Source organism: Cohnella laeviribosi DSM 21336, assembly GCF_000378425.1.
Classification (GTDB): Bacteria; Bacillota; Bacilli; order Paenibacillales; family Paenibacillaceae; genus Cohnella; species Cohnella laeviribosi.
Genome location: NZ_KB899809.1, coordinates 131032 through 188473 on the forward strand (window position 1 = coordinate 131032; position 57442 = coordinate 188473).

Sequence of the window (57442 nt, forward strand, 5' to 3'; positions counted from 1 at the left end):
TGCAGTTGCTAAAATAGCAACTGCTCAGCCCGTTTTCGCGCACGCACACGATGGAAGTGCCTAAATAGCAATTCAATCCGGCATCCGGTCCGGCGCGCCGGTCTCGCGGGGCTGAGGGATCCTCCTCTTCAATGGGACAAACAAAAAGAAGCCAATTCCTCATAAATGGAAGTGGCTTCCGAGGCACATTCAATATTCCATGGACCAACGCTATCCAGCCAATCGACTAGGAGGAAGCTGATCCGCCAGACTTGCCGAAAGCAAACCTGACGGCCGGGCGGCTTTCGCTTGCCCATCCTCTGCTCAAGGAGGCGGCCAGCGGCCAAACCCGAAATGGGATGGAGCCGACATCCCCTCCGCACGATCCCGATTCGGTTGGTTTAACGGATTCATGCCGCTGACCGTTTTGCCTCTAAACGTTCTGCCTCTAAACGCCTCTATAGCAGATGATTTGCCTTTTGAAACAGCCTCTGCCCTCATTTCGATTCCGGTTCATTTGGGGGAGGACGGAGGGTCTGCGTTCCCGTTTGGGTCTCCTCCGTCAAGGCGCTTTGAAGGTCGTCCCGCACGCTTTTGTCCCACAGGGGAACCCCCTGCCGATAAGCGGCGCGGCCGTTCAAATGCCCGGCGATCGGCGAAGTGACAAACACGAAGGCGATGCCGAGCAGCAGCTTCACGCTCACCTGATCCAGAAAAAACATAAAGTACAGAAAGACCCCGGCGAGCACGCACAGCACCCCGAGCGTCGCGCTCTTGGTCGCGGCATGCGACCGCAAGTAGACGTCGGGCAGACGGATGAGCCCGAACGCGCTGAGCGCGCAAAACAGGGCCCCGATCAAAATCAGCAGCGCAATCGACAGCTCACCGAGCTTGCTCATCGTCTCCATCTTCCAGGACCACCCCTCTTTCGATATACCGGGCAAAGGCCGTCGTGCCGATAAACGTCAAAATGCCGATCACCAGAATCGTATCGATATACGCCTGCGTCCGAAAGAGCAGGCACAGCACCGCGACGACGGCCAGCAGGTTGATGCCGATCGCATCGAGCGAAGCGATGCGGTCGGCCATCGACGGGCCTTTCAGCAAGCGGTACAGGCATCCGAGAACGGCCAGCGACAAAACGGCCAGGGAAGCCGTCAGCAGATGATCGATCATGGCCGGGTCACCTCCATGATGGCCTTTTCGAACGTCCCCCTGATTTGCCGCGACAGCTCGTCCGCATCCTGGATATCCATCGCATGGATGTACAGCGTTTGCCCGTCCGGGGACACGTCCAGCGTCAGCGTGCCGGGCGTCAGGCAGATCAGGCAGGACAGCACGGTCACTTCCCAGTCGGAGGAAAGCTCCGTCTTGTAGGCGAAGATGCCGGGGCGAATGTCCAGCTTCGGGGACAAGACCGCCCGAACGACGGCGAAGCTCGAGGCGACAAGCTCCCGCGCAAACAGCGCAAGCAACTTGACGACCGCCCACAGCTTGGTCAGATAAAAGCCTCCCGGCCAAAACCGCCGCAGCGCGAAGAGGATGGCGGCTCCCAGCACGTATCCGGCGATAAAACGGGACGCCGAGCCGTCGTCGTGCAGCAGCATCCATACGAACGCGAGGATCAAGTTCAGCAATAGTTGCATCGCCACGGCCGGTCACCTCCCCAGTACGGCGCGGATATAGATTTCCGGCTGCATCAGCACTTCGCCGGCTTGCGAGACGAACGAATAGACCCACTCCGAACCGAGGCCCATGGCGACCATGAGGACAAACAGACCGGCCGCCGCGGCCATTTGTCCGCGCAAACCGGCGATTTCCCGTTTCGGTCCCCGCTCGATTCCCCAGAACGCATGCCGGAACACCTTGATCAAGGAATACAGCACGGCGAAGCTGGAGGCGAGACCGATGGCGGCAAGTGCGTAAGCTCCTTCGGCAAAGCCGCTGCGGATGATCATCACCTTGCCGGCAAAGCCGCTGAGCGGCGGAACGCCGACGAGCGCCAGCGCCAGCACGAAGAACATCCAGCCGATCAGCGGGTACTGCCGGATCAAACCTCCCATCTCCTGCAGCCGGTCAGTGCCGGCCGCCGCCGCGATCAAGCCCCCGAGCAGAAACAGGAGCGCTTTGGCGATCATATCGTGCATCAGGTAAAAGACGACGCCGTTTAACGCATCGCTTGTGGCGATCGAGATCCCGAAAGCGATGAAGCCGACCGCGATGACGACATTATAGTTGAGAATGCGGCTCATATCTGAATAGGCGACGGCGCCGATGCTGCCCAGGATCATCGTCGCGGCCGCCATCCAACCGATCAGCGAATGCGAGATGAGCGGATCGTGGACAAACACGAGCGTGAAGATGCGGATGATCGCGTACAACCCCACCTTGGTGAGCAGCGCGCCGAACACCGCGCGCACGGCGTACGGCGGCGCCGCGTACGAGCCCGGCAGCCAGTAAAACAGAAACAGCCCGGCCTTCAGCGAAAAGACGATCAGAAACAGCACCGCGATGACGTTCAGCATGCCTCCCTGTCCGGCTTCGGCCACCCGCTCCGCCAGATGCGCCATGTTCAGAGTGCCGACGGCGGCGTACAAATAGGCGACGGCGGCGACGAACAACGTCGACGAGACGATATTGATCAGCAAATATTTCAGCGATTCCCGCAGTTGGCGCTTCGTTCCGCCCAGCGCGATCAAGGCGTACGAAGCGATCAGCAGCACCTCGAAGCATACGAACAGGTTGAAGATATCCCCGGTCAGAAACGAGCCGTACACGCCGGAGAGCAGAAACTGAAAAGACGGATAAAAATAGTTTCGTTCCCGGCTCTCGCCGATGCTGCGAAACGCGTACACGAGGCAGGCCAGGCCCGCAACCGCCGTCGTCAGCACGAGCAGCGCGGCGAGCATGTCCGCGACGAACACGATGCCGTAAGGCGGAGCCCAGCCGCCCATATGCAGCGTTTGGATACCCCGTTCCCGGACCTGGTGCACGATCAGGCAGCAGACGGCGAGATTGGCCAGCGCGCCGGCGGCGCTGACGAGGCGCTGCGCCGCGATTTTTTCTTTCAGAAAGATGAGCGCGACAGCCGTGCAGAGGGGAATGAGCAGCGGCAAGACAAGCAGATTATTCATCCTCATCCCCCCTGAGCTCTTCCACATCGTCGGTGCCGAGCGTCTGATAAGCCCTGTAGGCCAGCACGAAAAAGAACGCCGTCACCCCGAAGCTGATGACGATCGAGGTCAAAATCAGCGCCTGCGGCAGCGGATCGACAACCGCCTTCGCCTTTTCCCCTAGCAGCGGCGCCGCGCCCGTCTTGAGCCCGGCCATCGTCATCAGCAGCAGATGCACGCTGTGAGTCAAAAGCGAAGTGCCCAATATGATTCTCAGCAAGCTTTTGGACAAAATCAAATAAACGCCGACGGCGAACAAAATACCGATGCACAGCGACATCAACCCTTCCATGCTCAGCTATCCCTCCCTATCGTAAGCAGAATCGTCATCGCTACGCCGACAACGGACAGATAGACGCCGAGGTCGAACAGCACCGCCGTAGCGAGTTCCGTATCTCCCAGAATCGGCAGGTGAAAATGGCCGAACGCATGGCTTAGAAACGGCGCTCCGAACGCGAAGGAGCCGATGCCGGTCAGAAAGGCGACGGCCAGCCCGGCCGCCGTCAGCTTGCGGAAATCGACCGGGACGATGCCGCGGAACGCGCTTGTGCCGAAAGCGATCGCCAGCAGCAGAAGCGCGGACGCGGTCATCAGCGCGCCGATAAATCCGCCGCCGGGATGGTTGTGGCCGGCAAAAAACAAATAGAGCGCAAACGTGATCATGATGAACACGACGGCGCGGGAAATCGTCTTCAGCAGTACATCGTTGCTTCTGGCAAGCGTTCCGCCAACCCTTTCCCCGTTCGTCCGCTTCGCTTCCGCCGGCTTCCGCGGGAGCGGGGGGTCGAGCCTCAGCTTGACGAGCGCGTAAATGCCGAGCGAGGCGATGCCCAGCACGGTGATTTCCAGCATCGTATCGAAGCCCCTGAAGTCGACCAGAATGACGTTGACGATATTTTTGCCCCCCGCAAGCCGGTAGCTCTCCTCCACGTAATAATGCGAGATCGACTCGAACGCGCCGCCGCTGCTCGCTCCGAGCGCGATAAGCGTGACGATCGCCCCCGCGCCGGCCGCGACGAGAAAATTGAACAGCTTGAAGCGCGGCCGGGCCGTTTCCTTTTTCCACTTCGGAAGATGATAGAAGCAAAGCAGAAACAGCGCGACCGAAACCGTTTCGACAATGATTTGCGTGAGCGCAAGGTCCGGAGCCCGGAACAAGATAAAAAACAGGGTGACCATATAGCCGACCGCGCCGGTCAAAATAATCGCCGTCAGCCGCGAATTCGCAAACGGAACCGCGACCGCCGCCGCCGTCATGAACAGAGCGGCCGCCGCCTCGTAGAACGAGACGGGAGCATAGCGGGACGTATCGAAGCGAATGCCGTTGGACAGCAGCAACGCCGCTCCGAGCGCCACGCCAAAGAAAACGAAAATATAAATCAAATAATGACGGACGGAACCCGTCATATAGCGGGCGGTCAGCCGATAGGCGAATGTCTCCGCCGCGCCGAGCCCCCCGTCGTACAGGCGGTTCAGCCACAAGCCGCCCGTCTTCGGGCGCTGCAGCACGTTCAGGCGGCCGTACAGCTTGTACAGCGCCGCTCCCGCAAGGACAACGCCGATCGTCATGAAGACTTCCGGCGTCCATCCGTGCCAGAGACGGATCGACACGTGAAAGCGTTCGCCTTGCGCTAGCAGATCCGGAAGAATCGCCGCCATCGCCGGCTCCAGCAGCGAGTAGGTTAGCAGGTTCGGAAACAGGCCGAACACGACGGCGCAGGAAGCCAGCACGACCGGAGGAATCAGCATCCCGAGCGGCGCTTCGTGCGGCTTTCGCCCCAGCTTGTCGGACTGCAGCTTGCCCGCAAACGTCCGCAGCAGCACGATCATGCTGTAAACGAACGTAAACACGCTGGCGGCCCAGGCAACCGCGGGGAACACGACGCCCCACGAGCGAAGGCTCCACAGGTCAAGCCGCTGAACGTTCAGCATCGCCGTAAAAAACATTTCCTTGCTCAAAAATCCGCTAAACGGCGGCAGCCCCGCCATCGAGAACGTTCCGATCAGCGCGACCGTGAACGTGATCGGCATCAGGCGCATAAGACCGCCCAACCGGCGCAAATCCCGGGTGCCCGTCTCGTGGTCGACAATCCCGACGGCCATAAACAGAGCGCCTTTGAATACGGCGTGGTTGATCAGATGGAAAACGGCCGCGGCCGTCGCCTTCGCATACAGCAGCGAATCGCCGGCGCCGGCAAAAAAAGCGGATGCGGAGCCGAGTCCGAGCAAGCTCATGACAAGGCCCAGTTGGCTGATCGTCGAATAGGCCAGCATCGCTTTCAAGTCCGTCTGCCGAATGGCGGTTGCCGATCCGTAGACAAGCGTCGCCAGACCGAAGCCCGACACGATCCAGAACCATTCCGCCTGACCGGCAAAAACGGGACTTAAGCGCGCGACCAGATAGATGCCCGCCTTCACCATCGTGGCCGAGTGCAGATAGGCGCTGACCGGCGTCGGCGCTTCCATCGCGTCCGGCAGCCAGATGTGGAACGGGAACTGCGCCGACTTGGTGAACGCGCCCAGCAAAATCAGCAGCATCGCCGGAACGAACAGCGTTTGGCCGGCAATGTCGTGCGCTTGCGCGATCGTTTCGCGGATGCTGAACGTGCCGGTCATGGCGTAAAGCAGCAGGAAGCCCGCGAACATCGCCAGCCCCCCGAACACGGTAATGAGCAGCGACTTCTGGGCGCCGTACCGCGATTTGTCCCTTGTATGCCAAAACGCGATAAGCAGAAACGACGAGACGCTGGTCAATTCCCAGAAGCCGTACAGCACCATCAGGTTGTCGGACAGGACGACGCCGAGCATCGCGCCCATGAACAGCAACAAATAGACGTAAAAATGACGAAGCGACTCTTTGCTTTTATCCAGATAGAAAATCGAGTACAGGACGACGAGCGTTCCGATGCCGGTGATGAGCAGCGCAAACAGCAGGCCCAGTCCGTCCATGCAGGCCGTAAAATCGATGCCGAGCGACGGCATCCATTCGACCGAAGAGCGGAGCGCCTTCCCTTGCGTGATCTCGGGGATGCGCAACAGAAACCAAACGAACAGAACGGCCGGCACGGGCAGGACGAGCCAGCCGGTATGCGCGCGGCGCAGCAGCCCGGACAGAAGAGGCGTCAAAACCGCCCAAAGAAAGGGAACGATGATCGCAACATGCAGCAAGGACAAACCGTATCCTCCTTATCCGTCATTCTTCATCCCATTAGTTTAGCCAATTGTCCAACGATAAGCTTCATTCACCGCCTCACCTGCGCAGGCTCAAAAAATATAAAAGGAACCCGCTGTTGACAGGCTCCTCCTAAAAATCACCATATGATATTGTCTATTAGTATATCTTCTTCACGCAAGGTTGTAAAGCAGCAGTCCGGGAAGCGCCTTGCGTATGCGCGAGGCCGCGAATGGGGATCACTTGAACAACAAAAGCCGGGAGTGATCCTCAAATGCTCAAACGCAAAGCGCTTGTCTGCGTCTGCCTTTTTCTCTTGCTGCTGCTGATCGGCTGGCAGCTGAACGGGCGGATGCAGGAGCGGCCTTCGCCTTCGACCGAAGGCTTGTACACGATCCGCTCGGTGCCGCCGAGCCCGGCGCCCGATGGCGGCGAGCCGTTCGGCCCGCGGGAATATGTCCGCATCGTCGGATGGTCCGCAGACGGCCCGTAAACGTCTGCGCCGAAACGGGCGCATCAAGGCGAGCGCGGCCTGCGAACCGCGCCGTGCGGAGGTCTGCGCCCGAAGCCGTCTTCGGCCGCATGCCGAGCACCGTTCCGCCGATTACAGCTTGATGGAGATCAGCTTCAGCTCCGTCAGCTCTTCGATCGCGTACCGGACGCCCTCCCGGCCGATCCCGCTTTCCTTTACGCCGCCGTACGGCATATGGTCGACCCGGAACGTCGGGAAATCGTTGATCATGACCCCGCCCGCTTCGATCCGGTCGGCGGCCTTCATCGCGGCGGAAAGATTTTGCGTATAAATTCCCGCCTGCAGACCGTAGCGCGAGTCGTTCACATTGGCGATCGCTTCTTCCAGCGTTGCGAACGGCGCGACGCAGACGATCGGCCCGAACACTTCCTGGCAAGAGACGGCCTCGTCCTTCGGCACGCCCGTCAGAACGGTCGGCGCATACACGGTGTCCGAAACCGCGTGGCCGCCCAGCGCGACGGACGCTCCGCGCGCTTTGGCCGAGGCGACCCAGCGCTCCATCCGCTGCACTTCCTTCGGGTGAATAAGAGCAGATAAATCCGTGCGCTCGTCCGCCGGATCACCGACGACCAATTTCCCGGCGGCCCGCGTGAACTTGTTCAGAAAGTCCTCGTATTTCGATTCATGCACGTAAATGCGCTGAATGGAGATGCAGACCTGCCCGCTGAACCCGAAAGCCCCCTGCACGCACCGGGCGATCAGTTCGTCGGTCAGCGGCGCCGTATCGTCGATAATCAGCGCGGAATTCGAGCCGAGCTCGAGGGTTACGCGCTTTAAGCCCGCCTTGCTCCTGAGCGCGATGCCCACCTCCGGGCTGCCCGTAAACGAAACGGCCTTCACGCGCGGATCGCGCACCAGCATCTCGCCGACGACCGAGCCTTTGCCCGGCACGACGTTCAGCGCTCCCGCAGGCAGGCCCGCCTCCCGAAACAGCTCCGCGACCGCGAGCGCGGACAGCGGCGTTTGTCCCGCCGGCTTGAGTACGACCGTATTGCCGGCCGCGATGGCCGGGCCGACCTTGTGAGCCACCAGATTAAACGGAAAGTTGAACGGCGTAATCGCGGCTACGACGCCGAGCGGCTTGCGGACGGTAAAGGCGACGCGCCCTTCGCCGCCGGGCGCCGCGTCGAGCGGAACGGTCTCGCCGTGAATGCGCCGCGCTTCCTGCGCCGCGAATTTGTACGTCTGGATCGTGCGGTCGATTTCGCCGCGGGCGGTTTTCAGCGGCTTGGCGGCCTCCCGGACGAGAAGCCCGGCCAGTTCCTCCTTGCGGGCGGCCATCAGCCCGGCGACCCTCTCGAGGATCGCGCCGCGCTCATGGGCCGGCATCGCGGCCATCTCCCCAAACGCCCGCTGCGCCGCGGCAATCGCCGCTTCCGTCTCCTCCTCGCCGGCCTGCGCCACTTCCGCGACGGGCTCAAGGGAATACGGCGATTTGACCACCGCATACTCCCGGGACGGAACCCATTCTCCGCCGATCCACAACTGTTTTTTGAGCATCTCTTTCCGCCTTCTTTCCCATGATTCATGTTAGGCCGATCGTGTTAGGCCTACCGCGCACAACGCCAATCGTCATCCGGCGCGGCGGCTCGGGCCGGAACCGACGCGGGCGATCCTGCCCCTTCCCGCCCCTTGATCTAACGCGGCGCCTCTCTCTCCAACGCTTCGGCTGCTTTCAAGATGGACGAAAGCACTCCGGGGAAGCGCTCCTCCAAATCTTCCGACCTGAGCGACAGGAGATGCTGCGTGCCCTGTACGCGGACATTCAATACGCCCGCTTCCCGCAGCGTGCGCACATGATGGGACATCGTCGATTTGGCGACCGGCTGCTCGAACGTCCCGCAAGGGCGTTCTCCGCTCTTGGCGATGTCGAGCACGAGGCGAATGCGGATCGGATCGCTTAGCGCCGCCAGCACGGCCGTCAGATGGATGTCTTCCTTTTTCGGATGGTACAAAATCTTCAACGTTCTACCTCCTCCCGCTCCGGTCTCCTGATTGAATTGTATCATACATCGTGTTATATTTTTAATGTTCGATGATCTTAGAACTTTCGAAGGTTTTATTTTCCATCTTTATTCATCTTCAAAGGAGAACGCTATGTCAAACGAAACGTTAGCCCCTTGCAAGCCGGCCTGCGGCGATCCATCCGTCCTGCGGGAAGGATGGGTGATTCCGCTTCTTGGCGCCATTCTCGTGCTCGTCATCATGAATACGATGATGTTCAATCTGGCCCTGCCGGTCGTCACCCGGCAATTCGAACTATCGCCCGCGGCCGCATCATGGATCGTGACCGGATATTCCATCGTCTTTGCGATCTCGTCCATTACCTACAGCCGATTGTCCGATAGGGTGCCGATCCGGCTTCTGCTCGCCATCGGCCTGATGTGTCTGGGCGGCGCATCGGTGCTGGGCTTTTTCAGCCATATCTTTATTTTGCTGCTTTGCGCCCGTATTGTCCAGGCTGCGGGAGCCGGCTCCGTCCTGAGCCTGGCTATCGTACTCATCTCCCGGTACGTCCCGCTGTCCCGGCGCGGCAAAGCGATGGCGCTCATTTCGTCCGCGGCGTCGCTCGGCCTCGGGCTGGGCCCCGTCATCGGCGGAGCGATCACGCAATATTGGGGCTGGCACGACCTGTTTCTGGTCACTTGCTGTTGCCTGCTGCTGCTTCCGGCCGTGTTTCGTCTGCTGCCCGACGAGCCTTTCGGCAAAGGCGCGTTCGATTGGCCGGGTGCGGTTCTGATCGGCGCCGGATCGACGGGCCTGCTGCTTTTCCTGACGAACCGCAGCTATTGGGCGCTGGCCGCCGGCATTGTCGGGCTGTTCCTGTTCGGACTGCGGATTCGCCGCGCGAAGGATCCGTTCATCCAGCCGGCGCTGTTTCGCAACCGGCGCTATCTTCTGCTCAGCACGCTGGGCGTCGTCGCGTACGTCAACAACTTCGCCCTGCTGTTTCTCCTGCCCCAGCTGCTCGCGCATCTGTACGGTTTGACGCCGGGGCAGTCCGGCCTGGTCGTGTTTCCGGGCGCGTTCGTCTCGATGCTCCTGTCGAATCAAATCGGCAAAATCATCGACCGTTTCGGCAATCGCCACCTGCTGCGGCTGGCTCCATGGCCCCTGGCCGCATCGGGCGTGCTGTTCGCCCTGTACGCCGAGCGCTCGTATTACGCCGTCATGTTCATTTACATGCTCATGATCGTCGGCTTTTCCGCCCTGAACGCCAGCGTATCGAACGAATTGTCGCAGGTGCTGCCCGAGGAAAACGTAGGCGCCGGCATGGGGCTGTTTCAGCTCACGCAGTTTTTCAGCGGCGCGTTCATCGCTGCCGTCAGCGGCAGCATTCTGGCCGCGCGCGAGCGGCTTCCGCTTTCGAGCACGTATGAGCTTCTCTTCTGGGCCCTTGCGGGGATCGGCCTTCTGTCCGTGATCTGCTCCTGGCTGTACCGGAAGTCCGGCCGCGTTCGGGCGTAACACCAAGTCCGGGGAACGGCGCTCGCACGCACGTATGGCCGCATGGCCACAGGAGATGGTCGCCGGAGACGGTTGCCGGAGATTGCCGCCGAAATTTTTTCCTCGAAAACCTTTTTGCCGCAACCTATTTCAGGGCTGGTTCGTTAGAGAGATGCATGGAAAAATGCTAGTGTAAAGGAGTGCGATGATGATGAAAAAAAGTGTTGTCTGGCTGCTGTCGGCGCTGCTCTTGCTGACCTTGACTCCGTCCGCCTTCGCCTTTTCGGATACGCAAGCGTCCAAGCATGCCGGCAAGATCCATGCATTGAAGGAGAAAGGGATTATCAGCGGAATCGGCAAGGACAAGTTCGAGCCGAACGGCAAACTGTCGTATGCAGCGGGGATTTCCATGATCGTCAAGGGGCTGAACATCAGCCTCGCCAAGTTCTCGTTTGTCAAAGAGCCGCTCGCAAGCGACTATTTCACGTACGTGAAGAACGACGCCTGGTATTCGAAAGCCTTTGTCGCCGCCAACGCCAACGGATTGGACATTCCCCGGGACGTCAAGCCCGGCCAATGGATGACGCGCGAGCAGTTCGCCCACCATCTGTTCCTCGGCATCGAGGCGAACGGGGCGCATGCGTACACGGAACAATTCATTCTGATCGGCGACGAGGACAAAGTCGAAACCCGGTACATGAACAGCATTCAAAAACTGCTGATTACGAAGATCGCCTCGCTCGACAAAAAAGGAAACTTTAATCCGAAGGCGTATATTACGCGGGGCGAAGCGGCCGAATGGCTGTACAACGCGATGGAATTCGTCCGGAAGACGCCGCCGGTCGATCCGGCGCCGGAAGAAAACATCAGCCCGCTGACCGGTTTCAAGCTGGAGACGAAAGCCGTTAACGAGCGCGTGACCGAAGTTACGGTCAAGGCGACGGCGCCGCATCCCGGATACGGCCTTCGGATCGCGTCCATCCGGTTCGCCGGCGATCAGGCGGTCATCTACGCCGAGCCGGTTTGGCCGGATCCCGACCAAATGTATCCGCAAGTCGTGACCGAAGTAAGCGCGGTTACGTATGTGGACGCCAAGTTCAAGCCCGTTCTGCCCGACGATCCGGTATCGTCCCCGTCCGGAAGCACGGAGGCGATCGGACCGAACGGACCGTAATGCCGCTATTCTGTCATAAAACGGCTAATCAGCAGGCAATGTAGACACAGGTTCCGTTATTCCATCGAAACGACGCCGTCCAGGCGTGATTTGAAGGAAATAACGGCTCCACGGTCCGCATGGAAACCGATTGGGAGCGAAAAAGGCGAATTAGCGGATCCTGTGTCCGCTCCCGCTGGCTGCGTCCATGGGAAGACTCCACATTTGCTGGCTTGTGCCGCGGCAAACGGCAGCATCCGCTGAGTTGTGTCCACGGCAAATGTCAGCATCCATTAAGTTATGCCCTAGGCAAGTGCCAGTACCCGTTGTCTTGAGCCACGACAAAGCCGGCATCCGCCAAAAAAGCGTCCCCGCCTTCCCTAAGGCGAGGACGCTTTTGCGTTCGAAGCTTCAGTCGGCAGTCCCGCCCAATCGCAGGCCGCAGGCCGGACAGATTTCGGCCGAAATGCCGGCGTGAGCGCCACACCCGGGGCACACCTCCTGCTGCTCGCCGTCCTCTTGCGGAAGCGCCCCCCGTTCGGGAAGCGGCCGTTCCGGCGAGGCCGGCCTTGCTGCCAATAACCGCTCGATATTTCGCAGCGTTTGCGCCAATTCGGAGTTGTCGACGGCTGTCTGGATGACCAGATACAGGATAAAGAAAAAGATCAACGCCCCAATCAACCAAATGGTAAGTCCAATCACGAACCCCAACGGCGCCGCCCCCTTTTCCGCACTTGCGGAAAGCATTAAAAATCCGACGTATCCCGATTCCGTTTACGCCTCTTGGCCGCCGCCCATACGGCTGCCGCTGCGACAACGATCCCCGCAGCCGGCATCCATATCGCATAGGGGCTGGACGTCGCCGCTTCCTTCTCCGTCTCCGGCATGGCGGCGGCTTCCTCACTCCGCATGGCATGAACCTGCGTCTTGACCGGTTCGAGCTGCCCGACCTTCTGCGGGCCGAAATCGTTCTCGACCATGACTTGTCCCTGCGAGTCTACGCTCATGTGCGGCTGGTCGCCGCTGCGCGCCAGAACGCGGATCGGCTGCTGCGCGACCCACTCCCGCGTCGTATCGCCTTCCTCTTCGGTATAAGTTTCCCCCTTGGCAAACAGCGTGTTCGATTGAAAGGCCGCAAAACCGTAGTCGAAAAGCGCCGTCATATCCTTATAAGCCTGATTGCTGCTGGGCGCCTTCAGCACGACTCCGATCAGGCTTTTGTCCCCCCGGGTCGCCGAGGAGGCCAGCGTGTTGCCGGCTGCCCTCGTATAGCCGTTCTTGATCCCCGTGGCGCCTTCATAGCTGGTGAGCAACCGGTTATGATTGATAAGAGTGGATTTCCATTCCAATCCGTCCCAGGGCATCCGAACCGTCGAGACGATGGTGCGGAACGTTTCGTTCCGCATCGCGTAGCGGGCGATCTGGGCCATGTCGTAAGCGGTCGTGTAATGATTCTCGTCGGGAAGGCCGGACGGGTTGACGAAGTTGGAATCGTGAACCCCGACGACGTCGCGGACGAATTCGTTCATCCGCTCGGCGAACAGCGCCTTGGAGCCGTCGATATGCTCGGCGATCGCCGTCGCCGCGTCGTTTCCGGAATTGAGCATCATGGCGTACAGCATCTGCTCCATCGTTTTTTGCTCGCCTTCGGACAAGTAAACGCGGGTTCCGTCTTCGTTTCTCGCTTCCTTGGAAACGGTCACCGTTTCGTCCAACTCGGAGGTTTCAATCGCGACGATCGCGGTGACGATTTTGGTAATGCTGGCAGGATACATGCGTGCAAACGCATTCTTCGCGAAAAGCACGAGCCCGGATTCCTGGTCGATCAGAATCGCGGATTCCGAGGCGATGTTCGCCGGCTCCGGCACCGGTTCCCGGCCGTTCTGCCCGGCCGTCTCCTCCGCCTGCCGTTCCGCCGCCGCGCTTGCCGCAGAAGCGAGAAGCCTTTCCTGATCGATCGGGAATGTCAACAGCAATACCAACGCAGCAAAGATGATTGACCATAACCGCATAAACCGTGTTCTCTTCCCCTTTGCTTGTCCGAATGCCCGAACCGTATATCCTCTATCGTAACCGATTGCGCAGCCGACGGCAAAGAAAATTTGCAACCGTTCCCATCTTCGCGCAATTCCCGCGTTAGCCGATCGATAAGCGGTCCCATGTCACAACGCGGTCGCAAACCGCCTCGGCGAGCGCCCGGTCGTGGGTGATCACGAGCATGCCGATGGCGCGTTCTTTGGCTATGGCGAGGACGGCATGCCAGATTCGGGCTTGCGTAATCGCATCCAGCATCGCCGTCATTTCGTCGGCGATCAGGAACCGGGTACGCGGGCCGAGCGCGCGCGCGATGCAGATTCGCTGCAGCTCGCCTGCGGACAGTTCATGCGGCCAGCGGTCCAGCCACGCCTCGTCGATGCCGAGCCGCCGCAATTCGGCCGCCTCCGGCATCCGGCTTTCCGCCAGCGTCCTGCGCAGGCGCCAGCGCGGATTAACCGCCTTCTCCGGATGCTGGAACACCATCTGCACCGGATGATAGCCCTTCGGCGGAATCGGCTTTCCGTCCAGCAGGACGGTTCCTTCCGCGGCTGCGGCGTAACCGGCGAGAATGCGGCCCAGCGTCGTCTTCCCGCAGCCGCTCGGCCCGATCAGCCCGACCGCTTCGCCGGAAGCGACGCTCAGGCTGACGCCGAGGAAAACGTACGGGCCGCCCGGATAACGATAGGCCAGATTTCGGCATTCAAGAAGCATGGAAACACCTCGTCCATCCGCCGCGCACTTCCCGTATGGCGGGACGTTCGGCTGAGCAAGCTTCGGTGGCGAAAGGGCAGCGCGGCGCAAACAGACAGCCGGACGGCAGCTCGTCCTGCGAAGGCTGCGTTCCCGGCAGCGGCTTGAAGCCGTTGCGCGGAAGCGCCTGCCACAGCGCTCTGCTGTACGGATGGCGCAAATTCGAGCCGTCGCCCGCAAAGTCCGCGGCTTTCGCAAGTTCGACCGTCGTCCCGGCATAGAAAACGGCGACCTTGTCCGCAACGCGCAGCGCCGCCTCGATATCGTGCGTAATGAGCAGCACGCCGCTGCCTTTGTCCGCCATCTCGCGAAGCATGCTCAACGTTTCGTTTACATCCTCCGCTTGCATGCCCGGCGTCGGTTCGTCCGCGACGATCAGCCTCGCCGCCGACACAGCCGCCGTCGACACCAGCACCCGGCGGGCCATCCCTCCGGACAATTGGAACGGAAACAACCGTCCGACCGCTTCGGCCAGCCGCAGCCGCTTAAACACCGAACGGACCGTCGCCGTCGGATCGGTTCCGCGGGCGGTCGTGCGCACCTGCGCCCCCACCCGCTGCAGCGGGTCCAGAAAGCTCACCGATTGCGGCACAAGGACGATTTCGTTCCCGCGCAAAGCCGCGATCCGCCGTTCGTTCAGCGGCTCACCGTCATATTGAATCGTTCCCGTCACCTGCGCATGGCCGGGAAGTATGCCCAGCACGGCGTGCGCCAGCAAGCTTTTGCCGGAGCCGCTCGAGCCGATGACGGCGACGATCTCTCCCGCTTCGACCGACAGGTCCAGGCCGACAATCGCCTGCTCCATCCGGCGCTGAAATCCGCCCGCATACCGGGCGAACGCGACCGACAGGTTGTTTACTTCCAGCAGCGGCATACCGCACACCTCCCTTTACAAATCCGCCCTTTGTCCTCTCCCGATCCTCTCCCGGCGCTTGAACGTTAAAGGACGGGATTCGACGCTCCGCTATTCCCTCGCATGCCTCGGATCGGTCAGGCACCGCACATGCTCGCCCAGGCGGTCGAACGAACGGACGACAACGAGCAGCGCAAGCCCCGGAAACACGGCCAGCCACCACAACCCCGCGGACAAATAGCGCATCGCCTCGGACAAAATGATGCCGATCGAGGGCTCATGCGGCGACAGGCCAAGCCCGATAAACGAAATCGCGGCCTCGTGCAGAATCGCATGCGGAAACAGCATCAGCAGGCCGACGAGCAGCTGCGGCGCGATATGGGGCATAAAGTGCCGGGTCGCAACCCACCAGCGCGATTTGCCCAATCGCCTCGAGACGTGCGCGTAATCGGCCGCGCGAAGCTGGAGCGCTTCCGCCCGAATGATTCTGGCGAGGCTCGGCCAATGCGTCAGCGCAACGCCGGCGATGACGCCCTTCATGCCGCCGCCGCACACGAACGCGATCAAAATCAGCGAGACCAGATGGGGAACGCTGAGAAACAGATCGATCAGCCAGGACAGCAGCCGGTCCGCCGTTTTGCCGAGCGCGGCGGACGCCAGGCCGACCGCGGCGGCAATCGCGGCGCTAAAGCATGCCGCCGCCAATCCGACCCGCACGCTGAGGGCAAGACCTTTGACCGTGCGGGTAAACATATCCCTGCCCAGCCAATCGGTCCCGAAAGGGTGCATCGCCGACGGCGGCAGGTTCCGCATGTCAAGATGCGTATTCAGGCCGCCTTGGCCGAGAAGCGCGGCGCCGATCGAGACGGCGGCCAGCAGGACGGCGATCAGAACGGCCGTTACGGCCGAACGCTGCCTGCGGTTCATACGGTTTCCGGGCATAAAACGCCGGGTCAGCCGGTAATGACGCTCCATCTACAGCACCTTGCCTTCCCGGATGCGCGGATCGATCATGCGGCCGATCAGATCCGCCATCGTATTGCCCGCAAATACGAACACGGCGCTGCAGAGCACAAGGCCGAGCAGCAGCGGCACATCCCCGCGCAGCCCCGCCTCCACCGTCGCCTGTCCGAGACCGGGATACGAAAACACCTGCTCCGCCAAGACGGCTCCGCCGAACAGTTCGCTGAACGAAGCGAACTGCAGCGTAACGGCCGGTATCGCGATGTTGCGCAGACCGTGCCGCAGCAGAAGCCCCGCTCCCTTCTCTCCCCGCGCTTTCGCGAACAGCACGTAATCGCTGGAGAGCACATCGATCAGCTTCTGCCGCGTATGCAGCGCGACCGGGGCGATGCCGGCGACGCTCAGCGTGAGCGCGGGCAGCGCCATGTGCCGGATCCGGTCGGCGAGCGTCACCTGGTCCGCCAATACCCCGGCGGGGACGCTGAGCCCGACCGGAAACCAGCCCAGCCAGACCGCGAAGGTCATCAGCAGCAATAGCCCGAGCCAGAACGGCGGCGTGGAAGCGAGCGTATAGCAGATCCACTGCACCGCCCGGTCGATCAGGCGGCCGCGGCGCGCCGCGGCGATCACGCCCGCGGCGAACCCGACGAGGCCGGACAGGAGCCATGCGGCCGCCATCAGCAGGGCGGAAGCGGCGAAGCGTTCCGCAATGACCTGCGAGACCGGCTGGCGGTAGATCATCGAAGTGCCCATATCGCCCTGCAGCAAAGCGGCGGCCCATTTGAAAAACCGTTCCGCCGGCGGCCGGTCGAGTCCCCAATACGCCGCAATGGCTTCGCGCTGCTCCGGCCCTACCCGCAGCATGTCGGCGCCGATATAGGCCTGGACAGGGTCGATCGGCGACCATTCGATCAGCATAAACGAAATGACGCTCACCGCGGCGAGCAGCAGGACAAGCCGAATCGCCTTCCAGCCTGCAAAAGCGCACAAGTTACGCAGCATGTCCGGTCCCTTCTTCCGTCAATCCTTCCATTTCCACTCCGCAATGTTGTCGGTCACCGGCCATCCGTGCCCGTGCGGCTGAATGCGCTGCTTGCCGATGTCGAGCCCCTCCTTGACCAGATACAAATGATCGAGGTTGACAAGCCATGCCCACGGCGCATCCCCGAGCGCGCTGGCGCCGGTTTGGCCGTCCCACTGGGCTTTTTTCCAATACGCGAGCGCCTCCGCCTCCGTTTTCGCCGACAAGGCCTTGTCCATCCACGCGTCCACGGCAGGATTGGCGTAATAGCCGCTGTTATTGTAATCGACCCCGCGATATGCCGAGCTGTACAGCATGTACATTTCGAGCGGATCGTGGCTGCCGAAGCCGAACAGAACGGCGTCGGCGTGCATTCGCTTCTTGATTTCGTCCCAGCTTTTTCCTTCGACGTCGATCCGGATGCCCGCTGCCTTGGCCATGTCCGCGGCCGCGAGCGCAAGCGATTGCCGGGTCACGTCCCCCGACGGATACAGCAGCGTGAATTCCGCCTTGAGCGCGCCTTTTTCCGCCACGCCGTCTCCGTCGCGGTCCGCCCAGCCGGCGTCGCGCAATATTTTTTTCGCCTTTTCGACATCCGCGTCGCGGATGACCGTCTGCTCGTTCCACCACGGAAGCCCGTCGACGGGCGAATAGGCGGGGGACCCGTACCCCTCCAGCACGCCTTCGACCAGTGCCTTGCGGTCGATCACATAGTTCATCGCCTTGCGGATGGCGATGTCCGACGTGACGTCGTTGCCGATCGGGTATCCTTCTTCGGTTGTGCCTCCGGAAGGCACGTAAGGAAACGCGATGCCGCGGTTGTCGACGGTGTGAATGTCTTCGAGCCGCATGCCCGCCACCTTCCGTTTGCTGAAGGCGGACGGAATATAGGCGACGTCGACTTGGCCGGATTGGGCGGCGGCGAACGCAGCGTCCTCGCTCAGAAACAGAAACGTGATTTTTTTGAAAAAGGGCTTGTCCCCGTAATAATCCGGATTGGCCTCCACGATCGCCTGCTGCCCTTTGTCCCACTGCACGAGCTTGAAAGGTCCGGAGCCGACCGGATGGCCGGCGTAATCGCTGCCGTAAGCGTGCTTCGGCACGATGCCCATGGTCGCGAGCAGGGCGACGAACGTCGATTGCGGTTTTTTCAACGTAAAAATCACCGTATCGCCGCCCCGCGCCTCCACGCTTTGCAAATTGGTCAGGTCGACGACGGTGCCGCTTTTCGCGGCCGTCTCGAACGTGAATTTCACGTCCTCGGCCGTCACCTTATGCCCGTCCGTAAACTTCGCGTCCGTGCGCAGCTTCACCGTCCAGACTCGGCCGTCGCCGCTGACTTCGTAGCCCGTCGCCAAATCGTTGACGATGTTCAAATCGTCATCCCGCTTGAGCAGCGTGCTCTGAAACAAGGGCGAGCCGTACCGTCCCCATCCCGCGATCGGGTCGAACCCGGTTTCGGGTTCCGAACCGACGGCCACGGTCAATTCGTCGGCAGCTTTCGCTTCCCCCTGCGTGCCGGCCTTCGAGCCGCAGCCCGCAGCCATAACGGATACAACGGCAATCATAACCAACCAGACCAACGACAACCTTCGCTTGCTTCCCATTTTGCTCCTCCGATTTCCGCTTTTGTTCTTCGCTGCTAGGCAACGCCCCGCTAAATCGACCCCTGCGGACCGAAATCGGTGTTACGATTTTATTAAATAGTAGCACATGACAGAAAAGCTGTCATCCCGTTTTTTGGAACCCAACCAAAAAAACCGGAGACAAAGCTCCGGTTTTTCGTCGGGACTGCTGGTTATCGAGGCTCATTCTCCATGATGACGGTCATGGCCGTCCTCCGGCCCGGCATGGCGATGTCCGCCATGTTCGTCGGCGTACGTGACCGACAGCTCGGCATAGAAAACGCCTTTCTGCACTTGAATCTGCTGGTGAAGCGCGCGAAGCTCCGAAAGCCTGCCGCGGACGACAATGACCTCCAGGCATTGCGCGTGATTCAAATGAACGTGCATCGTCGAAATAATGCTGTGATGAAAACGGTGCTGCAGCTCCGTAAGCAACTGCGGCAGCTCGCTGACATGGTGGTCGTACACCATGACGATCGTGCCCGCGACATGCTCGTCGGAATGGAGCCTTGAAGGCTCCAGCATCGCCTTTCTCGCCAAATCCCGAATCGCCTCGGACCGGTTGGTGTAGCCCTGCTCCTCGATATAGCGGTCAAACTGCTCGATAAGCGGCGCCGGAAACGATACGCCGAACCGGATCAATTCTTCCTTTTCCGCCATGTTTGCCCCCTGCCGCTCCCCTGAAATGTCATGTATATTCCATACCGCCGATATTGTATCATAGGCCGCCTTCGGCGGTAAGCCAAACCCGTGCCAAGCGCGCCGTTCCGGTCAGCGCGATCCGCTATTGCCGAAGCGCATAAATCGCCCCATGCAAGAGCGGCTGCCTCCGCGCCGCGTTCATTTATGCCGCAAATGCTGCAGCGTGGCGCGAAACATCGCCTCGATATGCGCGTCGTCCAGCGAATAAAAAACCGTTTTGCCGACTTTTCTTCGTTTGACCATCCGGATATTGCGCAGATAGCGCAACTGATGCGACACGGCCGACTGGTTCATTTCCAGCAGGACGGACAAATCGTGTACGCACAGCTCCTTTTGCATCAACGCGTCGATCAGCCGAAGCCGCGTCGGGTCGCTTAACGCTTTGAACCATTCCGCCAGCTCGATCACGGAAGACTCGTCCAGCATTTGCCGTTTTACGGGCTGCAAATCCGTTTCCGTTCCCCCGCACGGAAGGTCGCAATCTTCGAAACTCGTCTGTTCCAATCGCTTTCACCTCTCGCTTCTGACACGCCGAATAACGGCATTATATCAAATTTTGGCTTCGATCGAAAAACGTGACGACTCCCTTTACAAAATCGGAAATCCGTTTATAATCAATCTCGTCAACAAAAATGAGTGATTACTCACTTTTTTCGAGGGGGATGTCCAATGAGCCTCATTGCCGCAGAAGCCGGAAACGGCCAACGCGCTGCCGTTGCGGAACTTCGCGAGGTTACCCGCCGATTCGGACGCCGCACCGTGCTCGACCGCTTGACGCTCCGCGTTGGCCGTGGCGAGCTGTTCGGCCTTCTAGGGCCGTCCGGCTCCGGGAAAACAACGCTGATCAAGCTGATCACGGGGATCGACAAAGCCGACGGCGGAACGGTAGAGCTGCTTGGCGAGCGGATGCCCAAGCTGAGCATGTTTCGCCGCTTCGGCTATATGGCCCAGTCCGATGCCTTGTACAACGAATTGACCGCAAAGGAGAATCTGCTGTTTTTCGCTTCTTTATACGGGCTTAAAGGCGTCAAACGCAGCGAGCGGATTCAAGCGGCGGCGGCCGTCGTCGATCTGCTCGACCACTTGGAAAAGCCGGTGGCCGCTTTCTCCGGCGGCATGAAGCGGCGGCTGTCGCTCGCCATCGCGCTGCTGCACGAGCCCGAGCTGCTCGTTCTCGACGAGCCGACGGTCGGCATCGATCCCGTGCTGCGCCGGTCGATTTGGCAGGAGCTACTCAGATGGCGCGACAGCGGAACCACCATTATTTTGACGACGCACGTGATGGACGAGGCGGAACATTGCGACCGGATCGGCCTGATCCGGGACGGGCGGCTGACCGCCGTAGGCAGTCCGGGCGAACTGAAAGCCCGCGCCGGCGCCCAAACGATCGAAGAAGCGTTCATTTTGCTGGGAGGAGGCGATCGGACATGAGAACGCGCGCGCTGGCGGTACGCATTATCCGTCAATTTATCCGCGACAAGCGGACGCTGGCTCTGCTGTTTGCGGCGCCCCTGCTCGTGCTGACGCTCGTGCATTTCGTGTTTAACGGCCAGACGGTGAAGCCGCATATCGGCACGGTCCAGGTGCCCGCTCCGCTAACGGAACGGCTGGAGCAGGCCGGCGCCGATGTCCGCTCCTTCGACACGGCGGAGCAGGCGGAAGCGGAAATGCGAAAAGGCAAGCTGGATGCGATCGTCTCCGTTCGCGGCGGCGTTCCTTCCATCCTGCTGGAAGGCAGCGACCCTTCGGTAAGCAAAGCCGCCCTTCTCGCCATTCAACAAACCGTGCAATCCGTCGCGGGCGGCGCCGGCGTTCAGCCTGCCGTATCGTATATGTACGGAAAAGAAAGCTTGACCTCCTTCGACTCGTTCGGACCGGTGCTGATCGGCTTTTTCTCCTTTTTCTTCGTCTTCCTTCTCGCCGGGGTCGCGTTTCTTCGCGAGCGCACGACCGGGACGCTGGAACGTCTGCTGGCGACGCCGATCCGCCGCACGGAGCTGGTCGCCGGCTATTTGTCCGGTTTCGGACTGTTCGCGCTGCTGCAGGCGGCTTTGATCGCCTGGTTTGCGGTCGACGTGCTCGGGCTGTATATGGAGGGCTCGATCTGGCTTGTCCTGCTGGTCAATTTGCTGCTGACGATGACGGCGCTCACGCTGGGAACGCTGCTGTCCTCCTTTGCGGGCAACGAGTTTCAGATTATCCAGTTCATCCCGGTCGTGATTGTTCCGCAGTTTTTCTTTTCGGGCCTGTTCAATCTGGACGCGATGGAGCCTTGGCTGCAAAACGTCAGCTATGTCATGCCGCTTTACTACGGCGCCGACGCGCTCAGGGGCATTATGATCCGGGGAGAAGGACTCGGCGACATTTGGGCGGATGTGCTGGTGCTGCTCGGTTTCTCGGCGGCGTTCGCGCTGCTGAACGTATTGGCCTTGAAAAAACAGCGTCCGATTTAATGAAACGCGCCCGAATGTGATAAGATCATGCTGACGGCCAACGTTAAGATGCATGAAACTGTCGGGAGTGGAAACGAAAAATGGACGCACGAGTCGAACCGTGGATGGACGAACTGCTGCAGCTTTCGTTCGAATCGGATCGGATGACGGAAAAACAAAAACGAATCGTCAAAGCGGCGATCGAAGTGTTCGCGGAGAAAGGCTTCGCCGCATCGTCCACCAGCGAAATCGCGCAGCGAGCCAAAGTGGCCGAGGGCACGATCTTTCGCCACTACAAGACGAAAAAGGATCTGCTGCTTAAGATCGCCACGCCGGCCATGATCAAAATGCTCGCCCCTTTCTTGCTCCGTGAGTTCCGGGGCGTGCTGAAGACGGACTACGAACGCTTCGACCAATTTTTGCGGGCGCTGATCGAGAACCGGATCGAATTCCTCGAACAAAACATGTCGTTGTTCAAAATTCTCGTCCAGGAGCTGCCGTTTCATCCCGATCTGCGGGAGCAGTTCCAGCAAATCGTCCTGCAGCAGGTGATGGCGCGCGTCGATCCGATCGTCAGCAAATTCAAGGCGGCGGGCCAGATCGTCGACCTCCCCGTCGCAACGATCGTCCGCCTTTGCGTCTCCGTCGTGATGGGCTACGTGCTCGCCCGGACGTTCATCGGCCAGCAGAGCGGCAGCCGGTGGAACGACGAGCTGGAGCGCGAAGCGACGATCGAATTTATCATGAAAGGGCTCGCTCCTTCCGGACGGGCCTGATCTTGTTGTCGGACAAGGCCGGGCCGGGTGCAAGGAAGCCGCGGCAAGTCCGGCATGCCGACAAAAAAACCGCCGGAAGCGGCGCTTCCGGCGGCACTTGCCGCAGACCCGGCTTTAGCTTTTTGCCCGCGCTTTCACTTTGTTCTGAAGCGGCGGCAAATGCTTCATGCTCCGCAGCATCGGACCGCCGCACAGCGGGCATGCCTGATTCGGGGTGGCGAATTCTTCTCTTACCCACGCCCGGCAATCGGCATTTCTGCATTTCCAAATCCTCGTCGGCTTCAAAGCCGTTTTTGCGTCTTCACTTGCTGCCAATCGGTACTTCCATCCTTCCTTGCATGTTCGGGGTCTTTGAAGCATCGCCAAAAAACCCGCGCCGCTTCCGGTACGGGTTGCATGCCAAAAAGCGGGCCGACGATCCGCCGGCCCGCTAAAGCCTTTCAAAGCCCTTATTGCTTAGAGAAAGCTTCCGTAAGCACGGGTACGATTTGCGACTTGCGGGATACGACGCCCTTCAGATAAGCTCTGTTGTTTTCCAGCTTCACGTTGTACGCTTCTTCGACTTTGCCGGCCGCTTTGCCCAGCGCGACGCCGATCGAATCGTTGTTCAGGATGTCGGTAACGACGAACAGGAACAGATCCAGACCCTTTTGGGCAATAATGCCGTTCAGGGCGTCTTCCAGTTCCGCTTGGCGCGCCAGGACATCGTTCGTATCGACCGCATTGACCTGCGCGATTTCGACTTTGGCTCCGCCCATCGAGAATTCTTTGGAGTCCAGCGAGATCAGTTCGGCGATCGACTTGTCGCTCAAGTTCGCTCCGGCTTTGAGCATCTCCAGACCGTAGCTTTCGGCATCTACGCCTGCGATTTCCGCCAGCTCGCGGGCGGCCGCGACGTCTTGCGGCGTGCAGGTCGGCGATTTGAACAGCAGCGTATCCGAGATGATGGCGGACAGCATGAGGCCGGCGATGTTGCGTTCGATGGCAACATCATGCTCTTTGTACAGCTTCTTCAAGATGGTGGCCGTGCAGCCTACCGGCTCGGCGCGGTAGTAAAGCGGACCGCTCGTCTCGAAGTTCGCGATGCGGTGGTGGTCGATGACTTCCGCCACGCGCACTTGGTCGATGTCCGAAACGCTCTGCTGGCGCTCGTTATGGTCGACCAGAATGACTTCGCTCGTCTCGCCGGCAACCGTCTCCACAAGACGCGGAGCGGCCGTCTGGAACTTGTCCAGCGCAAATTGCGTTTCGGCGTTCACGGCCCCGAGGCGGACCGCTTCGACGTCGAAGCCCAGCTTTTTCTTCAGATCGGCGTAAGCGATCGCGGAGCAAATCGTGTCGGTGTCGGGATTTTTGTGCCCGAAAATCAGAACTTTCCCCATCTTCATACTCCTTTTAACGTTTGTTCGGCGAGAAAAGTATACCCCAGATTAGCGTAGCCAAGCAAGCGCCTTCCGGCGGTTGTCTGAGTCAAGCTAGTGTGGGCACCTTTTTGGGGTTCTGGATGGATGGTGCAATCATGGGCAACGCACCACGCTTTCAGGGACAGGCCGCTGCTTCGGTACTCTGCAACGCGTGTGGCCCATAGCTGCCGAAGCTGTTCTTTTTCCGTCATGAGGCAACCTCCTTGCGGTTTGGTTGTCTTATTTTCTCACAGGTTTCAATCCCTTTTTAACGCTTACCTTAAGGGAACCTACAAGTCGGCTCCTGTCCGTCGAAATCGCTATGCGAAAAGGGGTTCGCTACAACGCACCCCCTATTTACACAAGCCCTCGGAATCGCCTATTGGCAATCCCGAGGGCTCAAGAGTTTAACCTAGCGATATATTGATGTCCATTAAGGTTGGTGAACCACCTAGTGCGACCCCGCATGCTAGGTAGTGCGAGAGGTCTGGGGCCATCCGCCCCTACCTACTCGTTTGCGCTAATTCACGCAGAACATCTATAATAATCTCTTCTTTAATTGGGGTTGAGTAGGATCCATCGTCAAACTGTTTAACAGAACCTATGCCATTCATGAATACGAAACGTATCTCACCTTGCCTTACTTTTTTATCAGTATACATTTACTCTAACCCGGCGGTTTCCGGCGGTTTGGCGCACGTCCCGGCGGCAAAAAGTACAGGTTCTCCGAATAAGCTGAAAATGGGGTGATCGCGATGGCCTTCATTCAGCTGAATCGGGTGAGCCGATTTTACCGTGCGGGCGGAAAAGTCGTGAAAGCGCTTGACAACGTCAGCCTGAGCATTCAAAAAGGCGAATTTGTGGCCATTGCCGGCCCTTCCGGCTCCGGCAAGTCCACGCTGATGAACATTCTCGGCTGCCTCGACGTTCCGGACGAAGGCGCGTACGTCCTCGACGGCGTGAACGTCGCAACGCTTTCGCCGGGCAAGCTGGCGGAAATCCGCAACCGCAGCATCGGGTTCGTCTTTCAGCAATTCAATCTGCTTCCCCGTCTGACCGCCTTCGCCAACGTGGAGCTGCCGCTCATTTACCGCGGCCTCGATAGCCAAACGAGAAAACAAGCCGTTCTGCGCACGCTGGCGGCCGTCGGCCTGGCGGACCGCAAGGCCCACCGGCCTGCGGAGCTTTCGGGCGGCCAGCAGCAGCGCGTCGCCATTGCCAGGGCGCTGGCGGCGGATCCGCCGCTGCTGCTCGCCGACGAGCCGACCGGCTCGCTCGACCGGAAGGCGGCGGAAGATATCCTTGAACTGCTGAGGCGGCTGAACGAGCAGGGCCGAACGGTCGTCCTTATTACGCACGATCCCGGCGTAGCCCGGTGGGCGCGAAGAATCGTCGCGCTCGAGGACGGCAAGATCGCCCCGGCGGATTCCGGAACGCGCCTTGCCTGACAGCCGGACCGGTTCAATCGGGAGAAGGCCCGAGCGGAATCCAGTACTCCGAAAATTCTTCGATAATATTTTCCCCTTGCATATAAACCCAGCGGAAATGAAACCGTTCCCCCTCGTATCCCGTCCGCTTGCGGATATCCGGAACGATCACCGTTTCCAAATTTTCGAGCAGGATGCGCTGCATTTCCGAAAACCGCCGCTCGTTCGCGGCTCTCCGCTCCTCGGCTTGCTCCTCGGACTCGGAGGTTTGCAGGTAGTAGGCTCTGCCGACCTCTTCGTCCGTCATCTCGTTTGGCAGCGGCGCTCCCGAGCCGCGGAACACCTCGCGGACGGTGCGAAGCCAGTCCTGGTACAAATCGATCGTGACATTGACCATGCGTTCTCCTCCTTGACAGTCCCTCCTATCATATCACAGCCCGAATCGAATAGGGACCGTCAGGCGGCGCTGGCCTCATCGGCGCGGTTGCCGAGTCTTGTGCGGACGATTTGCAGCAGGATGAAGACAAGCGCGAACAACTGCGGAACGGCGGTCTCCCATGTCGGATAAAAACCGAGCCATGACACGGCCGGTGCCGGTTCGAGCAAATGCGAAGGGAGCTGACCGGCGATTTGCAAGGCGTGAAGGCTCTGGCCGAGAAACTTGAACGCCAAAAAATAGATCAAAGCGGTCGCCAGCGCGAAGAACGGCCGGATCGGCAGCCGGGAGCCGCCGAGCACGATGACGAAGCCGAGCGCGACCAGCGCGGCAGCCGCCGCTCCGATCCCGATCAGCAGCCGGGACAGCCCGATGGACGGAACCATCCCCATATAGAAAACGGCCGTTTCCGCTCCTTCCCGCGCGACCGAAAGCCCTGCGATGGCAAACAAGGACCACCGCCTGCCGCTGGACAACGCCGAACCCGCATGCTTTTGGATGTACCGGTTCCAGGCTTTAGCGTTGGCTTTGCCGTGCAGCCAGATGCCGACGGCGAGCATCATCGCCACCGAGGCCAATCCGAAATAGCCTTCGACCATTTCCCTGGTCGTTCCGGCGTACACGGCCGCCACCGCGTAGGTCAGCGCGACCGCGAGAGCGACGCTGACCGCAAGTCCGGCCGAGGCTCCGCCCCACACCCATTTGGCCTTGTCGAAGTTGCCGGTCCGCTTCAGGAAGGAGAGAAGGGCCGCGACGACAAGCAGCGCCTCCGCCCCTTCGCGCAGCAGAATGACGGCCGCGTCCCAGGACGTATACGAGGTTGCGTCCGCATAGGGCTCCAAGGCCGCGATGAGCGTCCGGACGCTCGCTTTCGCCCGTTCGGCGTCCGGCGGACTGGAAAGCAGATAGCTGGAGGCGCGCGTCATTTCGCTCTCGATGGTGCCGTACGCGCTCTGCGACCGGGTGCTGACCGCTCCTTCCGCCGCCGGCCATTGCAGGACGAACGTCTGCATGCTGCTTAGCGCCTCGTCCGTCCGGCCTTCGTTCAGCGCCGTTTCCGCTTGGCGAAGCAGACCGATCAACCCCGCGATCGTGACGTTTTCGCCGGAAACGGCGGCAGCCGATGTTCCTTCTACATAACCTTTAACCGATCCGATCAGCGCGGACAGGCCGCTTTCGGCCGCGGTCTTCCGCGGAGGTTCAGCCTGAAGGGGGATCCGCGCCAGGCTGATCTTCGCTTCGATGTCCGCATAGGCCTGAGCGTCGGACGAACGCACCTTGCTTTCGAATTTGCCCCATTCGTTCGAAAATTGCTTGAAACGAAGCCGGGCCTCGTCCCAGTCCCCGCTTGCCGCTCCCGCGAGCGCCTGCTCCAATACGGGAAGCAGCTTTGCGGCCTTCGCCTTGCCTTCCGCCGATGTGTCCTCCTCCGGCTTGACTGCCGACACATAGCCGCGGACGGCTTTGGCCAGTGCGGAAATCGCCCGGTAGGCCTCCTCCGGCTGCTTGCCCGCTTCGGCCAAAGCGGCTTCCGCCGCGGCAAGCCCGGCTTCCACTTCGTCTGCGGCGTCGGACCCTGCGCCGGACGCAGACGAGACCGCATCCTGCCAGGCGGCCTTGAATTGCTGCAACTGCTCGCCTGCATTCGTCCACTCGCCCTTGCCCGCATCGACCAGCGCGCCGCCGACAAGCGGCAGCAGACGGTCCACCGGCTCGTCATCCGCGGCGGCGGCTCTTCCCCCCGCCAGCGCTGCAATAAGCAGCGCCACGGCGGCAGCGGTTGCGAACGCTTTGCGGAATTTTTTGCTCATGACCATAACCCTTCCCCGATGTATCCTCCCCGGCTGACGCCCGGAAAGCAGGCGAACACGGCGCTGCCGATATGAACGATATATTCGTTTAATTTGTCCTGCCGCGCCAGCCGATCCTGAAGCGGTACGAACTGCGAAGCGATATCGCGCTGAAAGCAAATAAAGAACAGGCCGGCGTCAAGCTGCCCGCTTCGGGGTTCGATGCCGCTCGAATACGAATAGGACCGGCGCAAAATTTTGACGCTGCCGTCCCCGTGGCTGAGGCGAACGTGCGATTGAACCGGAATCACGTACGTTCCGTCCGCGTTCTTCTGCTCCAGCGCCTCCTCGAGCGAATCGAATTCGTCTTGCCGGCCTAGCGGCGCCCCGCTTGCGCGATGGCGCCCGAAGGTCGCCTCCTGGTCCTGCAGCGACGAGCGGTCCCACACTTCGATCCGCATCCGGATTTTTCGCACGACCATGTAGGTGCCGTTTTCCATCCATGAAGGACCGTCGGCCTTCTGCACCCAGACGTAACGGTTCATCAGGTCGGGATCGTTCACATCCGGATTGCCGGTTCCGTCCTTGAATCCGAGCAGATTGCGTGGCGTCCCCGCCTTCGGATCGGCTGCACCGGAACGTTGGAAGCCTTCCTGCATCCATTTGAGCACCGCCTTGCCGCGCGCGATGCGGATCAAATTCCGGATCGCGTGAAACGCAACCTGCATATCGTTCGAGCACACCTGCACGCCGATATCGCCGCCGCACCACTCCGGCTGCAAGCTTTCTCCCGGAAAGGGAGGCAGATCCGCAAAGGTCGGCGGCCGTTTCGATTTCAGACCGAACCGGCCGTCGAACACGGACGGTCCCACGCCAAACGTCACCGTCGTTCGCGCGGGCAGCAGGCCGGCCGCCTCGCCGGTGTCTTTGGGCGGCAAAAACGCGTTGTCGCTTTCCTCCCCGACCGGCTTTCCCTCCGTCAGACGCGCTGCCGCGTCGGTCCAATCCTGAAACAGCTTGCGTACGTCTTCGATCCGTTCCGTCACCAGGTCAAACGAGGCAAAGATCAGAAAATTTTGCGCGGGCGTGACGATGCCGGCCTGAACCTTGCCGTAAAACGGAACGCTCTCTTGATTATCCCCCGTTGGCCGCGAGTCGAAGCCCTTGGTCAGCGAAGCCGCAAGCCCTTTGCCCGCGATCACGCTTCCGCCGACCATGGAGCCGAGCAGCAGGCCAAGCCCGCCCGCCGCCCCCATCTTCAGCACCTCGCGGCGGCTGAGCAGCGTTCCCTGGCGCTTCGGATCGCCGTCTTTCCGATTGCCGTTTCCCATCGCGTTTACGCCCCCAGTACCGTTCCCATTTGCGACAGCGGCTCGGCCAGCGCGTCGATCAGCTGGCTCAGCTTCTTCGTTTGATCCGGCTTCAGTTCCGTATAAATTTTATAGCCGTCCCCTTCCTTGTATTGCGCAAGATCGGCCTTCAGATCGGCGAACTTCCGCTCGATATCGGAAGCCAGCGAAGCGTCCTTCTTTTCGAGCTCGGGCCTCAGCAGCTCGAATATTTTCTCCGCTCCTTCCACGTTCGCCGCGAAGTCGTACAGATCCGTATGCGAATACCGTTCTTCTTCGCCGACGACCTTGCTGCTGGACACTTCGTTCAGCAGTCCCACCGCGCCGGTGACGAGCATGTCCGGGCTGACCTCGACCGTCTCGACCAGCGCGCGAAGCTGCTGGCTGTCGCTCAGCAGTTGGTCGGCATATTTGTCCTGGCCTTCGACCGACTTCTGAACCCACAGCGCCTTCTCCAGGCGGTGATAACCGCGCCATTCGCTCTCGTCGACGTCGCCTTCGCGCGCGTCGATGTTGGGGTCCAGGTCTCCGAACGATTCGGCGATCGGCTCGATTCTTTCGTAATACATGCGGGAAGGCGCATACAGCTCCCGCGCTTTCTCCACATCGCCGGCTTTAACCGCATCGACGAACGCTTCCGTAGCTTGAACGAACAGGTCGGTCTGTTCGATGACGTATTTTTTGTAGGATTCCGTTGCGGCTTTCAGACCCTCGCTCTCTGCGGCAGCGGCAGCCGTAGCCGTCCCTTCCGCCTGCGGCGAAGCCGTCTCCTCTTTGGACGAACAGCCCGTCAGCATGATGGCAGCCCCTAAAATCCCCGTCGCCAATGCCGTAACCGATTTCTTCATGGACGCTTTACATCTCCTTGAATAATGCATAGTAAACGAGAATGAATCTCATTCCCAGCAATAAATATAGCGCATTGCACCTGCCTGCGCAATCGGAATCTTCGTGAACGGCGCGGCCTGGCTGAAAATCGCCGAAATCCGGCAGTCCGCCGGTTGGACGGGAATACATTTACAAATTTTTTGTCATGATACAAGGAGGGGGGGCTGCCAAAAACGATCCGTTGACAACCGGGCACCCGCATGATATATTTAGATCAGAAATTAGATTAAGTTTAAGTTTAAATAAGGGATAAGGAGGAACTTACATGTCAAACGTTGCTTCCGCATTGAACAAACAAGTCGCCAACTGGACCGTGTTGTATGCCAAACTGCATCAATACCATTGGTACGTGAAAGGCCCCCACTTTTTTACGCTTCACGAAAAGTTTGAGGAACTCTACAACGAAGCCGCTTCCCATCTGGACGAGCTGGCCGAGCGGCTGCTGGCGATCGGAGGACGCCCCGTAGGGACGCTGTCCGAAAGCCTGAAGCTGGCCTCCGTCAAGGAAGGAAGCGGAACCGAAACCGCCGAAGAGATGGTTGCCGCCGTCGCCCGCGACTTCGCCTTGATCCGGGACGAGCTGAAGCAAGCCATCAAGACGGCGGAAGCGGAAGACGACGAAGTGACCGGAGACCTGCTGCTGGGCATCCAATCCGGTCTGGAAAAGCATATCTGGATGCTGAACGCTTTCCTCGGAGCCGCAAGTCCCAAGGCGACCGTCAACGTCTGATCCGCAGGCGTTCCGCCCGTAACGGAGAAGCCTCCCGTCCGCGCCTGATGCGCGCCGGGAGGCTTCGTTTTTACGATTTGAATTTTCGCCAATCCAGATTGCTGTTGTCGAGCAGATAGGCAAAGTCGTTTTCGAGCCGCTTTTGCTCGGCTGCCCTGGCTTCCGCTTCCCGCTTTCTCCGCTCTTCCGCCCGCTTTTGCTCTTCCGCCTTCCAAGCTTCGGCCTGCGCCTTCAGCTTGCCCAACGTCTCGGCGTCAAGCCGGTCGCGGAGCGTTGCCGGTTTGTCCGCCGGCGCCGGAACGGTATTTCGGTTTTGTTTTTTTGCCGCCATCTTGGTTTCACCCTCCCATTCGCAACAAACGCCAATATCGCCCGCGTGTTTGGCTCTAGGTTTTGGGGCGGCGCCACTTGGCGCGCTTGACGGAGAAAAACACGCCCAGCAGCAGGACGCAAAATACCGCGTACGACCCGATCAGCAGCCAAACGTTGGCGTCCGGCATCAGGATGGACGAAGTGATGATGCCGAACAGCCAAATATGCGACAGGTTGCCCACGATCGACGAGATCAAATAAGCGCCCGGCTTGATCGTCGAAATGGCGGACAGAAACGAAACGACGTTGTTCGGCATGACGGGAAGCGTGCGCAGAAAGATGATCGCCCACAGTCCGTAATCCTGAACGTATTTGGTCCACTTTTCGTACCGCTTCAGCCTGGCCTGCATTTTGCGGTTGAACCAGTCGGCCAGGATCGACTTGCAGAAAAAATAGACCGCAACCGCCGCGAGCGTTCCCGCCAGCCAGCTCACGATCATTCCGTTCACAATCCCCAGCGCCGAAATGTTCAGCATGATGATCGTCGTAAAAGGAAACAGTCCGAGCAGCCCTTGAATCAGGGCCAGCGGTATCGTAAGGATGAGCAAATGATAGCCATCCAGTTGCGTCGCTTCGATCAATTGGTCGATCCAGCCGTTGATGGCCTCCCCCACTTCTACCACTCCAAATCTATCAAATGGCTTGCCGCACGCTATCCTATTATATAACAATACGCGATTTCATGCTTGCGGCTTGACCGATTCGATAATGAGCGCGGTGTACGCCTTCGCGCCTTCCGGCTTCAGATGCACCCCGTCCGGATAAAAGTAGTCGTCGTGGTTTTTGCTGGCCGCGTACCAGTCGATAAGTTCGACGTTCTCGCGTTCTTCGGCGGCTTTCTTCAGCGCGGCGTTGACGTTGTCCTGCCATTTGCGCGGCACCCGCGTGTTGATCAGGACGACGCGTTCCGCTTGGCCGAGCGAGTCGAGCAGCCGGTTGAGCTGTTTGGCGGAAAACGTACCGTTCGTGCCGAGCTCGATGACCACCTTGCTCCCGAGCGTCCCCTCTTTCCGCATCTCCTCGATCAATTCCGGCGCGTCATAAAGCTGGCGTCCCTTCTCGCCGTCCACCCGGATGCCGGGCAGGCGCTCCTCCAGATAGGGCGCGACGCCGAGAATGATCGAATCGCCGATCACCGTAATGTCTGCGCCCGATCCCGCGCCCGCATCCGGCCCCCCGCCGGCAGGCGGAGAAGGCCGCGCGTCCGGCCCGGAGCCGCCCGGGCGTCCCGGCGGCGCGGGGGTTGCGGACGGCTGCGCCGGCGGTTCGGCCGTCCCGGCGGGACCGGCCGGTTTCAAGCCGGCGGGCAAGACCGGAGCGTCGGACGGGCGCCCGTCCTGCGGCGATTCCGGCGGCTGCGTTTCCGTCCGGTCGGTCATGCCGATCGGCCCCGTCTCGGGCGCCGCGACCTCGACCGCCGCCTTGTCGGCGATGTTTGCGCACAAGGCGCCAAGCAGCAGCAGCCCCGCGGCGGCGGCAGCAGCTATGCCCGCCCGGTTGCCGGCGAGCAGAAGCCGAACGTTGCGCCCGAAGACGCCGGTGCGAACCGGCTGCTCGATCCAGCGCCAGGACAGCGCGGCAAGGCCGAGCGTCAGCGCAAGCTGCAGCGCCATTCGGCCGTAATCCGGTCCTTCCGTGCTCGCCGGCGGGCTCGTGAGGACGAATACCGGGTAATGCCACAAATAGATGCCGTACGATCTCACGCCGATCCAGCGGAGCGGCGCGATGCCGAGCAGCCGGCCCAGCCGCCCCTCCTTGTGCACGACGGCCGCGACGACGGCGACCGTGGCGGCGGCGAGCAGAAGGAAGCCGCCGGGATAAAGGAAGGCGTCGTATTCCCCGACGCCCAGGATCATGGCAAGCGCGGTCAGCAGCCCGATCCCGCCCAGCGCGTCCAGGACGGTAAGCCCGCGTCCGCGCACGAGGTCGGACAATCGGCCGCTAGGCAACAGCAGGGCAGCCGCCGCGCCGATCAGCATTCCGAACGCGCGCGTGTCGGTTCCGTAGTAGACGCGGCTCGGATCGGTACCCGGCGTATAGAGCAGCCACATGGCAAACGCCGAAAGCGCCGCGACCGCCAGCGCCAGTACGGCCAGCGCTCCCCGCCGCTTCAGCCAGCGCAAGGCCAGCGCAACGAAAAGCGGCCAGACGACGTAAAACTGCTCTTCCACCGCGAGCGACCACAGATGGCCGAACGGCGAAGGCGGTCCGAAGCTTTCGAAATAGGACACCTTGTGAAAGATAAGCCACCAGTTGTTTACATATAAAATCGCGGACAGCAAATCGCCGCCGAGCTGCGTCAGCCGGCTTTCATCCGTTATCCAAAGCCAGAATGATACGGCCGCCAGCATCGTGAGCAGAGCCGGCAAAAGCCTGCGCGCGCGCCGCCGCCAAAACGCCCCGAGCCGGATCCGGCCGTATTGCTGCCGATCCGCGATCAGAATATCGGTAATCAAATAACCGGAAAGAACAAAAAACATTTCGACGCCCAGAAATCCGCCCTGGGCCCAAGGCATTCCGAAGTGATAAGCGATGACGGCCAGAACGGCTGCCGCTCGAAGTCCGTCAAGACCCGGTATGTACCGGTAATGGCGATTCGTGGGTTTGGGCATACCCGCTTGCTCCTTGCTGCTAAATTTCATGTGTTGATTTGCCGTTACAACTTCATCTATATTCGCGTTCTTCCGGTTACAAGCTGGCGTTTTTCCCCCCTTTTGCGAGCGCTTTTGCTTTCCCTTAATAGACGACGGAGCCCCTCTTGGCGTTACAGCGAAACCAAAGAAAAAAAGCCGCTTTGGGCGACTTTTTGTGCGGTCTTCTATGTCGATTTTGTTCGGTTCTTCGTTCCGGAAGGCTCGCGGTCGAAGAACAGATGCCTGGCGCGCAGGCTGCCGCCTTCCAGCTCCATCACGCCGAACGAATAGGCGGGCTGCCTTCTTTTGTCCGTCGGAGAGCCGGGGTTAAAGATCAGAATCCCGTTCAGCACCTTCGCCACCGGAATATGGGAATGCCCGTAGACGATCGCCTGCACGGCTTCCCCTTCGAACGCCCGAATGGCGTTTTGTTCGGTGTCTTTTCTGGATGCCGCTCCGTGTCCGTGCACAAGCCCGATCGCGACGTTTTCGAAACGGACGATTTTTCGATAGCCCAACCGCTTTACGACCTCCGGTCCGTCGTTGTTGCCCGCGACGCCGTAAACGGGCGCAAAATCCGACAGTTCCTTGAACAGCTTGAGGTCGGTCCAATCTCCGGCATGCAAAATGGCGTCCGCAGCGGCCAGTTCCCGCACCAGCGGCTCGGGCAGCTTGCGGGCCATCCGGGGCATGTGCGTGTCCGCGACAACGACGATTTTCACCCTCGCTCCCTCCTTGCCGCGCATTCGAACGCACGGCGATTTTCCATTAGTATATGCTGCCTAATGAAGCCGCGCAAAATGTTCAAAAATAACAAAACGTCAGTAAATAAGACGATTTATTATTGATTTCGAATATGTTTATGTATATATTGAATCACATAGTAACTTTTATTAAACGATTTATTTCGTTATGAATGCAACGAACGGAATGAAAATGGAGGTTTCAAGCCATGACGCAGCCCGAAAAAAACGGACATTCCGCAGCGCCGGCACTCGACGAGGTCGACCGGCAAATCATCGCCGCCCTGCTCAAAAACGGCCGCATTTCGTATACCGACCTGGCCAAGGAGATCGGCCTCTCCCGCGTGGCGGTGCAATCGCGCATCAACGCGCTGATGGAGCGCGGCGTGATCGAACGCTTTACGGCCGTCATCAATCCGGCGAATATCGGGCTTCAGGTGTCCGCTTTTTTTAACGTCGAAGTCGAGCCGAAATTTTTGCACGAGGTGGCCGACAAGCTGGCGGACGAACCTTCGGTCACCAGCCTTTACCACATGACGGGGCCGAGCAAGCTGCATATGCACGGACTGTTTGCCGACAATGCGGAAATGGAATCTTTTCTCAAAGATAAGCTGTACAAAATGCCCGGAATCACGAGCGTCGATTGCCAGGTGCTGATTACGCGGTACAAAAGCCGCATGGGAATGAGGTTGTAACATGGCTGAAGAAACGGAGAAAAGGACGGGCGCTTACGCGCAGCTCGCGTGGGCGATGATCAAAACCGGAATATTGGGTTATGGAGGCGGGCCTTCCGTCATCCCGCTCATCCGCTACGAAGCCGTAACGCATTACAAATGGATGAACGACGACGAGTTCGGCGAGGTGCTGGCCATCGCCAATGCGCTGCCCGGCCCGATCGCCACGAAGATGGGCGCGTATTTGGGGTATCGCCTCAAAGGCGTTGTCGGGGCGGCCGTCGGCGTGCTCGCGCATATTTTGCCCTCCTGCATCGCCATGATCGCCCTGCTGTCGGCCGTGCAATATTTGAGCGAATCGCCGGTCGTTCAGGGCATGATCGGCGCGGTGACGCCCGTCATCGCCGTCATGCTCGGGGAAATGGCATACCAGTTCGGCGAAAAAGCGGTCAAAGGACTCGGGGTCGCGCTCGGCATCGTTTTCTTCGGGCTGTCGTTCGCGCTGCTGCAGATCATCCACCTGCATCCGGCCCTCGTCATCGCGCTGTTCCTCGCCTACGGGGCTTTCCATTACCGGGCGTCCGCCTGGTTCAAACGCCGCCGCCAGGAAGCAACAGGGAGTAACGGAAGCAATGACGGCGATGGAGACAACAGCGATAACAGCGGCAAATAGCGGCAACAGCGGCAAATAGCGGAAATAGCGGCAAACAGCCTTCTTAAGGAGCGTAGTTTATGGACTTGATCAACCTTATCGTCGGCTTTTTTCTCGCGAACGTGCTCGGATACGGAGGAGGTCCGGCTTCGATTCCGTTAATGTACCAGGAGATTGTGAACCATTACCGCTGGACCACCGATCGCGAGTTTTCCAATATACTCGCGCTCGGCAATGCGCTGCCCGGCCCGATCGCGACCAAAATCGCCGCCTTCGTCGGCTACGACGTTTCCGGCCTGGCCGGAGCGCTCGCGGCGCTGGCCGCTACGGTCGTCCCATCCGCGGCGGCGCTGATCGTGCTGCTCAAGGCGCTGCAGCGCTTCCGCCGGTCGGACGCCGTCAAAGGCATGACGCTGCTCGTGCAGCCGGTCATTGCCGTCATGATGCTTCTCCTGACGTACGAGATGGGCGAAAGCTCCATCCATCATATCGGCCTCTGGCAATCGCTGGGCATCGCCGCCGTCGCCTTCTGGGCGATGATTGTCAAGAAGATCCATCCGGCCCTCGTCATCGTCGCCGCTTTCGTCTACGGCGGCATCGTGCTGCCGCTGGTTTGAAGCTGCGGCGCCCCGCTTCGGGCAAGTTCGGACGTGTTCCGGCAGCCCGGCCAAGTCCGGGTGGAGGTTCGGACCTTTTCGAATACGTCCAGGGAAGTCCGGGAGGGTCCGAGAAAGTCCGGGTAAGTCCCGGAGGGTTCCCAGAAAGTCCGGAAAATTCAGGGCGGGTTCGAGCAAATCCGGGCCAAAACCAGTCAAGGCCGAGCGGGTTCGATCGGGTTCGGACAGGTTACGAAAGCCGGACCGGACAACCGCATTATTCAGGCCCCGAAGGCCCCGCGCCTTTCGGGGTTTGCCTTTTATCGGCGCCGCATGTATAATGACAAAGCAAACAAACGTTCCCGTTTCAGGGGACGCGATTACGCGACGCTTTGGAGGCACTATGAAAGGAACGACCCATTTGGCCGTAGGAGCGGGAATCGGCGTAACGGCCGCGTTCGTGTACCCTATTCGTCTGGAGGACGCCATCCTGTACGCAGCCGTCACCGCTTTTTCCGCGCTGAGCGCCGACCTTGACGGCACCAATCTGCTGAGCGCCAAGCTCGGCAAAGTCTCCCGCTTCATCCGCGAAAGCGCCCTGTGGACGGGGATTTTATCCGTCGGCTGCTTAAGCTGGCTGTATTTCGCGCGCGGCCTGTTGTACCCGAAGCTTGCGATTGCCGCCGTATCGCTGCTGCTTCTCGGGCTGCTGATGAAGCAGGGCTTCATGCGCAACCTGCTCGTCAGCCTCATCGGCGCCGGACTCATTTATGCGGGATGGAACTTTCGGCTGTACGGCCTGATCGGGTTGGGCGTCTTCGTCGCCTGGGCTCCCTGGCTGAACCACCGGGGGCTGACGCACACCGTATGGGCCGTTATCGCCTGGGGCGCGATCGCCCGCGCCTTCGAGGAAGAATGGGGCATCCCCGGACTTATGAATTTTGCGGTCGCCGGCTACCTGTCCCATCTGCTCCTCGACACGATGACGCCGAGCGGCGTCAAATGGCTGTTTCCGATCAGCAAAAAGTCGTTTAAGATCCGGTTTTGAGCCCGATATTCCGGGGTGCCCGCCCCCGCAAGCAAACGAAACATCCTTTCCTCTAGTCCGGCGAGCGGGGTGCTAGATTTAATTGCCGCTATGACACTTCGATCGGGGGAACGCGCGAAAACGGCTTGGCCGTTGCTTTTTGGGCAACTACAGCCCCGATTCCCCGCCTCCGCGGGCCGGATGCCCGGTGTAATTGCCGCTATAGCAATTAAATCGGGGGGTCGCGCGAAAACCTGCTCTGCAATTGCTTTTTGAGCAACTGCAGCCCCGATCCCCCGCCCCCGCGGGCCGGATGCCCGGTGTAATTGCCGCTATAGCAATTAAAACGGGGGCTTGCGCAAAAACCGGCTCTGCAGTTGCGGTTTTGGCAACTGCAGTCCGGCTCGTCCGCTCCGGCGGGCGGATACGAAAAATGAACCTCCAGAGACCACTCTTTTACAGTGGTTTCGGAGGTTCATTTTTTCTATATGGGGACCGGTATGAGAACCGGCTTTTGGGGTATTCCCTTTATTCCCTTTAGATCAGCCCATTTTCAGCACGCAATCCAACGGTGACGATTTCGCACGGTCCGACCGGCAACGCGAATTCCCCGGAAGGCTGCGCCGCCAGCGGCTGGACCTGCTCTTCCAGAATGTTGCTCTTGTATGCGCCCGCGATCGGCACATCCGCCGCGATCGTCAGCGCCGCGTCGTCCCGGCTCAGGTTATACCAGCGCAGCATGAGATCGCCGGTTTGCTCGTTGCGCTTCATGGAAGAGGAGGCAAGCTTCTCCCCCGTCCAGCGAAGCGGAGCGTAGACGGGCCGGATATCGCCTGCATGCACCCCGGTCTGGCAAACCGTCCATGGCGCCTGGAACTGGTAGGCTTGCTCGTACGCGCCGGAACGGATGCCTTCCCCGTCATGGGGAATCAGCTTCAGGCGAGCCGCGCATTCGCCGAGGCATTGCGCTTCCGGCGTCGGGAACAAGCCCCAGTCGCCCAGTTCGCCGACGGCGCGCAGCAGCGTGACGGCAATCGTATTGCGGCCGTCGCGCAGCACCTCGTACTCGTTCAGCCCCAGATTGGCCACCGTAAGCCCCGCTCCGTCGCCGCTGACGTCAACAAACGCCTGCTGATGCTGCGTATAGCTCGGGTTTTCCCACTCCGGCGCCGGAACGTTGTTTCTCGTTGCGATCTCGAACAGAGAATCGGCGTTATGCGTCTCGGCGGCCACATCGGTCGGGAACAGCATCCGAACCCGATGATCCTTGGCCCGGTTGTCGAAGGAGGATTCGATTTCCACGCCCCGGCCCGACCTTTCCAGGCGGACAACCGTGCGGATCGTAAGCGGCACCTTCATCTTCGAACGCCGCGCCTTGCGGTAGGGATAGTAGACAAGCTCCCGCTGCTCCTGCTCCAGCCGCTCATCCGCCGAGGCCGGAATCTCCCAGTCGTGGACGATTTCCAGGCTGGCGCGGTAAGGCGTGTTTTCGACGACGGAAATCCGGGCGGACAGCCCCTTCGTCGTCAAGGGCGGCTCCCCTTCCGGCTGCTTGAACATATATTCGTTGCCGATGTCGCCAACGTCCTCGTAAATGCCGAGATCGCGGAAAACGCGGCCCGTTGCTTTGTCGGTCAGCGCAAACGAGCCGTCGTCGGCCACTTCCACCTTCAGAAATTCGTTTTCGAGCGCGCGATCGCCCGCAACCAAAGAGGATACGAGAGCTGAAGATGGCGGAGCTGCGGATTCGGGAGCCGAAGCCGACGTGGACGCGGCAGCCGTGGAAGCGGCAGTCGAAGCCGCCGCGCCGCTCGCCGCGCGAACCCAGGCGTACGTTCTCAGTCCGAGCGCGGGCACATCCGCCGCTTCGAAGACCAGCTTCACCCGGCGGCAGAAATACGGTTGACGGAACTTGTCGTCCGGCAGGTCGTAGCCGAACTGCAGGCCCAGATCCTCAGCCGTGCATTCGACAAGGGCGCCCCGCTCGTCCACGAGAACGCGTCCGGACAGATCGAGCGACTTGATCTTCCGGGCCGCCTCCTCCAGCGTATAGCCGTCGCGAAAATACAGCCGTTCCGCGTCCAGCTCGATCGTCACGACGCCCGTCCGCGGCGTGCCCGTCGTGTTGAAGACGACGACCGGGCGCGCGTCGGAACCGAACCGTTCGAATCCGGTCGTATCGATCCGGTCGGCAACATAGGCTGCGCTCGCTTCGATCACGCTTTCCGCCACATGGCGGCTCTTGTCGAAGCGGGTGACCATCTCGCGGTGCACCTCGTCGACGCTGCAGCCGCAAATGCTGTCGTGCGGATGGTTTTGCATCAGCGTTTTCCAGGCATACGTCAGCAAATGATGCGGGTAGCTTCCGCCGTGCAGCGAGGCCAGCGCCGCCAGCGGTTCCGCCGCTTTCTCCAGCAGCGCCTGGCCGAGCTGGTTCATCTGCTTCAAATAGACGCGGGAAGACGCGGTGTTGACGAGCGTTCCCCAGCCGTCGGTACGCTGGCTGCGCAGTTCGCCGTAAACGGAAGAAAGCTCCTTGTCGATGGCGCCTTCCAGCGCCCGGACATAATCCGGCAAGCTCGAGTGCACGAACTCGACATCCGGAAAAAGCCTCCTTGCGGTCCGGATCGCCTCGGGCAAATCGAGCTGAACCGGCTGATGGTCGCAGCCGTTCATAAACAGCAGCTCTCCGGTCGAGGCGTACTTTTCCGCGTCGGCCAGCTTGCGCTCCCAGTATGCCCTGGCCTCCGCCTCGTTCTTCGGCACTTCGTTGCCGTTCGAATACCAGTTGGCGAACAGAACGCCGAGCACCTTCGAGCCGTCCGGGCCGACCCACGTCAATTCGGAAAAGGAGGACTCGTACCCGCCGTAGGAGACGGTGTTGTTAAAGCCCGTCGGTTTCACGCCGCGTCCGAAAAACACATTGCGGATGCCCGCCTGCCGCATCAGCTGCGGCGTTTGCCCGGCCAGGCCGAACGTGTCCGGATAATAGCCGATTTTGGCCGGCTGCCCGAAGCGCTTCGCGTCCTGATGTCCGATTTGCAGGTTGCGGACATTCGCTTCGCCGCTCGTCAGAAACGCATCCTGCAAAATGTACCACGGACCGATGATCAGCCGGCCTTGGCGAATGAGCTTTTCCAGGCGGTCTCGTTGCTCCGGACGAACCTGCAGGTAATCCTCCAAAATAATCGTTTGCCCGTCCAGATGGAAGCTCCGGAATTCCGGATCCCGCTCCAGCTTGTCAAGCAGCGTATCGATCAGATGGACAAGCCGGACATGGTGTTTCTCGTACGGCAAGTACCATTCCCGGTCCCAATGCGTATGGGAGACGATATGCGCGGTTTTTCGGGGGTTTGCCATGATATCTCCTTTCGCGTCTGCGTCAATTGCCGTTCGTTGCGATTTGCATTTCGCCGGAGCGGTACACGGCCAGCAGCCGGCCGGTCCGGTCGGTCGCAAACAGCGCCGAGCGTTCCTTCTCCAGCACAAACGAATAGATTTGCTTCGTATCCGGGTCCTGGACTTCGATTTCGCGATCCCAGGCGGTTTCCGAAACGAAAATATAAAGATAGCCTTTCTCGAAGCTCAGCTTCCGGCCATAAACGCCCGGCTCCTCTCCGCCCTTGCGCCACAGCAGCGTCTGCCGCACGCCGGACGCCTCGGCCGCATAGCGGTAAAGCGCGGCAACCGGTTCGATCCGGTCGTTCAATTCGACGGGCAGCGGACACCAGATGAGCTTCCCGCGTCCGAGGGCGACTTCGACAAGCGCGTCCCCTTCCCGTTCCGGCGCGCCGTTGCCGCCGTCTACGTTGCGCGTTTCCTTCACCAGCTCGGCGATCCGCCGCCGGCCGAACGAAACCGGCAGCGCTTGGCCGCCCAGCAGGAGCTTTTCCTCGCGGCGGATATTGCCGGCTTTCCGGACGCCAAGCAGGCCGTCCAGCCGCGCGGTATTCCGCCAGTAGGCGTCCAGACCGAGCGGCCCGGTCGCAAGCAGCGTCGCTCCGGTTTCGCTCGCGATGTCCAGCAGCCTCTCGATCGCGCCGTCGTCCATGTTGTGCGGACTCGGCAGCACGATCAGCCTGGCCGGATATTTGCGCAAATCTTCCGGATGGTACTCCGACGCGCCCCGGAACGGCAATTTCAGCTCGTAAGCCAGCGCCCGCGCCGCACAGGTCGTCGCATCGAACGCCAGCTTGCGGTTCGAGAAGTCGTTGGAGTACGGAAACACGACCGCGATGTCTTCCAGCTCGCGCCCGCTGAACAGGTCGCGGATTTCACCCATAAACCGTCCGAAATCATAGGAGACGTCCGCTTCCGGCTTTTCCGTGCCGTCGGCCCGGAGCGCGCCGATGTGCGATTCGTTGGCGTTGTCCATATAAAAGTTCGTATTCCAGATCCAATGGATCGCACCCGCCCCGCCGGCGGCGAAAGCGTACGCGTATTTGCGTTCCAGCAGGCATTTCAGCTCCGCTTCGGAGCGCTTCGCCCGCCCGTCCGGCGTCTCGACGTACATGATGCCCGTCTCCTGAACCAGATTCGGCTTGTCCGCCGTCTTGGCGAAAATGCCGTCCCACAGCAGGTAATCGTTCAGCCACCACGAATGAACCGTCGTATAGTCGACCGCCTGCCCGTAGAAAAACGGCGACGGCCGCTGCGCGCCGAGCGCCTCGTCCTGACCGACGGTGACCAGATGCTCCGGGCACAGCTCCTTGATCGTATCCCTCAGCTCCTTGGCCCAGGCGTTGTGCATGTCCATCGAAAACAGGCAGTAGTCGAGCCAGCGCGTGCCTTTTTTGCCCGAATGAATGTCCTGAACGCTGAAATTGATCTCTTCCGGCTCCGGCGGCAAAGCTGCCGCGAAATCGGGAAGCTGTTCCGGCGTCATGTTCCATCTTTCCTGCAGCGCCTCGATCGATCGGTGCCGCCGCTTAAGCCAGTCCGAGAACGCCTTCCGCTCGAACGGATCGCGCGCCGAACGCGGGCCGTCCGAGAAGATGCGGGCCGGGTCGAACATCGACGGCTCGTTGATCAGATCCCAATCGACGTGCGTCGTCTTCCGATGGCGGGACACGATCGAGCGGACAAACCGCTTCTGCGCCTCCAGGCTGCGCGGGTCGAGATACGGATTGATCCCTTCCCACGTTTCCGGCGTAAAGGAGAAAAAGGTGAACGTGACGTGCAAATCGTGCCGCGCCGCGGTCAGCAGAAACGCGTCGACGGCGCGCAGCGCTTCTTCGGAGGCATGCCCGTCGGCAAACATGACATGCCGGTACGCCGTCCAGATGCCCGTCCGAATCCAGTTGATGCCGGCCTTTTTCATTTGGGCCATGTCGCGATCCCAGACGTCCGCATTGGGAAGCTGCAAAAACTTGCGGGCAACATCGCTCGCCATGTAGGTCATCCCGACGACCGGCAGCGGCCGCCCGTCTTGAATAAAATAGTCGCGCCCTCGGCCGATCGGCTTGCCCTTCGCCAGCAGCGCTTCGTCATGCCCCCAGAATGCCTGGCGCAGCGTGCGGCTTTCCCCGTTCGGCGCCGTCGCCCGGCACACGACGCGGTACAGCCCGCTTTCGACCGCAAACGGCAGCGGCAGGCGGACAGCATTCAGCTCTCCCGACACTTCGGCTTCCAGCCGCTCCGTCCATTCGGGACTGCCGCTTCCCTCGCGTTCAACCGTCAGTTCGAAGCGCCATGTTTCCTTGGCCGAAGCCGGCAAACGCCTGCTTAGCCGCTGCGTCTGCAGCGTCAGCGTCGCCCGCTCTCCCGGCATGTAAGCGGCGTAGTTCGGCTTCAGCCATAGCTCCGTCACGCCGCTGGCGACAAAATCGGTCCAGCGCTTCAGCGCCCGGACGCTTTCCGGCTTCGGCTCGAGCGGTTGGCCGACGAACAGCCACCGCCCGCCGGCGAACGGGCCGCCGACGTGTTCCCACAGCACGACCGGAGCCGATACGGCCCTTCCTTCCGAGGATATGCCCTTAAGCAGCGCGTATATTCGGGTATCCATCGGACCGGCCGAGCCCATCTGATGCGGATGGTCGCTGCTCTTCGTCACATGCGGCACAAGATTCCACGTGTCCCGGACCGGCAGCAGCCCCTCGTCGCCGGCCAGCAGCGGAAGTTCCGCAAGCGCTTCGTACCGCGCCGCCCGGCTGCCGTCGACCCGGAGCGCTTCATGAATATGAAGCTGCTGATGATAGCCGGTCTGCTCCGCTTCGACGGCCCACCGGCCGTTCTCCCGTCTTGCCGGCCGCTTGAACGGCGCGCCGCCGACGCTGATAAGCCCGCCGCCGCGGCGGACGAACGCCAGGATCGCGGTCCAGGCGGGTTTCGGAAAATACGGCGCGTGCAGGTTGACGAACACGCCGCCGTCCAGCCCGTCAAGCGCCTGCGCCAATTCGTCCGCCCGCACGACCGAGCCGATTTCGGACAGGGCGGACGCCTGCGCATCCGGCAACGTGCCCTCGTGCGGGAACGCAGGATCACACAAAAGGACGACTGGCCGGCTCACAGCAGCCCCTCCTTCATGCAGCGGTACACGAGTTGGGAGAACAGGCTGTTGGACCAGGCGAACCACGAACGCGTGAACACGGTCGGGTCGTCGGCATGAAAGCCTTCGTGCATGAAGCCGGTATCCGCGTCGGTCGCTTCCAGCATCGCGATCATGGCCAGTTTTTCTTCCGGCGAAGTCGCGGTCAACCCTTGCATGGACAGCGCCATATGCCAAATGTAATTCGGCGGCGTATGCGGGCTGCCGATGCCTTTGGCCGCCTTGCCCTCGTAATAAAACGGATTTTCCTTGCTCAGCGCGAACCTGCGCGTATTCTGGTAAATCGGATCGTCGGCGGAGACATAGCCGAGATACGGGATGGACAAAAGCCCCGGCGTTCCCGCATCGTCCATCAGGCAGTAGTTGCCGTATCCGTCCGTCTCGTACGCGTAGATCGGACCGAACTTCGGATGGCGGTAAATGCCGTACAGTTTGATCCCGTGGTCGATTTCCTGCTCCAGCTCCTTCAACTCGCGCAGAAACTCCAGATCGCGGAACACCCACTCCGCGAATTCCTGCATGTAGCGCAGCGCGACGACCGCAAACATATTGCCGGGAATGTTGAAGTGGAAGTCGCAGGCGTCGTCGCTGGAACGGAAGCCCGACCACACCATGCCCGTGTAATTGACCGGCATGCCGAGCCCGTTGTTGCGCAGCGTATCGGTCGGGATGCCGTTGTTGCGCGCAAAGCGGTAAGGCGACCGTTCGGCATGCCGCTGCTCGGTTTTGAACAGATCGTAGATGATGCGCATGGCGGCTTTGAAGCCGGCGTCGAAAATATCCGTCCGTTCGGTTTCCTTCCAATATAAATAGGCAAGCCGCATGGAGAAGCAGAGCGAGTCGATTTCGAACTTGCGCTCCCACACCCACGGCGACATGTCGGTTTCGTCGGTCGTGTTCCAGTGCCAATCGTTGGCCGATTCGTTAAAGGCGTTGGCGTAAGGATCGATATGAATATAGGCGATGTGGCGCTTGATCAGGCCGCCGATGATCCGCTGCAGGTCCGGATCGTTTTTGGCCAGCGGCACGTAATGCACGACCTGCTCCGCCGAGTCGCGCAGCCAGCAGGCCGGAATGTCCCCGGTAATGACAAAGGTCGTGCCGTCGTCCAGCAGCTTCGTCGTCGTCTCCAGCGTGTTCGGGAAGCAGTTTTTGAACAGCTTCAGCAGCTTAGGGCGATGCGCCAGCTTTTCCTCCGCTTCGGCCAGCACGTCTTTGACCGCTTGCGGCAGTTCGAGCTTGGGCATCGGGATTTTGGGGAGTCGGAATTGTTCCATTTCGCTTGAGGCTCCTTCGTCTCTCTTTTGGGTTTTGTCATTCCTTGACCGAACCGACGGTCAGCCCTTGGACAAAATAGCGCTGGAAAAACGGATACGCGAAGATGATCGGCACGGTTGCCAGCACGACCATCGCCATGCGCGCCGTGTCCTGCGGCATGTTTTGCAACACTTCCAGACTGATCGAGCTGTTGGCCGAGTTCTGCTGGATGAACGCCATGCTCGATTCGATCCGCATCAGCATCGACTGCAGCGGAACTTTGTCCGGATCGTCGATGTAGAGCAGCGCGTTAAACCAGTCGTTCCAGTAGCCGAGCGTGCTGAACAGGCCGATCGTCGCCAGTCCCGGCAGCGACAGCGGAAGGACGAGCCGGTAAAAGATTTTGAACTCGCCGGCGCCGTCGATTTTGCCGGATTCGATAATCGCGTCGGGAACGCTCGTCATGTAGAACGTACGCAAAATCATGACGTAAAACGCGTTCATCGCCAGCGGCCAGATCAGCGCCCACAGGCTGTCTTTCAATCCCAACACCTGCGTCACGATAATATAGGTCGGAATCATCCCGCCGTTAAACAGCATCGTAAAGATGGCGAACAGAGAGAAAAACCGGCGGTAGGCGAAGCTTTTGCGCGATACGGCGTAAGCGTAAAGGGAAATCATCACAAGGCTGAGCAGCGTGCCGGCAACCGTCACCAGAATGGTGACGCCGTACGATTTGAGCAGCATATCCCCGGTTTGGAACACGTAACGGTAAGCCTCGAGGCTCCATTTGGCGGGAAAGATGCGGTAGCCGTTCGTCGCCAGCGTCTTTTCGTCGGTAAACGAAATGATGACGACAAAGAGGAAAGGAAAAACGCACAGCACCGCGAAAAAGAGAGCGACGGCATGGAAAATGAAGTTCCATCCCGGAGACAGGTGATGGAAATCCCGTTTTTTCTTCGTTTTGGAAAACACGAGCAACTCACTCCCTTCGGACTCGGATCAGAACAGCGCGCTGTCTTTGTCGATTTTCCGCACGATGAAGTTGGACACCAGGACGAGGATGAAGCCGACGACCGATTGGTACAATCCCGCCGCCGTGCTCATGCCGATTTCGCCGGTCGTTTTCAATCCGCGGTATACGTAGGTGTCGATGACGTTGGTGACGGAGTACAGCGTCCCGGAATCGCGGGGCACGTTGTAGAACAGCCCGAAGTCCGCATAAAAGATTCTGCCGACGGCCAGCAGCGTCATGATGATGATGATCGGCTTCAACAGCGGAAGCGTAATGTTGCGGATTTGCTGCCATTTGTTCGCGCCGTCGATCATCGCGGCTTCGTAAAGCGATTTGTCGATCCCCATGATGGAGGCCAAATAGACGACGCTACTATAGCCGGCCGACTTCCAAAGGCTGACGAAAATCAAAATGAACGGCCAGTATTTCGGTTCGTTGTACCATTGGATGGAATCGATGCCGAAGGATTCGAGCGTATGGTTGAGCAGCCCCCGGTCCATGCTGAGAAAGCTGAACGCGAAGTAGCCGACGATGACCCAGGACAGGAAATAAGGCAAAAACATGCCGGTCTGATACAATTTGGCCATCCGCTTGTTGACGATTTCGGACAGAATGATGGCCAAAGCCACGGAAAAGACGAGTCCCAGAAAAATAAAGGCGATATTGTACAACAGCGTATTTCGCGTGATCGTATATGCCGCGTCCGTGTTGAACAGATATTTGAAGTTGTCCCAGCCGACGTTTTTGCTGTGGGTGAGACTGTACCAGAAGCCTTGCCGGCTGAAACGGTATTCTTTGAAGGCGGCGATCGTGCCGATCAGCGGCATGTAGGAAAAAAACAAAAACCAGACGGCGCCGGGCAAAACCATAAGCAGCATCGCCCGGTTGCGAATCAGATTGCGGAAAAATGAACCGGCCATCGCGAAAGCGTCCCTCCTATTGTCGAAAATGAGAAAGGACCGGGCGACGATTCACCCGCCCGATCCTTCTGCCTCGATGCTGATTCGGATTACTTCTTGTTCTCGGCTACCCAAGCGTCAAGCTGGGCTTGCGCTTCCGCGATGACTTTGTCGAGGCCGGCCGCTTTGAATTTCTCGATGGCGATCGGCAAATATTCATCGGGATCCACCGTACCCGTCATGAGCGAAGACCAGTATTGCTCTTTCACGTTCTGAATGGCCGCCATCTCGGCAGCCACTTTCGTGCTGTCGAAGTTGAAGCCGAGAATCGGGGAAGGAACGCCCTTTGCGTTAAACGCTTTAAATTGCTCCCATTTGTCGTCCGGATCGTTCTCGTTCAAGTAAAGAATCATGTTGTTGCCGAGCGAATACGAAGGCATGTCGTAGTTTTTGGCGGCTTCCAGGTTGCGTATCCGGTTTTCGCCGATTTTCTCGTAATGGACGCCTTCGATGCCCGAGTCGACCATGTTGCGAAGCACCGGGTCGGTATTCAGCAGGTTCAGGAACTCCATCGCCTTCTCGGGATGCTCGGAGTTGGCGGAGATGGCCATGATCGAGCCTTGAACGGACGCGTTCGTGATGATCGGGTCGCTCGCGGGCGTCGAAACCACCGGATACCCGTAGGCTGCGGCCCAAAGGTTTTCGGCCAGCGGCTGCGTTTGCGCGCGGTCGACCAGCCAGTTGCCGGACTTCGTCAGATCGTTCGTCGAACCGACGGTTGCGGCTTCCGGCGAAATATAGCCGGCTTTGTAGTACTTATGCATCGTTTGGAGCGCTTTCTTCATCTCGTCGGTTTCGAGAATGTTGACGACTTTGTAATCGGTCGTGTCGAGCTTGACCGCCATCGGCATGTTCGTGATCAGGAAGTCGTAAGGCACGGTCGGGACATGGTTTTTGTCCAGGCCGAACGGCGTGACGTTCGGTTCTTTTTCCTTGATCGTCTTCAGCAGCGGCTCCAGGCTCTCAAGCGAGCGGACGTTCGAGATGTCCAGGTTGTACTTGTCCAGCAGATTTTTGTTGAACCGCCATACGTCCTGCTGCGGCAGCTCCTTGTTGGCCGGGATGCCGTAGTTGTGGCCGTCGACCTTGGAACCGCTCAGGAAAGCCGGATCGATCGTATCGATGATGCCTTTGCCGTATTTTTGCAGCAGATCGTCGATTTGCAGAAACGCGCCTTTGCGGGCGTTCTGGACGTAATCGAATCCGCCGGCGGAGGTAAAGATGATATCCATCGGTTCGCCGGAAGCGACAAGCACCTGCATTTTTTGCTGGTAGTCGCCCCAGTCGATCATTTTCATTTTGACGGTCGCGTTGATTTTTTCCTTCGTGTACTCGCTTACTTTTTCCATGACGGTATCCACGTCTTTTTGCGGCGTGCCGATCGTGTACCAGATCAATTCGACCGGCTTCTCGGAGCCGCCTCCGGAATCCGCCGCGTTGCCGTTCCCGTTGCCGCCGCCGCATCCGCCAAGCACGAGCGAAAACGACAGGAGCGCCGCGGACAGCAGCCCAAAGCTTTTCGTTGACTTGCCCATCTGCTTGTTCCCCCTCAGGTGAAATAAAGTGTTTGCAATTTAACTGTAATTCATGAAAGCAGTTTCAAATAGAAGACAAACTTAAGATATCATGTCGAAACTAAAGAAAAAGACTGCTTGCGTCGCAGTCTGCCGGCAATCTTTTTTCTTATAACAAAGCTTTGAACTCGGTCGGGGAAACGCCCACGTATTTTTTGAACTGCTTGTAGAAGTAGCCCGTCTCCCAATAGCCCACCAAACGCGCGATTTCATGCACTTTATGGTGCGTGGTCCGAAGCAGCTCCTTCGCTTTTTCGATCCGGTATTTGTTAATGTATTCCGTGAACGATTCGTTCGTTTCTTTGATAAAAAGCTGGCCCAGATAGACCGGATGAATATGAAACTGGGCGCCCAGCATTTTCAGAGACAGCTCGTCGGCGTACCGTTCGTGAATGACGTTCAGCACCTGAAGGACGACGGGACTGCGCGTATCGCGGACGAGAGATTCGACGCAGCGCGCCGCCACCCCGCGAACCGCTTCCGCCAAGGCGTTGAAATCGGCCGCATTCCGCACGCCTTCGAAGCCGGCCGCAAACAGTTCCGGCTCCTCCGTCCGCTTGATCTCCTTCAGCTCCATCTTGAATCGGACAATCAGCTCAAGCGCAATCTCCTGCAGATAGGAAGGCGTAACCCCTTCCATCCGGCGCAGCCGCTCGAAATCGCCGGCGATCAACGCCGCCAGCTTGCCGCTGTCTTTGGCCACCAGCAGCTTGGCGTACGCCTGCCAGTCGATCGGAAACTCCGACAGGCTCGCCTGGCTGAACGCGCGGGGATCGCCGTAATCGATCCATTCCCATTCCGGATAGATCAGGAAGTATTCCTGCGCTTTTTTCGCTTCCCGATAGCTGGCCGAAGCTTGCGGGCTTTCATGTATCCTCCCGGAAGAGAGCCGGAACGGCCGCTCCCCGGGATCGGCGTTTCTCAACGCGGAGAGCGTTTGCAGCACCGCCGTTTTGTCCGCCTGCCGATCGTCAAATCCGGCGAGAACGACGATATCGCCGTCCATATCGCGAAAGACAAGGCAGCTCCGCTCGCCGCCCAGCGCCGCCGCCACGGCGGCGAACAACCGGTCCGACCGCTCCGCGCTTTCCGGATCGCCGCGGACGACGATGGCCGCCGTATACGGAGCGGCCGGTTCGATGCCCAGCATCGCGGCCCGCTCGTGAAATTCCTCTTCCGCCATGCTTCCGGTCAGCCAGCGGTAGAGCGTGTTGTCCTTCATGAGCTGAATGCCGTAGTCGCTCAGCAGCGTTTCCGCTTTCTGGCTGTTCAGCTTCATGACCGTGTTGCTGAGCGTTTCCTTGAGTTCCGTGACGTTGATCGGTTTGAGCAAATAATTTTCGATGCCGAGCTTCATGCCTTCGCGGAGATAATCGAATTCGCTGTAGGCGCTGAGCACGATGACCTTCAGATTCGGCTGGCGCTCCCTGGCCGCGGCGATCAGCTCCAGTCCGTTCATGACCGGCATTGAAATATCGGTAATCAAAATATCGGCCGGCGTATGCGCCAGCGCCTCCAGGGCGAGCCGCCCGTTCTCCGCATGGCCGACGATCTCAAGCCCCAGCGAAGCCCAGTCGATCATATCGAACAGGCCTTCGATAATGAACGGCTCGTCGTCCGCAATGAACACTTTAAGCATTTTCCCTCGCCTCCCCGACGGATGCCGGAAGCCGGATCGTGACGGTCGTCCCCGCTCCCGGCTCGCTTTCAATGTCCAGGCCGTACGGTTCGCCGTACACCAGGTTGAGCCTTGCGTGCACGCTGCGCAGCCCGAATCCTTCGCTCTCCTCCGCGCTTTTGAGCAGCGCCTTGAGCTCCGCCAGCCTGGTAGCTTCGATTCCTTTGCCGTTGTCCTCGATGACCGCCCGAATGTCGCCGCCGTCCGCCATGACCCGCACGGACAAGCGGTTGTCGGTCCGCGCCGGATCCATGCCGTGCACGATGTAATTTTCCACGATCGGCTGCAGCGACAGCCGCATGACCGCGGCGGGCATTCGATCTCGTAGGCGAATTTGTTTTTGTAACGGATGCGAAACATCTCCAAATACAGCCGGCATGCCTCCAGCTCGTGATGCAGCGTGTACTCCCGGTTTTGCTTGACCAAATTCTTGAACAGCATGGACAGGCTGTAAATCATCTCCGCCGCATCGTTGTCGCCTTGCGAAAACGCGCGCATGCGGATCACCTCGAGCGTATTGTAGAGAAAATGCGGGTTGACCCTCGCCTGCAGCGCCGCCAGTTCCGCATGCTTCTGCTTGATTTCGGCCCTGTATACCCGGTCGATGTACTGGTTCAGCTCGTCCAGCATCGCGTTGAAGCTTCTGGAGATTTGGCCGAGCTCGTCTTCATGCGTATCGTCGATGCGGGCTTTCAGATCGCCGTTTTTAATTCGCCGCGTGAACCGGATGATTTCGTTTGTCCGCCTCGCGAAGCTCATAATAAACAGCGACGGAATCAGCGTGGCGACGGCGATGCAGATCAGGCAGATCAGGACGATCGTATTGCGGGTTCCCTTATAGGAAGCCGCGATTTCTTCGCGGGTCGCTTCCCCGATGACCGCGTAGCCCCCTTCGCCGGAGGAAAGCCTGTTCGTGTAAACGCCGTTGGCAAGCTGCCTTCCGTCCAGCGCCGCCGGCTCGCCGTCCGCGATTTCCAGCTTTTGCCCGTAGCGCGTTCCGGCAGAGTCGTAGAAGACGTTGCCGTTCGCATCCCGGACGACGATGGTCCCCTTCAAATCCGTCTTGTATCCGGCCAGCGCGTTCGAGATCCGCTCGGAGTCGAAATAGACGAGGAGCTGGCCGATATTTTTGAGCGTCTGCTTGTCGTTGACCGGCACCCGAACCGTATAAACGCGGGGATCGGATTGGCCGATCGCCTTGCTCACCCAAACGTTCGGAGCCGTCACGTTCCTCGTCTCCATCGCCATAACGTCGGGAATGTAGGAACGGGCCGCGTTCGTGGGTACGAGCTTAAACCTTTTGTTGGCGTCAAAGGCGTACAAGACCTGCTTCTCCGAGCTGTACAGCACGATGTTGCGTATGTCGGCATCGGAATCCAAGCGATGGAAAAAGTATTCCGTCACGCTCGCAAACTCGCCGCCGTTGCCGGCGGAATAGTGATCCAACTGATATTTGACGTACGAATCGTAAGAATGGAGAAGAAAATAGCTGAGGTTGGCCGAGAGCGTATCGCTTCGGTACACGTCGTTCATCATCGCCCGGACGGACTCGTATTTGCCGCTGATGTACCGGTTGACGCTTTCCATCGCCCGGGCCTGGTTGTCCAACTCCCTTCGAACGGCCGACTGGGCTGCGGTGCGGTACATCAGGTACGAGAAGGTGATGATGGTCGCGATCGTAATGAGCGAGAACAGAAGAATCAGTTTGAGAAACAGATTGTTTTTGAAATATTTGCGGTAAATCGACCCGATTGCCATACTGCAAGCTCCTTGGGTTAGTCGGTCTATTATTATATCACTATATCACGACTTGTCCCTTGTGCGCCTTCGGATCGAAGCGGATGCCGGAAAGGCAGTCAAAAAAACCGGCGGGCTTAAGCCGCAGTCCCGCGCAGGCATGCGCGGCCGTGGCCGCAGCCGGCCGGTTTGACCGAAGGATTTTCTACATGAAGCCTGGGAGCCCAGGTTCTCAAACCCGGGACGAACCCGCGATCGAGCGTTTGATCCGGCTCGCGAGCGCGGCAAGCCGTCCGCCGCCGTACTTGGTGATTCGGATATTCGGCGCGGGGCGCGCGCCGAAGCTTTGGCAGTGCCGGTCCTCCGGGTCGGGGGTTTTCGTGCGGAAGTCGAAATACCGGACGTTCCGGCAGGCGAAGCGGATCGCTTCCCGAAGCAGCAGCGCCTTCGCTCCGCTTGTCCGCAGCAGCGGAGCTTCGCCGCTCATCAGCAGATAAGCCGTATCGCAGTCCCAGACGATGTACAAGACGGCGTGAACTCTCCCCCGCGCATCCTCCGCGAACCACATGCGGCGGCAGCCGCGTCGTTCGCAAATCTCGTCCAGGGCAAGCGCCTGCGCCAGCGTTGAAGGCGCCGCCTCGTTTGCGCCGATTCGTTGGGCTGCGAGACTATACAACCGCTCCATATCCGGCGCGTCGGAGACCCGGAGCGCCGCCTCCGCCCGGCCGGCGTCCCGCACGACGCTCTCCCGGAAGCCGCTCTCCACCGTTCGAAAGTCCGGCGACAGCGGCAATACATGCGTGTAGAATACGTCCGCCTTAAAGTCTTGTTGGGAAAAAGGAGCAACGTACGAATGCTTCCAATGCATCCACGCCGAGAACAGATCGAACGGCGGCAGCTTGCGGATGAGCTCCGCCACCAGCTCTTTCTCCCGGTCCAGCTTTTCCGCGACGCCGCTCGTTTCGCGCGCGCGCACCCACGCGCCCAGCGTCAGCGAGCCTTGCGGCGGCATGCCGAGACGGCGCATGTCCGCCCGCTTCTCGACGACATACGGCAGCGCGGCTTCGATCCGCCCATCCCGCTCCGCAACGACGACGTCCCAATTTTCCTCGCCCGCCGACCAGTCCAACCACCAGTCCTGCGAAGAAAGCGGAATATCCGCATTCGTCCGGCACAACTCCCGGTATTTGGCCTTTGCATTCACCCGTTTCCCCTTCTTTCGTCGGTTTGAGCCTAACGGACGTCTTGCTGCCGGCTTGCTGCAAACTTCCCTCTTGGTTACGGACGGTTGCGGAGCAAACGGATTTTCGGATGCCTGAGCAAGCCTTCGTCGGTCCATTCCCGCCCGGTCACTTCGGCCCGGAACGGCTTCCGCAGCCAGGCGACGTCCGTTCCCTTCAAGCTTTGCGGAAGCTTGGGAAAAGGCGGCGGATAGGCGGAGCCCTGCTCCAGCCCTGCCAGCCATTCCTTCGCTTTCCCGTCGAGCCCGGACGATACCCTTCCGGCATACTGCCCGTTCACGCTCATGACCAGGCTGGAGATTCGGCCTTCCTTGCGCAGGATGCCGACGATATCCGCTTCCACGACGACTGCGGTTTTCACCTTGAACCAATCGCGATGATTTTTTCCGCTGCGGTACGGCGCGGAGAGCCTTTTGCTGACGACGCCCTCCCAGCCGTTCGCCTGCACCCATTGCCACAATCGCGTCCCGTCTTCAAACAGTTCGGTCGTAAACAGAGGGGACCGCCAATCCGCCGCTAGCCGTTCGAGTCGCCGGTGCCGCTCGATAAACGGCCTGCCGCGCCAATCTTCTCCTCCGATTTCCAGCACGTCGAATACGATGTATTGAACCGGCAGCTTGCCGGAACTGTCCCTGCGGTTGGCCATCTTGCCGGCCCGCTGCTGCATCAGTTGAAAGCTCGGGCGGCCGGTGCGCGGGTCCATGACGACCGCTTCGCCGTCCAGCAGGCAGGATTCGCCGATCCCGGCGAGCGCCCCGGCAATCTCGGGATAGACCTCGTCCATCCGCGCCATATGTCTGGAGAACAACCCGACTTGTCCGTTTTGGACGTTTGCGAGCAGCCGGTAGCCGTCCCACTTCAACTGGTGGCCCCATTCCCCGCCCGCCGGCACCCGCTCCGCCAAGATCGGCGACATCGGCTCGAACGAACGAAGCCGGATCATGGTCTTGGCGACCGGGCTCCCTTCGCGCCCCGCATCGCTGCACCGCCTTTCATGCGCTTTCGTTTTCCTTCCCGCACTGCATGGAACCTAACCGGCGTCCTAGCCGGCGTCTATGTATATCCTATTGTCTATTTATTGACGAAATGCAGCGGAAACATAAGTTTGGCCTTTGCCCCCGCATACTCAATCTCGTGCGACCATAACTCCGGGCCGTTCGCTATGACGGCGATTCTGTCGATTGAAAGAAAAGAACGGGCGCTAGACAGCATAAGAAAACAATGCCAAATCTTTTCTGTTCCCGCTTTTTGCCCTATGATATAGTTTCTATGGCTTGAAGTCCGAACGATGCGCGTTCGGCTTGCGCCAATGAAGTCTGATACCTGCGGGGAGAAATGCGGCAATGAAAAAGAAATGGCTCACTGTATGCGCTGCCCTTCTGTTGACAGTAAGCGCCAGTGCGTCAAACGTGTCGGCAGCGGAATCGGCAAAAAAAGTATGGACGCAGTTGGACGAACCTTCTTTTAGCAGCACGGGACATGCCGTTGCGCCTACGGCAGACGGCGGCTGGGTTTACACCGGCGACAAAGACCGTCAGTTGGTCATTCATAAGCTCCGCAAAAACGGAACCGAAGAGTGGGAATATACGTATTCGCCCGGCCTTTACGCCAAAAAGATCATTCAAACCGCCGACGGCGGTTACTTGGCGGTAGGACAGACGCCTTATCTGACCGATGCGGAAGGCGTTCAGGCCTTTGCCGTTAAGGTGGACGCCGAAGGTCAAGTGGATTGGCAATATCTTTACGGAGGAAAAGATTTCGACCAGTTCCTATCCGTCGTCCAGGCGGAGGACGGCTATTGGCTGGCCGGCAGTTTAACGAACGCAAAAGGCAAAGCCGTCTTGATCAAGCTGGATTTAAACGGCGGTTTGATGAAGGAGCTTGACGTATCCGCTTATTATAAAAGTATCGCGTCCATGATGGCGACCGCCGATAAAGGGCTCCTGCTGGCCGGTATAGATTACACGAAAGGCTTTGGCAGGTGGGGCTGGAACACCCTGGTCGTCAAGCTGGATGCGAACGGCAAAAAACAATGGAGCAGATCCATTGAAGGCGAAGTTCTGGCCATGGGCGGCGAACGCGGCAAAGATATCTTCATTTCCACCCGCACCTGGGACTCGGTTCTCGGTTTATACCGTATGAGCGATAAGGGTACGGTCGTATGGAAAAAAATCGTTCGCCCTGCCGTGAAGCACTATACGAAAATCAACGGCTACGACCTGATCCCCACCTCGGACGGAGGCGTGATCGTAGTCGGCGATACGGGGCCTCTCAACACGCAGAACGCTTATCTCATCAAGTTCGACAAGAATGGGAAAAAAATGTGGGATCAAAGCTACTTCTCGGCAAACTCCTGGATTCTCGGCATTGCCAAGCAAGGCGAGAACCGATACGCGATTACCGGCCACTGGTACAAACGCGGCATGAACACGATGCCGAAAGCGTATCTCATGGAGCTGCAAATTTCGAAGTGAACCTGCTAGATCAGCAACCGATTACGGCCGCCTTTCAAGGGCGGCTTTAATACTAAGCTCAACCTTCTCGTAATGCCGTTCTCCCCGACTGTATCCGTTCAAATCCGGTTTGATCAGCTTCCGCTCCGCATCGGTGATCGGCCCGCTGATGGATCCCAGCCGTTCCAATTGAAGAGGAAGATTCACGGTGCCGCCCCGTGCCGATTCTCCTCCTGTTAACACCGTCTTTAGACCGGAACCGGGATGATTCTCCACAAACTGATAATAGAAAAAATCGGAATTTGCGATTTCGCTTTCTTCGCCGAGATAAGTCAGACCGGCCGATCCTCTCCAGATGGTTTTGCCGGTCTTGACGATCGTATAGTTATGTACGTTCCAGTGCTCGCTTTGTCCGTTCAAGGTAAAAACGTCAAGCTTCTCCCCATGTTCTATGCGCGGTCCTTGGAACAGCCGGAAAATCGCGATAACATTTGCAACCGCCAAAAACGCACAGCGCGTAATGCCGTAGCCCCATCGCTTCCCGATGAAAAAAACGGCTGGACGAACATAGAAGAAACTTGAGCCCCGTTGGGAAGTAGATTGGAAGGAGTTCAAACCGAGGTCATTGTCGCGCTTTTTGTTTCTGCTGTCCCTTCTGCGGCACAGCGTTCGGTCAGAGGGACCGGCCCCGCCTCGGAAACGCCGAGCCGATCAGCCCGGCCGATCCCGTTCTCCGTCTCCGTATACGAAGCGTTCCAGCCTAGAGATGATTTCGTCGGACAGCGGCTGCGAGTTATCGAAATAGAGAATCGATCCCGGCGGCAGGTTCCATTTGACCTCCCGCTTCGCAAGGGAGGATTTGAAGCTGTCCCAGTTATCCAGTTTCCATTGGTCGAGTTTGGACTGCCTCTGCTGAATTCGGCGTTTGTAAAGCTGTTCGTCCGGCAAATGGACGAAGACGACCTTCACATCGACGTTCTGCGGCGAAGCGCCGATGCGGCCAAGCTCCCGCTCCAGCCAGCTTGGATCCTCGATTTCTTTCGTAAACGGTCCGATCACCACCGCGTCCGTTCCGACATCCAGATTGTCCAGCGCCGCGTTCATCGTCAGCCGATAGCCCAAATCCCGGCACAAAGCCTTGTATTCCGGGGAATCCCGGTCGTCCGGGTCCAGTCCCGCCTGGATCATTAACGCCTCCGCTGCGGGCCGGGACAGCGAATCCATATCCAGCAGCGCGGCCCGGCGCTTCCCCGCCAGCGCTCTCGCAAGCGTCGTTTTGCCGGCTCCGGCTCCCCCCACGAAAAAGATTAGTTTGCGCATCCTAACCTCCAAACGAAGTCGATCAACGGTTTATCCTCGGGCGAAGACACTGCAATTGTAACACATATCCTTGCGAATCGCCGGACATATTCGGTACAGAACGGCCGCAGCCAAGCCGCTTACGCCTTCGAGGCCGCGCTGGAGGCTGCATTCGAAACCGCGTTCGAGGCTGCATTCGAAACCGCGTTCGAGGACACATTCAAGGTCGCATTCGAACTGTATCGAACCCGCTTTCGAAGACACATTCAAGGTCGCATTCGAGGTTGCTTAAAGGCCGCCTTCGAAGCTGCGCGATTCAGCAAAGGCACGACGTTTGGAACCAACGG

The 57442-nt window shown here is 59.7% G+C and carries 53 protein-coding genes and 1 pseudogene; 13 read left to right on the forward strand and 41 right to left on the reverse strand.

All coding sequences use genetic code 11. The features are described from left to right. Positions 1 to 476: 476 nt before the first annotated feature. From mnhG to F560_RS0101950, 6 genes are read right to left on the reverse strand one after another with little or no spacing between them, the layout of a single operon-like run. Positions 477 to 878, reverse strand: coding sequence for a monovalent cation/H(+) antiporter subunit G (mnhG, locus tag F560_RS0101925; RefSeq protein ID WP_019004015.1), 402 nt, complete (start codon positions 876 to 878; stop codon positions 477 to 479). After that, the gene (locus F560_RS0101930; RefSeq protein WP_019004016.1) at positions 862 to 1155 is read right to left on the reverse strand and encodes a Na(+)/H(+) antiporter subunit F1; all 294 of its coding nucleotides are present in this window, start codon (positions 1153 to 1155) and stop codon (positions 862 to 864) included. Before F560_RS0101930 ends, mnhG begins: the two co-directional genes overlap by 17 nt. Next, positions 1152 to 1631, reverse strand: coding sequence for a Na+/H+ antiporter subunit E (locus F560_RS0101935; protein ID WP_019004017.1), 480 nt, complete (start codon positions 1629 to 1631; stop codon positions 1152 to 1154). Before F560_RS0101935 ends, F560_RS0101930 begins: the two co-directional genes overlap by 4 nt. Before the next feature lie 6 nt (positions 1632 to 1637). Continuing rightward, positions 1638 to 3113, reverse strand: a complete 1476-nt coding sequence (locus F560_RS0101940) for a Na+/H+ antiporter subunit D (RefSeq protein ID WP_019004018.1) — start codon at positions 3111 to 3113, stop codon at positions 1638 to 1640. After that, on the reverse strand, positions 3106 to 3444 hold the full coding sequence (locus F560_RS0101945; RefSeq protein ID WP_019004019.1) for a Na(+)/H(+) antiporter subunit C: 339 nt from the start codon (positions 3442 to 3444) through the stop codon (positions 3106 to 3108). The genes F560_RS0101940 and F560_RS0101945 overlap by 8 nt, the downstream gene beginning before the upstream one ends. Positions 3445 to 3446: 2 nt before the next feature. Then, positions 3447 to 6326 (reverse strand): Na+/H+ antiporter subunit A, encoded by a 2880-nt coding sequence (locus tag F560_RS0101950; RefSeq protein WP_019004020.1) that lies wholly within the window; start codon positions 6324 to 6326, stop codon positions 3447 to 3449. A 272-nt stretch (positions 6327 to 6598) separates the two neighbouring features. On the opposite strand from F560_RS0101950, the gene F560_RS0101955 reads away from it, so the two are divergent. Continuing rightward, positions 6599 to 6817 carry a hypothetical protein gene (locus F560_RS0101955; RefSeq protein ID WP_019004021.1) on the forward strand — a complete coding sequence of 73 codons (219 nt, stop codon included), beginning with the start codon at positions 6599 to 6601 and terminating at the stop codon, positions 6815 to 6817. A gap of 111 nt (positions 6818 to 6928) precedes the next feature. Here F560_RS0101955 and F560_RS0101960 read toward each other — a convergent pair whose 3' ends face one another. Both F560_RS0101960 and F560_RS0101965 read right to left on the reverse strand, forming a co-directional pair. Next, entirely contained in the window at positions 6929 to 8356 is a 1428-nt protein-coding gene (locus F560_RS0101960) for an aldehyde dehydrogenase family protein (protein WP_019004022.1), read from the reverse strand. A gap of 137 nt (positions 8357 to 8493) precedes the next feature. Beyond that, positions 8494 to 8820, reverse strand: coding sequence for an ArsR/SmtB family transcription factor (locus F560_RS0101965; protein WP_019004023.1), 327 nt, complete (start codon positions 8818 to 8820; stop codon positions 8494 to 8496). A 133-nt stretch (positions 8821 to 8953) separates the two neighbouring features. Between F560_RS0101965 and F560_RS0101970 the strand changes: the two genes are divergently transcribed. Together F560_RS0101970 and F560_RS0101975 are read left to right on the forward strand one after the other, a co-directional pair. Further along, positions 8954 to 10324, forward strand: coding sequence for an MFS transporter (locus tag F560_RS0101970; RefSeq protein ID WP_019004024.1), 1371 nt, complete (start codon positions 8954 to 8956; stop codon positions 10322 to 10324). A gap of 190 nt (positions 10325 to 10514) precedes the next feature. Beyond that, complete coding sequence (locus F560_RS0101975; protein WP_245554795.1) at positions 10515 to 11477, forward strand: S-layer homology domain-containing protein; 963 nt, start codon at positions 10515 to 10517, stop codon at positions 11475 to 11477. A 390-nt stretch (positions 11478 to 11867) separates the two neighbouring features. Here the strand turns inward: F560_RS0101975 and F560_RS0101980 are convergent, their stop codons facing one another. From F560_RS0101980 to F560_RS0102020, 9 genes are all read right to left on the reverse strand, one after another. Further along, positions 11868 to 12167 carry a zinc ribbon domain-containing protein gene (locus F560_RS0101980; protein ID WP_156828858.1) on the reverse strand — a complete coding sequence of 100 codons (300 nt, stop codon included), beginning with the start codon at positions 12165 to 12167 and terminating at the stop codon, positions 11868 to 11870. Positions 12168 to 12202: 35 nt separating this feature from the next. Beyond that, on the reverse strand, positions 12203 to 13468 hold the full coding sequence (locus F560_RS0101985) for a D-alanyl-D-alanine carboxypeptidase family protein (RefSeq protein WP_019004027.1): 1266 nt from the start codon (positions 13466 to 13468) through the stop codon (positions 12203 to 12205). A 124-nt stretch (positions 13469 to 13592) separates the two neighbouring features. After that, a complete protein-coding gene (locus tag F560_RS0101990; protein ID WP_019004028.1) occupies positions 13593 to 14204 on the reverse strand; it encodes an ABC transporter ATP-binding protein in 612 nt (203 codons plus the stop codon). After that, complete coding sequence (locus F560_RS0101995; RefSeq protein WP_019004029.1) at positions 14194 to 15117, reverse strand: ABC transporter ATP-binding protein; 924 nt, start codon at positions 15115 to 15117, stop codon at positions 14194 to 14196. The genes F560_RS0101990 and F560_RS0101995 overlap by 11 nt, the downstream gene beginning before the upstream one ends. Positions 15118 to 15207: 90 nt before the next feature. Further along, positions 15208 to 16071: an ABC transporter permease gene (locus tag F560_RS0102000; RefSeq protein ID WP_019004030.1), complete on the reverse strand. Its 864-nt coding sequence runs from the start codon at positions 16069 to 16071 to the stop codon at positions 15208 to 15210. Then, a complete protein-coding gene (locus tag F560_RS0102005) occupies positions 16072 to 17061 on the reverse strand; it encodes an ABC transporter permease (RefSeq protein ID WP_019004031.1) in 990 nt (329 codons plus the stop codon). 18 nt (positions 17062 to 17079) lie between these two features. After that, entirely contained in the window at positions 17080 to 18687 is a 1608-nt protein-coding gene (locus F560_RS0102010; RefSeq protein WP_019004032.1) for an ABC transporter substrate-binding protein, read from the reverse strand. A 201-nt stretch (positions 18688 to 18888) separates the two neighbouring features. Beyond that, on the reverse strand, positions 18889 to 19365 hold the full coding sequence (nikR, locus tag F560_RS0102015; protein WP_019004033.1) for a nickel-responsive transcriptional regulator NikR: 477 nt from the start codon (positions 19363 to 19365) through the stop codon (positions 18889 to 18891). 180 nt (positions 19366 to 19545) lie between these two features. Then, complete coding sequence (locus F560_RS0102020; RefSeq protein ID WP_019004034.1) at positions 19546 to 19911, reverse strand: ArsR/SmtB family transcription factor; 366 nt, start codon at positions 19909 to 19911, stop codon at positions 19546 to 19548. 165 nt (positions 19912 to 20076) lie between these two features. Here F560_RS0102020 and F560_RS0102025 point away from each other — a divergent pair, with 165 nt between their 5' ends. The 3 genes from F560_RS0102025 (at position 20077) to F560_RS0102035 (ending at position 22615) form a co-directional block, all read left to right on the forward strand. After that, positions 20077 to 20838, forward strand: a complete 762-nt coding sequence (locus F560_RS0102025) for an ABC transporter ATP-binding protein (protein WP_019004035.1) — start codon at positions 20077 to 20079, stop codon at positions 20836 to 20838. Next, positions 20835 to 21860 carry an ABC transporter permease gene (locus F560_RS0102030; RefSeq protein ID WP_019004036.1) on the forward strand — a complete coding sequence of 342 codons (1026 nt, stop codon included), beginning with the start codon at positions 20835 to 20837 and terminating at the stop codon, positions 21858 to 21860. Before F560_RS0102025 ends, F560_RS0102030 begins: the two co-directional genes overlap by 4 nt. 80 nt (positions 21861 to 21940) lie before the next feature. Beyond that, a complete protein-coding gene (locus F560_RS0102035) occupies positions 21941 to 22615 on the forward strand; it encodes a TetR/AcrR family transcriptional regulator (protein WP_019004037.1) in 675 nt (224 codons plus the stop codon). A 114-nt stretch (positions 22616 to 22729) separates the two neighbouring features. Here the strand turns inward: F560_RS0102035 and F560_RS0102040 are convergent, their stop codons facing one another. From F560_RS0102040 to tnpA, 3 genes are all read right to left on the reverse strand, one after another. After that, a complete protein-coding gene (locus tag F560_RS0102040; RefSeq protein ID WP_051088285.1) occupies positions 22730 to 22975 on the reverse strand; it encodes a cold-inducible protein YdjO-related protein in 246 nt (81 codons plus the stop codon). A gap of 89 nt (positions 22976 to 23064) precedes the next feature. Further along, positions 23065 to 23997, reverse strand: a complete 933-nt coding sequence (locus F560_RS0102045; protein WP_019004039.1) for a manganese-dependent inorganic pyrophosphatase — start codon at positions 23995 to 23997, stop codon at positions 23065 to 23067. Between the two features lie 2 nt (positions 23998 to 23999). Further along, positions 24000 to 24230 (reverse strand): IS66 family insertion sequence element accessory protein TnpA, encoded by a 231-nt coding sequence (gene tnpA / locus F560_RS0102050; protein WP_019004040.1) that lies wholly within the window; start codon positions 24228 to 24230, stop codon positions 24000 to 24002. A 543-nt stretch (positions 24231 to 24773) separates the two neighbouring features. On the opposite strand from tnpA, the gene F560_RS0102055 reads away from it, so the two are divergent. Continuing rightward, a complete protein-coding gene (locus tag F560_RS0102055) occupies positions 24774 to 25466 on the forward strand; it encodes an ABC transporter ATP-binding protein (protein ID WP_019004041.1) in 693 nt (230 codons plus the stop codon). Positions 25467 to 25479: 13 nt separating this feature from the next. On the opposite strand, the gene F560_RS0102060 is transcribed toward F560_RS0102055, so the two are convergent. The 4 genes from F560_RS0102060 to efeO are packed head-to-tail and all read right to left on the reverse strand — an operon-like array spanning position 25480 to position 29868. Beyond that, on the reverse strand, positions 25480 to 25842 hold the full coding sequence (locus F560_RS0102060; RefSeq protein WP_019004042.1) for a hypothetical protein: 363 nt from the start codon (positions 25840 to 25842) through the stop codon (positions 25480 to 25482). Between the two features lie 59 nt (positions 25843 to 25901). After that, a complete protein-coding gene (locus F560_RS22250; RefSeq protein WP_019004043.1) occupies positions 25902 to 27692 on the reverse strand; it encodes an FTR1 family iron permease in 1791 nt (596 codons plus the stop codon). After that, positions 27689 to 29002: an iron uptake transporter deferrochelatase/peroxidase subunit gene (gene efeB, locus F560_RS0102070; protein WP_019004044.1), complete on the reverse strand. Its 1314-nt coding sequence runs from the start codon at positions 29000 to 29002 to the stop codon at positions 27689 to 27691. The genes F560_RS22250 and efeB overlap by 4 nt, the downstream gene beginning before the upstream one ends. 5 nt (positions 29003 to 29007) lie before the next feature. Continuing rightward, on the reverse strand, positions 29008 to 29868 hold the full coding sequence (efeO, locus tag F560_RS0102075; RefSeq protein ID WP_019004045.1) for an iron uptake system protein EfeO: 861 nt from the start codon (positions 29866 to 29868) through the stop codon (positions 29008 to 29010). A 305-nt stretch (positions 29869 to 30173) separates the two neighbouring features. On the opposite strand from efeO, the gene F560_RS0102080 reads away from it, so the two are divergent. After that, the gene (locus tag F560_RS0102080; RefSeq protein WP_019004046.1) at positions 30174 to 30638 is read left to right on the forward strand and encodes a Dps family protein; all 465 of its coding nucleotides are present in this window, start codon (positions 30174 to 30176) and stop codon (positions 30636 to 30638) included. A gap of 70 nt (positions 30639 to 30708) precedes the next feature. Here the strand turns inward: F560_RS0102080 and F560_RS0102085 are convergent, their stop codons facing one another. The 4 genes from F560_RS0102085 to F560_RS0102100 all read right to left on the reverse strand — a co-directional run bounded on the left by F560_RS0102085 (position 30709) and on the right by F560_RS0102100 (position 34365). Next, positions 30709 to 30969, reverse strand: a complete 261-nt coding sequence (locus F560_RS0102085) for a YqkE family protein (RefSeq protein WP_019004047.1) — start codon at positions 30967 to 30969, stop codon at positions 30709 to 30711. Positions 30970 to 31024: 55 nt separating this feature from the next. After that, the gene (locus tag F560_RS0102090; protein ID WP_019004048.1) at positions 31025 to 31624 is read right to left on the reverse strand and encodes a TVP38/TMEM64 family protein; all 600 of its coding nucleotides are present in this window, start codon (positions 31622 to 31624) and stop codon (positions 31025 to 31027) included. 66 nt (positions 31625 to 31690) lie between these two features. Continuing rightward, positions 31691 to 33622: an acyltransferase family protein gene (locus F560_RS0102095; RefSeq protein WP_019004049.1), complete on the reverse strand. Its 1932-nt coding sequence runs from the start codon at positions 33620 to 33622 to the stop codon at positions 31691 to 31693. Positions 33623 to 33828: 206 nt separating this feature from the next. After that, a complete protein-coding gene (locus F560_RS0102100; protein WP_019004050.1) occupies positions 33829 to 34365 on the reverse strand; it encodes a metallophosphoesterase family protein in 537 nt (178 codons plus the stop codon). Positions 34366 to 34595: 230 nt separating this feature from the next. Between F560_RS0102100 and chrS the strand changes: the two genes are divergently transcribed. The 4 genes from chrS (at position 34596) to F560_RS0102120 (ending at position 37356) form a co-directional block, all read left to right on the forward strand. After that, on the forward strand, positions 34596 to 35081 hold the full coding sequence (gene chrS / locus F560_RS0102105) for a chromate efflux transcriptional regulator ChrS (protein WP_019004051.1): 486 nt from the start codon (positions 34596 to 34598) through the stop codon (positions 35079 to 35081). Position 35082: 1 nt separating this feature from the next. Next, complete coding sequence (gene chrB, locus F560_RS0102110) at positions 35083 to 35733, forward strand: chromate efflux transporter ChrB (protein ID WP_019004052.1); 651 nt, start codon at positions 35083 to 35085, stop codon at positions 35731 to 35733. Between the two features lie 59 nt (positions 35734 to 35792). After that, positions 35793 to 36329: a chromate efflux transporter ChrA gene (gene chrA, locus F560_RS0102115; RefSeq protein WP_019004053.1), complete on the forward strand. Its 537-nt coding sequence runs from the start codon at positions 35793 to 35795 to the stop codon at positions 36327 to 36329. A gap of 382 nt (positions 36330 to 36711) precedes the next feature. After that, a complete protein-coding gene (locus F560_RS0102120) occupies positions 36712 to 37356 on the forward strand; it encodes a metal-dependent hydrolase (RefSeq protein ID WP_019004054.1) in 645 nt (214 codons plus the stop codon). Positions 37357 to 37872: 516 nt separating this feature from the next. Here the strand turns inward: F560_RS0102120 and F560_RS0102125 are convergent. The 11 genes and pseudogenes from F560_RS0102125 to F560_RS0102170 all read right to left on the reverse strand — a co-directional run bounded on the left by F560_RS0102125 (position 37873) and on the right by F560_RS0102170 (position 54286). Then, positions 37873 to 40695: an alpha-mannosidase gene (locus F560_RS0102125; protein WP_019004055.1), complete on the reverse strand. Its 2823-nt coding sequence runs from the start codon at positions 40693 to 40695 to the stop codon at positions 37873 to 37875. 22 nt (positions 40696 to 40717) lie between these two features. After that, on the reverse strand, positions 40718 to 43843 hold the full coding sequence (locus tag F560_RS0102130; protein ID WP_019004056.1) for an alpha-amylase family protein: 3126 nt from the start codon (positions 43841 to 43843) through the stop codon (positions 40718 to 40720). After that, complete coding sequence (locus F560_RS0102135; RefSeq protein WP_019004057.1) at positions 43840 to 45159, reverse strand: glycoside hydrolase family 125 protein; 1320 nt, start codon at positions 45157 to 45159, stop codon at positions 43840 to 43842. Before F560_RS0102135 ends, F560_RS0102130 begins: the two co-directional genes overlap by 4 nt. Before the next feature lie 37 nt (positions 45160 to 45196). Beyond that, the gene (locus F560_RS0102140) at positions 45197 to 46114 is read right to left on the reverse strand and encodes a carbohydrate ABC transporter permease (RefSeq protein WP_019004058.1); all 918 of its coding nucleotides are present in this window, start codon (positions 46112 to 46114) and stop codon (positions 45197 to 45199) included. 27 nt (positions 46115 to 46141) lie between these two features. Next, on the reverse strand, positions 46142 to 47074 hold the full coding sequence (locus F560_RS0102145) for an ABC transporter permease (protein ID WP_019004059.1): 933 nt from the start codon (positions 47072 to 47074) through the stop codon (positions 46142 to 46144). An 89-nt stretch (positions 47075 to 47163) separates the two neighbouring features. Then, a complete protein-coding gene (locus tag F560_RS0102150) occupies positions 47164 to 48648 on the reverse strand; it encodes an ABC transporter substrate-binding protein (protein WP_019004060.1) in 1485 nt (494 codons plus the stop codon). 148 nt (positions 48649 to 48796) lie between these two features. Further along, complete coding sequence (locus tag F560_RS0102155; RefSeq protein WP_026298048.1) at positions 48797 to 50326, reverse strand: response regulator transcription factor; 1530 nt, start codon at positions 50324 to 50326, stop codon at positions 48797 to 48799. Continuing rightward, positions 50319 to 50744 carry a sensor histidine kinase gene (locus tag F560_RS26485; protein ID WP_342662926.1) on the reverse strand — a complete coding sequence of 142 codons (426 nt, stop codon included), beginning with the start codon at positions 50742 to 50744 and terminating at the stop codon, positions 50319 to 50321. The genes F560_RS0102155 and F560_RS26485 overlap by 8 nt, the downstream gene beginning before the upstream one ends. Before the next feature lie 11 nt (positions 50745 to 50755). Then, a pseudogene (locus tag F560_RS24115) lies at positions 50756 to 52123 on the reverse strand (cache domain-containing sensor histidine kinase); the annotation flags it as partial. 211 nt (positions 52124 to 52334) lie between these two features. Continuing rightward, on the reverse strand, positions 52335 to 53306 hold the full coding sequence (locus tag F560_RS22260) for a GNAT family N-acetyltransferase (RefSeq protein ID WP_019004061.1): 972 nt from the start codon (positions 53304 to 53306) through the stop codon (positions 52335 to 52337). 74 nt (positions 53307 to 53380) lie between these two features. Next, a complete protein-coding gene (locus F560_RS0102170; RefSeq protein WP_019004062.1) occupies positions 53381 to 54286 on the reverse strand; it encodes an ATP-dependent DNA ligase in 906 nt (301 codons plus the stop codon). A 400-nt stretch (positions 54287 to 54686) separates the two neighbouring features. On the opposite strand from F560_RS0102170, the gene F560_RS0102175 reads away from it, so the two are divergent. Beyond that, positions 54687 to 55817: a hypothetical protein gene (locus F560_RS0102175; protein ID WP_019004063.1), complete on the forward strand. Its 1131-nt coding sequence runs from the start codon at positions 54687 to 54689 to the stop codon at positions 55815 to 55817. 21 nt (positions 55818 to 55838) lie between these two features. Here F560_RS0102175 and F560_RS0102180 read toward each other — a convergent pair whose 3' ends face one another. Beyond that, complete coding sequence (locus F560_RS0102180; protein ID WP_156828860.1) at positions 55839 to 56216, reverse strand: hypothetical protein; 378 nt, start codon at positions 56214 to 56216, stop codon at positions 55839 to 55841. A 291-nt stretch (positions 56217 to 56507) separates the two neighbouring features. Next, positions 56508 to 57116, reverse strand: coding sequence for a P-loop nucleotide/nucleoside kinase family protein (locus tag F560_RS0102185; protein WP_019004065.1), 609 nt, complete (start codon positions 57114 to 57116; stop codon positions 56508 to 56510). Positions 57117 to 57442: the final 326 nt, after the last annotated feature.

Coding starts and splice junctions, on each gene's coding strand:
- nikR (WP_019004033.1), bottom strand. CDS start 19,365: ATGGCGGAAAAGGAAGAATTGATCCGGTTCGGCGTATCGTTTCCGGCG.
- chrA (WP_019004053.1), top strand. CDS start 35,793: ATGGACTTGATCAACCTTATCGTCGGCTTTTTTCTCGCGAACGTGCTC.
- F560_RS0101970 (WP_019004024.1), top strand. CDS start 8,954: ATGTCAAACGAAACGTTAGCCCCTTGCAAGCCGGCCTGCGGCGATCCA.
- F560_RS0102170 (WP_019004062.1), bottom strand. CDS start 54,286: ATGATCCGGCTTCGTTCGTTCGAGCCGATGTCGCCGATCTTGGCGGAG.
- F560_RS0102135 (WP_019004057.1), bottom strand. CDS start 45,159: ATGGAACAATTCCGACTCCCCAAAATCCCGATGCCCAAGCTCGAACTG.
- F560_RS26485 (WP_342662926.1), bottom strand. CDS start 50,744: ATGCCGGCTGTATTTGGAGATGTTTCGCATCCGTTACAAAAACAAATT.
- mnhG (WP_019004015.1), bottom strand. CDS start 878: ATGAGCAAGCTCGGTGAGCTGTCGATTGCGCTGCTGATTTTGATCGGG.
- efeB (WP_019004044.1), bottom strand. CDS start 29,002: ATGGGAAACGGCAATCGGAAAGACGGCGATCCGAAGCGCCAGGGAACG.
- F560_RS0102005 (WP_019004031.1), bottom strand. CDS start 17,061: ATGCTGCGTAACTTGTGCGCTTTTGCAGGCTGGAAGGCGATTCGGCTT.
- F560_RS0102095 (WP_019004049.1), bottom strand. CDS start 33,622: ATGCCCAAACCCACGAATCGCCATTACCGGTACATACCGGGTCTTGAC.
- F560_RS0101930 (WP_019004016.1), bottom strand. CDS start 1,155: ATGATCGATCATCTGCTGACGGCTTCCCTGGCCGTTTTGTCGCTGGCC.
- F560_RS0101960 (WP_019004022.1), bottom strand. CDS start 8,356: ATGCTCAAAAAACAGTTGTGGATCGGCGGAGAATGGGTTCCGTCCCGG.
- F560_RS0102085 (WP_019004047.1), bottom strand. CDS start 30,969: ATGGCGGCAAAAAAACAAAACCGAAATACCGTTCCGGCGCCGGCGGAC.
- F560_RS0102025 (WP_019004035.1), top strand. CDS start 20,077: ATGAGCCTCATTGCCGCAGAAGCCGGAAACGGCCAACGCGCTGCCGTT.
- F560_RS0101955 (WP_019004021.1), top strand. CDS start 6,599: ATGCTCAAACGCAAAGCGCTTGTCTGCGTCTGCCTTTTTCTCTTGCTG.
- F560_RS0102055 (WP_019004041.1), top strand. CDS start 24,774: ATGGCCTTCATTCAGCTGAATCGGGTGAGCCGATTTTACCGTGCGGGC.
- F560_RS0102175 (WP_019004063.1), top strand. CDS start 54,687: ATGAAAAAGAAATGGCTCACTGTATGCGCTGCCCTTCTGTTGACAGTA.
- chrB (WP_019004052.1), top strand. CDS start 35,083: ATGGCTGAAGAAACGGAGAAAAGGACGGGCGCTTACGCGCAGCTCGCG.
- F560_RS0102145 (WP_019004059.1), bottom strand. CDS start 47,074: ATGGCCGGTTCATTTTTCCGCAATCTGATTCGCAACCGGGCGATGCTG.
- F560_RS0101995 (WP_019004029.1), bottom strand. CDS start 15,117: ATGCCGCTGCTGGAAGTAAACAACCTGTCGGTCGCGTTCGCCCGGTAT.
- F560_RS0101940 (WP_019004018.1), bottom strand. CDS start 3,113: ATGAATAATCTGCTTGTCTTGCCGCTGCTCATTCCCCTCTGCACGGCT.
- tnpA (WP_019004040.1), bottom strand. CDS start 24,230: ATGACGGAAAAAGAACAGCTTCGGCAGCTATGGGCCACACGCGTTGCA.
- F560_RS0102040 (WP_051088285.1), bottom strand. CDS start 22,975: ATGCTTCAAAGACCCCGAACATGCAAGGAAGGATGGAAGTACCGATTG.
- F560_RS0102030 (WP_019004036.1), top strand. CDS start 20,835: ATGAGAACGCGCGCGCTGGCGGTACGCATTATCCGTCAATTTATCCGC.
- F560_RS0102125 (WP_019004055.1), bottom strand. CDS start 40,695: ATGGCAAACCCCCGAAAAACCGCGCATATCGTCTCCCATACGCATTGG.
- F560_RS0102045 (WP_019004039.1), bottom strand. CDS start 23,997: ATGGGGAAAGTTCTGATTTTCGGGCACAAAAATCCCGACACCGACACG.
- F560_RS0102185 (WP_019004065.1), bottom strand. CDS start 57,116: ATGCGCAAACTAATCTTTTTCGTGGGGGGAGCCGGAGCCGGCAAAACG.
- F560_RS0102060 (WP_019004042.1), bottom strand. CDS start 25,842: ATGGTCAATGTCACGATCGATTTGTACCAGGACTGGCTTCGCACCGTC.
- F560_RS0102120 (WP_019004054.1), top strand. CDS start 36,712: ATGAAAGGAACGACCCATTTGGCCGTAGGAGCGGGAATCGGCGTAACG.
- F560_RS0101975 (WP_245554795.1), top strand. CDS start 10,515: ATGAAAAAAAGTGTTGTCTGGCTGCTGTCGGCGCTGCTCTTGCTGACC.
- F560_RS0102150 (WP_019004060.1), bottom strand. CDS start 48,648: ATGGGCAAGTCAACGAAAAGCTTTGGGCTGCTGTCCGCGGCGCTCCTG.
- F560_RS0102000 (WP_019004030.1), bottom strand. CDS start 16,071: ATGGAGCGTCATTACCGGCTGACCCGGCGTTTTATGCCCGGAAACCGT.
- F560_RS0101945 (WP_019004019.1), bottom strand. CDS start 3,444: ATGGAAGGGTTGATGTCGCTGTGCATCGGTATTTTGTTCGCCGTCGGC.
- F560_RS0102080 (WP_019004046.1), top strand. CDS start 30,174: ATGTCAAACGTTGCTTCCGCATTGAACAAACAAGTCGCCAACTGGACC.
- F560_RS0102035 (WP_019004037.1), top strand. CDS start 21,941: ATGGACGCACGAGTCGAACCGTGGATGGACGAACTGCTGCAGCTTTCG.
- F560_RS0102155 (WP_026298048.1), bottom strand. CDS start 50,326: ATGCTTAAAGTGTTCATTGCGGACGACGAGCCGTTCATTATCGAAGGC.
- F560_RS22250 (WP_019004043.1), bottom strand. CDS start 27,692: ATGAGCAAAAAATTCCGCAAAGCGTTCGCAACCGCTGCCGCCGTGGCG.
- efeO (WP_019004045.1), bottom strand. CDS start 29,868: ATGAAGAAATCGGTTACGGCATTGGCGACGGGGATTTTAGGGGCTGCC.
- F560_RS0101985 (WP_019004027.1), bottom strand. CDS start 13,468: ATGCGGTTATGGTCAATCATCTTTGCTGCGTTGGTATTGCTGTTGACA.
- F560_RS0102010 (WP_019004032.1), bottom strand. CDS start 18,687: ATGGGAAGCAAGCGAAGGTTGTCGTTGGTCTGGTTGGTTATGATTGCC.
- F560_RS0101990 (WP_019004028.1), bottom strand. CDS start 14,204: ATGCTTCTTGAATGCCGAAATCTGGCCTATCGTTATCCGGGCGGCCCG.
- chrS (WP_019004051.1), top strand. CDS start 34,596: ATGACGCAGCCCGAAAAAAACGGACATTCCGCAGCGCCGGCACTCGAC.